Here is a 56636-nt window from a genome sequence, read left to right as displayed (position 1 = left end):
AGGGCGGCGGCGTCACCCACGCCCGAGCGCTGCGCGTCCACCAGGACCTTGACCAGCGCCGAGCCGACGATGACCCCGTCGGCGAAGCCGGCGACCTCGGCGGCCTGCGCGCCGGTGCTCACCCCCAGACCGACCGCGACCGGCAGCTCGGTGGTGGCCCGCACGCGGGCGACCAGGTCGGCGGCGTGCGTGCCGACCGAGGCCCGGGTGCCGGTGACGCCCATCAGGGAGGCGGCGTAGACGAACCCGCGGGAGATCCCGGCGACCAGCCGGATCCGGGCGTCCGACGAGCTCGGCGCGACGAGGAACACCGGGTCCAGGCCGTGCTCCGCACTCGCCGCGAGCCACGGGGCCGCCTCCTCGGGCGGCAGGTCCGGGGTGATCGCCCCCGCCCCGCCGGCCGCGGCGAGGTCGGCGGCGAAGCGCGCCGGGCCGTAGCGGTCGATCGGGTTCCAGTAGGTCATGACCAGGGTGGGCGCGCCGGTGGCGGCCACCGCCTCGACGGTGCGCAGCACGTCCGCGGTCGTCACCCCGCCGCGCAGCGCCGCGTCGGCGGCGTCCTGGATCACCGGCCCGTCCATGGTCGGGTCCGAGTAGGGCAGGCCCACCTCGACGACGTCGACGCCCGCCGCGACCATCGCCCGCATGGCCGCGATCCCGCCGTCGACCGTCGGGTAGCCGGCCGGCAGGTAGCCGACCAGCAGGGATCGGCCCTCCTCGCGGGCGGCCGTGAAACGTTCGTCCAACCGACTCTGCACCGTGCTGCGTCCGTTCCGTCGGGCCCGAGGGCTGCCTGTGCGCCGGCGTCAGCCGCGCGGGTCCACGTCGACGGCGGCGCCCGCGTCGTCGAGCAGGCCGAACCAGCGGGCCGCCGTGTCGACGTCCTTGTCGCCGCGACCGGAGCAGTTGACCACGACGGTCGCGTCCGGGCCGAGCTCGCGGGCGACGTCGAGGGCACCGGCGAAGGCGTGCGCGCTCTCGATCGCGACCAGGATGCCCTCCGTGCGGGCGACCAGCGCGAGCGCCGCCATCGCCGCGGCGTCGTCGACGACGCGGTAGCTCGCCCGGCCGGTCTCGTGCAGCAGCGCGTGCTCGGGGCCGATGCCCGGGTAGTCCAGGCCGGCGGAGATCGAGTGGGACACCTGCGTCTGGCCGAACTCGTCCTGCAGCAGGAACGTCCGCATGCCGTGCAGCACGCCCGAGGAGCCGCCGGCGATCGCCGCCGCGTGCCGGCCGGTGGCGACGCCGTCCCCACCGGCCTCGCAGCCGATCAGAGCGACGCCGGTGTCGGGGATGAACGGGTGGAAGATGCCCATCGCGTTGGAGCCGCCACCGACGCAGGCGACGACCGCGTCGGGCAGCCGGCCGGTGCGGTCGAGCACCTGGGCCCGGGCCTCCACACCGATGATCCGCTGGAAGTCGCGGACCATCATCGGGAACGGATGCGGGCCCATCACCGAACCGATGCAGTAATGGGTGTGCTCGACGGTGGCGACCCAGTCGCGCATCGCCTCGTTGATGGCGTCCTTGAGGGTGCGGCTGCCGGAGGCGACCGGGACGACCTCGGCGCCGAGCAGGCGCATCCGGGCGACGTTGAGGGCCTGCCGGCGGGTGTCCTCCTCGCCCATGTAGACGACGCAGTCCAGGCCGAGCAGGGCGCTGGCGGTGGCGGTGGCCACCCCGTGCTGGCCGGCGCCGGTCTCGGCGATGACCCGGGTCTTGCCCATCCGCTTGGTCAGCAGACACTGGCCGAGCACATTGTTGATCTTATGTGAGCCGGTGTGGGCCAGGTCCTCGCGCTTGAGCAGGATGCGGGCGCCGCCGACGTGCTCGGTGAGCCGATGCGCGTCGGTGAGCGGCGTGGGACGGCCGGCGTAGGTGGCGAGCAGTCCGTCGAGCTCGGCGATGAAGCCCTCGTCGGCCCGAGCCTGGTCGTAGGCCTCGGTCAGCTCGTCGAGGGCCGCCATGAGCGCCTCGGGCACGAACCGCCCGCCGAACCGGCCGAAGTGCCCCGCGGGATCGGGAAACGCCTGCCAGTTCTCCGCCTGCGCCCGGACAGCGCCGGCCTCGGCGGACGGCGTCGCGGACACGGCCTCGGCAGGAGCTGGCTGGGCAGCGGTTCGGGTGGCCACAGTGCGACTGTATCGGTCCGCACCGACAGGGCCGCCGGACCCGCCGGTGCCCCGCCCGCTAGCGGGCGACTCTGGCCGCCGGATGCGCCCCGGCGGCCACGAGGTCGGCGATGGTCTGGCGGGGATCTCCGGTCACCGCCGCCTCGCCGACCAGGACCGCGTCGGCCCCCGCGGCCGCGTAGGCGAGCAGGTCGCGCGGCCCGCGCACGCCGGACTCGGCCACCATGAGCACGCCGGGGGGCACCATCGGCGCGAGCCGGGCGAACGTGGCGCGGTCGATCTCCAGGGTGCGCAGATCTCGGGCGTTCACGCCGATCAGCCGGGCGTCGGCGTCCAGCGCGCGGCCGAGCTCCGCCTCGTCGTGCACCTCGACGAGCGCGGTCATGCCCAGCGACTCGATCCGCTCGCGCAGGCCGACCAGCCGGGGCTGGTCCAGCGCGGCGACGATGAGCAGCACGATGTCCGCCCCGTGCGCGCGCGCCTCGAAGACCTGGTAGGGCGAGACGATGAAGTCCTTGCGCAGCAGCGGGACGTCCACCGCGCGGCGCACGGCGTCGAGGTCGGCGAGCGACCCGCCGAAGCGGCGTCCCTCGGTGAGCACGCTGATGGCGGCGGCGCCGCCGGCCTCGTAGTCGAGGGCGAGGGCCGCGGGATCGGCGATGGCCGCCAGCTCCCCCTTCGACGGGGAACGGCGCTTGACCTCGGCGATCACCGATACCGGGGAGTTACGGAACACGGCGAGCGCGTCCCTGGGGTCGGGGACGCGCTCCACGCGCTGCTTGAGGTCGGCGAGGGGGGTCTGCTGCTCGCGGGCGGCCAGGTCGGCCCTGACCCCGTCGAGGATCTCGGCGAGGACGCTCATCGACCCGCGCTCGCGGCTGTCGCGGTCATGCCGCCGATGGTAGGCCAGGCCCGGCGACCGAGCCCGAGGCCCCCACAACTTGCTACGGACAACAACGCTAAGTAACCAACAGTCGGGCAACGATCACCCGCCTCGCGGCCGGCGGTGGCGCCGGGCCGCGCCGCGCCGTCGGCGTGGCGGGCTGGCCGCGGACGCCTTCGATCATCTATAGTCGAACACGCGTTCGACATCGAGGGAGTTCTCATGGACACTCGCCGCACTTCCATTCCGCTGATCTCCGGCTTTGCCCTGGTCTCCGGCTCGGCCTCGCCGCCCCCGCCGCGTGGGGCGGCTCCCGGCGGGCCGACGTCGGCCCGCGCCCGCGCCGAGGGCTGTGACCCGGACGGCCCGACGGCCGGACTGGAGTGGGCGGAGCAGCTCGACGCGCTCGCCCACTGCCTGGCGCGGATGGACGCGCTCATGGCGATGCTGGAGGCCGACCTCGACCGCCATACTCGGGTACTCGCGGCGCTGGCCGACCCGCTGCCGGAGCTCGCGCCCGTCGCCATCCCGCCGGATCCCGATCTTCCGCCGTATCCCGATCTGCCGAATGGTGCCGGCGGATCCGGCCGCGGCGGGCTTCGATGATCAGGTGGGGTCGTGGCCCCGCTCGATCGCGTCCCAGGCGTCTACCGGCCTGGCTTCGCGGGCCTGGTAGCGGCCGGACATCCCCGGCCAGGATCGGCCACGCAGGACGGCGAGAACACCGGCGGCGGTGAGCAGCACCCCACCCAGCATCGCCAGCCATGGCGCGGCCGTTCGGTGCACGCCGGTGATGGCGGCCCGCCCGCCGGGGGCGAACTGGCGGACCTGGTCGGTGTCACGAAGGGCGGGCAGCGGATCGAAGCCGACGTGCCCCGCCACGTAGGCGATGCCGATCCCGGCGGCGACGGCCAGCAGGCCGACGATCGGGCGGCCGATCCGCCGGGTGGCCACGATCGCGACCGCGGCGGCGAGGCCGACCAGGGCGAGCGCGGTCGCCGCCGAGGCGAGGTCGCCGCCGGTCCAGTGCACGGCGAGCGGTGCGGCGACGGCGGTGGCGTCCCGCTCGCCACGGGGGGTGCCGACCCGGGCGGAGACCCACGTCGCCCCGCTGCACACCAGGACCAGACCCGCACCGAGCAGGCAGCCGAGCACGGCGAGCACCCGTTCCCGGCGCCCGCGGCGGTCCGCCCGCGCCGCGCGGGGATCGTCGACGGCGGCCGTCGGGGAATCCGCCGGCAGGCCGGTGCTCCCGGCCGGGGGGGAACCGCCGGCGGGGCGAGCGGGCGGGCCAGCGCTCATGCCGGGGGCCGCAGTGACTCGGCGACCTCGATCGCGCGCAGGACCGCCGCTGCCTTCGTGCGGCTCTCCAGGTCCTCGGCGTCGGGATCGGAATCGGCGACGATCCCGGCGCCGGCCTGGACGTAGGCCACACCGTCGCGCAGCACCGTGGTGCGGATCGCGATAGCGGTATCCAGGTCGCCGCCGAAGTCCAGATAGCCGACCACGCCCCCGTACAGACCGCGGCGCGTGGGCTCCAGCTCGTCGATGACCTCCATGGCGCGCACCTTCGGCGCCCCGGAGAGCGTGCCCGCCGGGAACGTCGCGGTGAGCACGTCGACGGCGCTGCGCTCCGGTGCCACCTCACCGATCACCGTGGAGACGATATGCATGATGTGCGAGAACCGTTCGACGGCGGCGAACTCGACGACCCGCACCGAACCGGGCACGCAGACCCGGCCGAGATCGTTGCGGACCAGATCGACGAGCATCACGTGCTCCGAGCGCTCCTTCGGATCGGCGAGCAGCTGCGCCGCGAGCTCCGCGTCACGTTCCGGCGTCGCGCCCCGGGGGCGGCTGCCCGCGATGGGATGCAGCAGCGCCCGTCGCCCGGTGACCTTGACGTGCGCCTCCGGCGAGGAGCCGACGACGTCGTGGTCGCCGAACCGCAGCAGGTACATGTACGGGCTCGGGTTGGTCGTGCGCAGCACCCGGTAGACGTCGAGGGGATCGGCGGCCGTCGCCCGCTCGAAGCGCTGGGAGACCACGATCTGGAAGCACTCCCCGGCGCGGATCTCCTCGATGGCCCGCTCGACCGCGGCCTGGAAGGCGCCGGGCGGCGTGGCGGAGACGAAGTCGCCGATCCCGGCGGCCGCCCCGCTGGTCGTCGCCACCGTCGGTTCGCTCCACTTCGCCAGGTCGCTGGTCATCGCGTCCAGCCTGGCCACCGCGTCGTCGTACAGGGCGTCCAGGTCCGGGCGGGTGGCCTCGGCCGGATCTCCGCCCGAGCCGGCCGAGGCGCCGGTGAAGACGTTGGCGACCAGCAGGCACGAGCCGTCCGCGTGGTCGAGGACGGCGAGGTCCGTGGTGAGCAGCATCCGCAGCTCGGGCAGGCCGAGATCGTCGACGGCGTGCGAGGGCAGCCGTTCGATGCGGCGCACGATGTCGTAGCCGAGGTAGCCGACGAGCCCGCCCATCAGCGGCGGGGAGTCCGGATCGTTCGCGGCGCGCAGGGAGCGTTCCACCGCGCGCAGAATGTCCAGCGGGTCGCCCTCGGTCGGCACCCCGGGCGGTGGCGTGCCGGCCCAGACCGCGCGGCCGTCGCGTTCGGTCAGCGTCGCCGCCGCCCGCACCCCGACGAACGAGTACCGCGACCACACCCCGCCGTGCTCGGCGGACTCGAGCAGGAACGTGCCCGGCCCCCCGGCGAGCTTGCGGTAGATCCCGACCGGGGTCTCCCCGTCGGCGAGCAGCCGGCGGGTGACGGCGACGACCGGATGGGCGGTGGCGGCGGCGTGGAAGGCGGCCCGGTCGGGGGTGATCCGCCCGGTCGTCATCGAGCCGGCCCGGCGTCGGCCGCGACGCCCGGGTTACCCGCGCGCGCGGGCAGCGGATCGGCGTCGAAGCAGGTCCGGGTGCCGGTGTGGCAGGCAGGGCCGACCTGGTCCACCCGGAGCAGGATGGCGTCGCCGTCGCAGTCGAGGGCGACCGAGCGGACCCACTGCTGGTGGCCGGAGGTGTCGCCCTTGACCCAGTACTCCCCGCGGCTGCGGCTCCAGTACGTGGCCCGCCCGGTGGTCAGCGTGCGATGCAGCGCCTCGTCGTCCATCCACCCGAGCATCAGCACCTCGCCGGTGTCGTGCTGCTGGGCGACGGCCGGGAACAGACCGGCGTCGTTGCGACGCAGGCGGCTGGCGATGGCGGGATCCAGAGCGGATGGACGTACGGTCACGGCTCCATTCTGCTCGTTCGCGCCGGCGGATCGAGGCGGGCGTCCACCGACCCGGCCGGCGCCGCCGGGGTCCCCACCGCCGGACCCATTGCGACCGCCCCGACACCCGCCGCCCAGGACTGGTGCAGGCGGCGGTAGACCCCGGGCACGGCGACCAACGCGCGGTGATGGCCCCGCTGCACGATGCGCCCGGCGTCCACGACGACGACGTCCTGCGCCGCCTGCGCCGTCGACAGCCGGTGCGCGATCGTCACCGAGGTGCGGTCCCGGGTCAGTTCGGCCAGCGCGGCCGCCAGGCGCACCTCGGTCTCGGGGTCCACCGCGGAGGTCGCCTCGTCCAGGACCAGCAGGTCCGGATCGGCCAGCCGGGCACGGGCCAGCGCGACGAGCTGCCGCTCACCGGCGGACAGCCGCGACCCGCCCTCCCCCACCCGGGTCGCCAGCCCCGCCGGCAGCCCGGCGAGCCAGTCGGCGAGGCCGAGCACCTCGAAGGCGGCGCGGACGGCCGCGTCGTCGGCGCCGGGGCGGCCGTAGCGGACGTTGTCGGCGATCGTGAGGTCGAACAGGAAGCCGTCCTGCGGCACGAGCAGGACCCGCCCGCGCAGCGAGGCGAAGCGCACCTCGGGCAGCGGCACCCCGCCGATGCGCACGGTGCCCGTGGTCGGATCCATCAGCCGGGTGAGCAGCTTGGCCAGGGTCGTCTTGCCGGATCCGGTCTCGCCGACCACCGCAACCCGCGTGCGCGGGGCGATCTCCAGGTCGACATCGCGCAGCACCGGTGGGCCGTCGGGGTAGGCGAACCCGACCCCGTCGAACCGGACCCCCAACGGTCCGGCCGGCAGGTCCCGGCCGGCCACGGCCGCGGCGGGCCCGCCGCGGCCGGGAGCCGTTGCGCCGCCGGAGCGGGGCACGGGCAGCCGCCCCACGGTCCGACCGAGCGCGGGGTCGCGGACGTCGGTCGGGATGTCCAGGACGTCGAGTACCCGGCGCAGACCGGCCAGCGCGTTGGCCGCGTCGTTGAGCACCTCGGTCATCGACTGGATCGGCATGACGAACAGGGTCATCAGGAACAGGAAGGCGATCAGCCGCCCGGTGCTCAGCGAGCCGGCGACGCCGAGCGCCACTCCCACCGTGACGACCGCGGCGGTGGCGAGCGCGGCGACCAGCTCGCTGAGCGAGAAGACTCCGGCGACGACCCGCTGGGCCTCGATCTGAGCGGACCGGTAGCGGCCGATGGTCCGGTCGATGCGCAGCCCGGTGCGCTCCTGGACGCCGTAGGCGCGCACGACCGGGGCGCCGACGACCGCCTCGGACACGGCGCCCAGCAGCTCGCCGACCCGTTCGCGGACGATCGCGTACCGGCCGGCGAGCCGGCGCTGCACCAGCCGGGTCACGACGAGCAGGGGGACGAAGAACGCGTACACGAGGAGGGTCAGCGGCCACGAGTAGACGCCCATCAGCACGGTGGCGAGCAGCATCTGGCCGGTCGAGACCAGCAGCATCACCCCGCCGAACTGGAGGAACTGTGACATCTGGTCGACGTCGCTGGTCACCCGGGAGGTCAGCGAGCCGCGGCGCTGGGCGGACTGGCTGAGCATCGACAGGTCGTGGATGTGCCGGAAGGCGTGCACCCGCAGGGTGGCGAGGGTGCCCTCGGACAGGCGGTAGAGCCGCAGGTTCATCCGGTAGGTGGCGACGGTGGTGAGCACGATGACGACCGCGGCCGCGCCGACGGCCACGGCGACCAGGCCGAGATCGACACCGTCGTCGGTGAGCCCGCGGTCGAGGGTCTGCTGCACGACCACCGGGATGACGACCTTTCCCGTGGTCGCCACCAAAGCGAGCGCGAGCGTGCCGAGCAGGCCCCTCGTCAGTTCGGGAGACAGCGCGCGCAGGCGGCGGAACGTCGCCGCGAGCGTGGGCTGGGGCCCCCGAGGCGCCGCCGGAGGCCCGGGGATCGGCTGCTCGGGGGCCGGCTGCTCGGGGGCCGGCTGCTCGGGGGCCGGCTGCTCGGAGGCCTGGGACCCGCGAGTCGGGGAGACCGGGGTCGTCACGGGGCCGCCTCCGGTTCGAGCTCCCGGACGGGCTCGGGGACCGTGGCGTCGGGGACCGTGGCGTCCGGGGCTGCCGGCTCGGGATCCGGGAGGGCGTCGGCCGCACGGGCGGCCGCCTCGTAGGCGGTGAGCAGGGCGGCGTAGCGCGGGGAGGAGGCGAGCAGCTCCTCGTGCCGACCGCGGCCGATGAGCCGGCCGGCGTCGAGGTGGATCACCTCGTCGGCCAGCGCGATCGTGGAGCGACGCTGGGCGACGACCACGACCGTCGAGGCGCCCGCGCGCTCCCGCAGGTCGGCGAGGATCGCCGCCTCCACTCGGGGGTCGACGCTGGCGGTGGCGTCGTCGAGCACGAGCAGCCGCGGGGCACGCACGAGCGCGCGGGCCAGGCCGACACGTTGCCGCTGGCCGCCGGACAGGGAGGTCCCGCGCTCGCCGACCATGGTGTCGAGGCCGTCTGGCAGGGCGGCGACGAAGCCGTCGGCCTGCGCGCGGCGCAAGGCGGCCCAGACCTCGTCGTCGGTGGCATCCATGCCGAGGGTGACGTTGGCCCGCACGGTGTCGTCGAAGAGAAACGCCTGCTGGGAAACGACGGCGACGGCTCGACTCACCTCGCCGGCGGCGAGTTCGCGCAGGTCGACGCCGTCGAGCCGCACCGTGCCGGCCTGCGGTTCGACGAGCCGGGCGAGCAGGTTCACCAGAGTGGACTTACCGGCGCCGGTGCGGCCGGTGATCGCGACGATGCTGCCCGCGGCCACCTCGAAGCTCACCGCGTCCACCACCGGCCGCGCGGGCGGATCGCCGGGGCTCGTGGGCTCCGTCGGTTCGCCGGCCGGAGCGCGGCTCGGGTCGCCGGTCGGATCGGCGGTCGGATCGGCGGTCGGGTAGGCGTAGGTGACGGCGTCGAGACGCAGCGACGCCGGGCCCGCCGCGGTCAGCGTGCGCGGGCCGTACTCCTCGTGCCCCCGGGCCCGCAACACCGCGTCGACCCGCTCGTAGCCGACGACCTCCCGCGGCAGGTCGCCGAACACCCAGCCGAACGCCCGCAGCGGGAAGGCCAGCAGGGTGAACAGGTAGGCGACCCGGACGAGCTGCCCGACGTCCATCTCCCCCGCGTCGATGCGGACCGCGCCGACCAGCAGCACCAGCAGGATCCCCAGGTTCGGCAGGGCCTCCATCACGGGATCGAACAGGCCCCGCAACCGGCCGGCGTGGATCATCGCGTCGCGAAGCTGCTCGGCGCGGACGGCGAAGCGGGCGGTCTCGTCGGCCTCCCGGCCGAGGGTCTTGACGACGAGGGCGCCGTCGAACGACTCGTGCGCCACCGCGCTGACCTCCCCGCGCAGCTGCTGCGCCCGGGAGTACAGCGGCCACACCCGCCGGCCGTACCAGACGTTGAGCACGCCGAACGTCGGGAAGATCACGAAACCGATCAGTGCCAGCACCGGATCGGTGACCACCAGCAGCACCAGCGCCACCACGAGCATGACGAGGGCGCCCAGCGCGAACGGCAGCGGCAGGACCGGGGCCCAGGCGGCCTCGACGTCGGCGTTGGCGTTGGACAGCAACGTGCCGGTGGAGTGCCGCTGATGCCAGGACAGCGGCAGCCGCAGGTACTGGCGGGTCACCGCGTGCCGGTGCCGCGCCTGCAGCCGGAACACGACCGTGCCGCCGGCGAGCCGGCGCAGGAACATCCCGAGCGCCCGGGCGAGGCCGACGAGGCTGAGTGCCGCCGCGGCCAGGGCGACCGCCGACCAGTCGGCGTGCCCCCGCCGGATCGCCGGGATCACCACCCGGTCCGTGGCCTCGCCGAGCACGAGGGAGCTGGCCACCCCCGTCAGCGTGAACAGGCAGCCACCGGCCGTGGCCAGTGCAAACAGGCGGGGCTCGCCGCGGATGCCCCGCCAGAGGTTCGCGAAGCCGTGGCCGATGACCCCGGGTTGTCGCCCCGGCTCCGCCGCACGCTCCGACATCGTCACCCTCCGTCAACACGTCACGGCAGTGGCGTCGGCGGAGTGGCGGCGGTCAGCGCACGGGAACGCCCGTGTCCCGCAGGGCCGCCTTCACCTCGCCGATGCGCAGCTGTCCGAAATGGAACACGCTGGCCGCGAGCACCGCGTCCGCGCCCGCGCCGACCGCCGGCGCGAAATGAGCGAGGTCACCGGCCCCGCCGCTGGCGATCACCGGCACATCGACCTCGGCGCGCACGGCGGAGATCATCTCCAGATCGTATCCGTCCCGGGTGCCGTCGGCGTCCATCGAATTGAGCAGGATCTCGCCGGCGCCGAGCTCGACCACCCGCGCCGTCCAGCCGACCGCGTCGATCCCGGTCCCCCGACGACCACCATGCGTAGTCACCTCGAACCGGGGGCCGGCCGGGTCCGGGCAGCGCCGGGCGTCCACCGAGATCACGATGCACTGGTTGCCGAACCGGTGGGCACACTCGCGGACCAGTTCGGGGCGGGCCACCGCGGCCGTGTTGATCCCCACCTTGTCGGCCCCGGCGCGCAGCAGCCGGTTGACGTCGTCGGCGGAACGGACCCCGCCCCCCACGGTGAGCGGGATGAACACCTGCTCGGCGGTGCGCCGGACGATGTCGTACGTGGTCTCCCGGTCGCCGCTCGACGCGGTGATGTCGAGGAACGTCAGCTCGTCGGCGCCCTCGGCGTCGTAGAGCCGGGCCATCTCGACCGGATCCCCGGCGTCGCGCAGATCGGTGAAGTTCACGCCCTTCACCACCCGGCCGCCGTCGACGTCGAGGCAGGGGATCACCCGGACCGCGACGCTCACCCCGCCACCCCCGCCCGCGGGTTTCCGTGCCTTTCCAGAGGCTTCGGCGTCCGATTCGTCCCTCGGGAAAGGCGGGGTTCCGGCGTCGGGAGGGTCACGGGGCCACGACCGTCGAGGTGACGGCGAGGGCCTCGGGGAGGGTGAAGGCGCCCGCGTAGAGGGCCTTGCCGACGATCGCTCCCTCGACGCCGGGCACCGCGGCGATCGCCACGAGGTCGGCGAGGGAGGACACCCCCCCGCTGGCCACGACCGGGCGGTCGGTCGCCGCGGTCACCGACCGCAGCAGCTCGACGTTCGGGCCGGTCAGCGTGCCGTCGCGGCGCACGTCAGTCACCACGTAGCGGGCGCAGCCGTCGGCGTCGAGGCGGGCGAGCACCTCGAACAGCTCGCCGCCGTCCTGGGTCCAGCCACGGGCGGACAGCGTCGTGCCGCGCACGTCGAGCCCGACGGCGATCCGGTCGCCCACCCGGTCGATCGCCCGGCGCACCCAGTCGGGATCCTCCAGGGCGGCCGTGCCGATGTTGACCCGCGCCGCGCCGGTGGCCAGCGCCGCGTCGAGGGAGTCATCGTCGCGGATGCCGCCGGAGAGCTCCACGGCCACGTCGACCGACCGGACGACCTCGGCGATCAGCTCGCGGTTCGAGCCGCGGCCGAACGCGGCGTCGAGGTCGACGAGATGGATCCACTCGGCGCCGTCACGCTGCCAGGCCAGCGCCGCGGCGAGCGGATCACCGTACGAGGTCTCGGAACCGGCCTCGCCCTGGACGAGGCGGACGGCCCGCCCGTCGGCCACGTCGACGGCAGGCAGCAGAGTAAGCGTCACACCGGCCACCCTACGGCCACCGCGCGACGGTCCGAGATCACGGCCGCCGGCACCGCGCCGGGTCGAGGTCAGCCGCGTCGTGGCCGATCCATTCCCACACCAGTTCGTCGATCGAGAGCCGGGTGTAGCCGCGGCGCTCGAGGGCCCGCGCGTAGGTGCTCTTGCCGGAGCCGGACAGGCCGCACATCATCACGACGAGGCCGCGTTCCGTGAGGTCCGGCAGAAGATCCGCATCGTCCACGAGGCGTGGTTAACAGCGTGGCCGCCGGCGTTCACCCACGGATGATCACCAACGACGTGTCGCCGTCGTCGTGATGTGGACCGGTCCACGACGACGGCGACACGTGTGCGGCGATCACCTGGGTCGAGTAGGTCCCCAGAAGCTGTGCGGGCTCGGGACGGTGCCGAGGGACGCCGTTCTGATCCGGATGGGCCGGTCATGGCCTGCCCCGCGGTCAGCCCCGATCCACGGCCGCCGAGACAGGTACCCCCGATGCCGTCGGCGCGGGCGGCGGCGTTTGCCAGTCGTCGATCGGCTTGTTCGGGAGCTCCTTGCGGATGGCCGGCGCGATGTCGGTGGCAAAGATCTCCAGGGTGGCCCGATAGTCCTCCGGAGTGAGTGCCTCCGCGTCGACGTGAATGTGCAGGAGATCGTGCTGGAAGGTCTCATGCTGCGCCAGCACGATCTCGATCACCTGTTGCGTACTGCCGACGAGTGCCGAGGTCTTGGCGATGTAGTCCTCGACCGTGGTGATCCCGAGCCGGTCGAGGGCCGCGTGCTCGTAGCGGCGGTTGTAGACCTGGCGCCGATCGAAGACCGGCGTGAACTTCCGGACCGCCTCCTGGCTCGTCGCCGCGGCGTGGAAGCCTCCCGTACCGACGCCCACCAGCGCGCGCTGCGGGTCGTGGCCGTGGAAGGCGAACCGCTCCCGGTAGTACCGCACGCTTTCGAGATACCGGCCCACGGCGGCGGTCCCGATCGAGGTGAACAGCGGGTCGCCGTGCCGGGCGGCGAAGTCGGCGCTGGCCAGGTTCGTGTTGGCTCCGTGCCAGATCCGCACCTCGGGCCGCCCTGGCCGAGGCAGGGCGGTCACCCGCTCCAGCGGCGGCCGGAACCGGCCTTCCCAGGTCACCTCGGTCTCGTTCCACAACCGGCGGAAGACCTCGTAGTTCTCGCGCAGCCGGTCCCACTGGTCGTCCGGGGTCACACCGAAGATCCGATGGGTCTCCGCGTAGCCACCCTTGCCGATGACGAGGTCCAGGCGCCCGTCGGCGAGATGGTCCAGCGTCGAATAGTCCTCGAAGGCGCGGAGCGGGTCGTGCAGGCCGAGAGTGGAGACCGTCGTGAGCAGCTGGATCGTGCTGGTACGGGCCGCGGCGTTGGCCAGAATGACGGCCGGCGACGAACCGGCGATCAGGCCGTCGTGCCGCTCGCCGATTCCGTAGGCGTCGAACCCGAGCTGCTCGGCGAGGACGGCCTGGTCGACCAGGTCCGCGAGCTGCTGGCGCGCCGACTTGCGCTCGTGCGGGACGTAGGGCAGGAGGAGGAACTTCATCTGTCATCTCCCAGGGATGGGCGGGCTGATGTCACCGGTGGGCGCGCTGATCAGGACAGCCAGGTGTCGCGGAGTGCCTCCGCGTCCGCGACGAGCCGGCGAGAGCCAGGGCGCTGCGGGGCCTTGCGGGCAAGGCGCGGATCGAGCAACGGATATGCGAGGTCGACCAGCAGGTTCGTGGTGACGAACACCAGCGCGCTGAGCCCCACCAGGCCCTGAACCACCGGCAGGTCCTGCTTGCTCACCGCGAGCGTCGCGATCCGGCCGAGCCCGGGGCGGGAGAAGACCGTCTCCACGACCACCGCGCCGGACATCAGCCCGCCGACGAGCAGCCCCACCATGGTCAGCGCGGGTAGCGCGGCGTTGCGCAGCACGTGCCGCAGGTGCGTCCGCTGGCGACTCGCCCCCTTGGCCCGCCCGGTCTGGACGTAGTAGGCGCGCAGCTCGGTCTCCAGGCTCCTGGCCAGCAGCTGGGCGGTCACCGCCACGACGGGCAGCGCGAGGGTGACCGCGGGCAGCACGGCGGAACGCCAGCCGTGGTTGCCCAGCGCGGGGAAGACGTGCCACCGGAACGCGAGCACCTGCAACAGCAGCAGGCCCACCCAGAACGAGGGGACCGCGACGCCCAGCGGGGGGATGGCCAGCAGAGTCTGGCGCAGCCAGGGCCGCCTGACGTAGGTCGCGGCCAGCGCGAGGGCGCCGCCGCCCAGGACGCCGAGCACCAGGCCAAGACTGGTGATCTGCAGCGTCTGCCCCAGCGCGTGGGCGATCAGCCTCAGCACGTCCTGGCCGCTCTGCATCGAGTGGCCGAAGTCCCCGTGCAGCGCGCGGCCCAGGCGGGTGAGGTACTGCCCGATGATCGGCCCATCCAGGCCGTATTCGGCGCGGACAGCGTCGAGCTCCTCCGGGCTGAGGTTGGACATCGGTCCGGCCATCACGTCCACCGGATCGCTCGGCAGGACGTAGAACACGACGAAGGACAGGGTGAACGCGGCCCAGACCACGAAGACGGCCTGACCCACCCTAAGCAGCAGGTAGCGAATCACGCTACGGCGACCTCGATCCTCGACACGTGGCCCTCTCTTCTGCCCGCCAGAACGAACCCGCTCGGCGTGGATGGGAACCAGCTTGCAGGGCGGCCGATGAACCCGGAAGACTGCACTTTGACATGCGTTATGTACTTTGAGGTGCGTATTGACAAAGGAGGCCGGCTCGTGAGTGAAGTGGACGTCGCATCGGACGCGCCAGCGGTCGTCGGCGGAGGAGTCTGCGCGACGGAGCAGGACGCCCAGTCGGTCCGTGAGCTGTTCCGCCGCGTCGGCGACAAATGGTCGCTCAACGTCGTCGTGGAACTCTCCCCCGGTCCTGTGCGGTTCATGGTCCTGCTACAGCGGATCGACGGGATCTCGCATCGTCTGCTCGCCAAGACACTGAAAAGTCTCGAACGCGACGGGCTTGTTACCAGGGTGGCCTACCCCGAGGTGCCGCCGCGGGTGGAATACGCCCTCTCACCGCTCGGCGAGTCGCTCCTCGAGCCGGTCGTCGCGCTTGCCGGCTGGGCGGAACGCCACCGCGCCGAGGTCGACGTGCACCGCGCCAGCTACGACATGCGCCAGCCGCCGGCGCCGTCCGAGTCGTCGCCGCCGACGTCGGCGGCAGCGGTGTCAGCACCGGCGAACGGCCTGCCGGTCCGGCGCTCCCTTGTTGATCGACTCTGAGAGATCTCGGCGCCTTGCCCGGGCACACCGTGGGATCAGGAAGCCAGAAAGGCGTCGATCTCAGCGCCTGCCCTGAATCTTGATCGTTTCAGCTGTCGGTTTTGGTTCGAGGTGTCCAGCGTGGGACTGGGGTACGGCGGGCGAGTCGGCGGGTCATGGTGCGGACCATCGCCCAGTGGATGAAGGTCGCGGAGGTTGCGGAGTCGCGTTCGTAGTCGCGGGCGAGGCGGCGATGTGCGGTGATCCAGGCGGATGTCCTACCGCCGCCTCGCCCGCGACCATGAAGCCCGTCCCACCCGCTCCGAAGCCATGATCCACCTTGCAATGATCGATCTCATGGCCCGACGCGCCACCGGCGAATCAACCCCAACCTGGCGGGGAACATGAATCCGAACCAAACGAAATCTGCGGGATCGAACGCCCATTCAGCGACATCGCGCCCTCGGTGTCCGCCCGCCGGCGCGCCTCGGCCGGGCCGGTCACGCCGACATGATCAGAGCGTCTCGCGCCGAGGGTACCGGGGATGGGTCTCCCGCATCCACGCACGGAACCGCCGGAGCCGCTCCTGGTGATTCGCCTTCCGGGGCTTCGCAGCATCCGTGCACGGGCTTGGTTCGGGGGCACCGCACTTCGGGCACGTGACGAGCCTGGCCAGTGACGCCGGCTCCGCGGATCGGTGGGCAGCTCGGCGAGTATGGATCGACAGCCGGCGTGCTGCGCGCCGCGCCGGCCGGATGTGGCGTCACCCCGGGGCGACGCCGGTCAATCGCACCTAGGGTACGGCCATGGGCCGTTCAGGTAGTCAAACATGGCGTTCCAGCTGTAGTACGAGCTCGCCGTGTCGGATTGGCATGCTATGAAGCTGTACATGAAACCACCCGGGTCACGGTAGTCGGAGCGATTGGTGAAGAGTGTGCTATGGAAGACCAAAAACACCATCTCCACATCGCCACTGTCATCCCAGTACACGGCTTTCGGCCCCTGGCCGTCCGTGATGCCGACATCCGCCAGGTTCGCGAGAGCCGGCCATACGTCAGTCACACCCAAAGGACGGTCCCAAGGCTCCATTGGCAGCATATCTCCGCTGCTCGAATCGAGCAGGACGACCCGGTTTCCCGCGATGAAGAGGTAGAAGTCGCCGGAGGCCGTGGCACAGGAGATGCCGTTGGCCCACTGCTCTTTCTCTTCCTCGCCGAACTCTCCGCTGTCGATCCGGCCGAGCCCCCTCCAGGTATCCGTCAATTTCGACGGCGACCAGGTGACCGAGGTTCCGTTACCGTCCGTTCGCACGCAGTAGGTGTCGTTGAACAGCCACCACATCCCAGTGCGGGGGACGAAGGTGCAGGTATCCAGCCCACTGTCGAACTGCTTGTAGTCCTTGAGGCAGGGCCATCCATAGGTGTCCCTGAAATCCTGCGGATTAGTGTGCATGGAGTTCCCGTCATACCCCGTGGAGAAGTAGACCGACGACACGGACTCGTCCGGATTCGAATTGGTGGCCGTGAAAGCCCAACGGTTCTTGTAGAGGTTGATGGAGTTCACGGTCCACCACCGCAGGCCGTTCACCGGGTCCGGAGGGTTCCATCCTCCCGGCGGGACGTAGCCCTCGTCCGGCACCGGCATCACGGCAGGATCGGGAATCCACCCCTCCAGCTTGACCCTTCCGTCCGACACCTGGGCCGACACCGCCTTGATCGACTCCACCTCAACATCAATATACGCCTTAACCGCTTCGAAGAGCGGCGCGAGCTCCTCGAGCCCCTCCATGGCCGCTTTCAGGAACTGATCGAAGAGCTTCTCCATGCCGCCGAGCCAGACGACCGCCTGCTTGCTCAAGTGAATGGCATAATAGAGGCCACTCACTTCGCAATAGACGTCTCCACTGATGTCGGCCTTGCCGATGTTGGTCGCCCCGGTGCGCGAGCGGTGCGCGAGCGTTCCGTCAACCGGTTGATGGGGAAGCGGCAAGGTGACTCCTCCTGTCAGGACCGTCGGCCAAAAGGTAGGAGATCAAGCGGCTCGGCGATGGGCGTTCGAGAACTTATGTCCATCTAGGTGATGGGATGCTCTGGTCTAGTATGCAATCAGCGCCCGCTCTTCCTCGACGCGCACGAACCGAGCGGCACGTCGCAGGCCTTGCTGGGCACGAGGACGCACGTGTCGAGCAGCGGGGAGACACCTTGTTCAGCCATCAGCCTTCTGGCGGGCGGCTTCCAGCGCCGCCTGGGACTCGTCGGGGCTGACGTCATAGAGGCCGAGACGCTCGGTATCGGCGCTGTTTACCCAGATCAGAGGCCATCCGCTCTGTGCGGCGGACCATGCGTGGGCACAGTCAAGCCGAAGCCTCCGGGCTCCGACCGTCCCGCCGTCGATCCCCTACCGCGCCACCCGCGACCTCAAGATTGTCTCCGAGCTCCTTGGCCACGCCTCCGTCCACTTCACCGGTGACGTCTGCACCTCGGTCTTTGCTGATGCTGATCGGGCCGCCGCGAGGGCCGCGGCCGAGATCATCCCTGCGGTTCCGGATGCTACGGTCCCTCTGGTGACCGCGATCGTGGGCACCGTGGTCGGGCTGACGTTCCTGTTCGCGTTCGGGAACGTGGCGACGCTCGGTATCCGTCTCGGGATGCCAACCTACGTCGCGTCCCTCGTCACCCCGGCGGTCGACCTCTCGGTCGTGGCGCTTCTGATCGGCACGCGATTCGACATTCGCGGATGCGCTGCCTCGATTCGCTGGATCGCGGGCCGTCGGCGCTGCGATGATTTCGCGCCTGGAGGGTGGGAGTGCATCATGGCAGCGGGCCATCCGGTCGGTCTGGCTTTTCGGGATGCTTCGTTCCCTGTCCTGGGCGCACCGGCAAGGCCGGACATCGGCCACAGGACTATCCGAGCGCCAATCGGACCAGACTGGCCGCCGGTTCCGGGCGAGCGGACGTCCCCGACCTGGTATCCAGGCCGGGGCACTCGTGGTCTCGGGCGGGTCAGCCGGCCGTCGGCACCGGCACGGTCTCAACGACCACGGCGTACAGGCCCTGACCGACAGGGCTCCAGTCGCTGACGTGGCGGACTTCAAGGGACGAGAGCAGGTTGTCGGTGGCCTCGCCGAGAGCGGGGAAGCCAGCCGCCTGATCGGCGGCGTAGCTGCCCGGCGTGAGGTAGATCGCGTCGAGGTGGCCGATGATGGCGCCTACCTTGTCGGCCTCACCGCGGACGATGCGGACCTCGCGGGTGTCAGCGTCGACATGCACGTAGGTGTTCGTGTCGGTCAAGGGTGCCTCCTTGGGGTGGCAGAGATCGGTTCGGTTCGTGCAGGAGTCAGCCTTGCGCAGCGACGTAGACCCGTGCCACGCACCCCCTGAGGTGTTAGGCCTCGGGGGCATACGTCATCTCGCGGTCATCTCGCGAGGCCAACTCCAAACCGATGGTGGCCAAATCCGGGTCTCGCCGCAGTTGCGGATACGTTCAGCGGTAGATGCCATAGGTGCCGATCCGCAGCCAGATGATGTGTGGGTCAGCGCGGTTGGGGACTCCCGTGCCGTACTTCCGAAGTGCTCGGCCGCCGCGCGCCCAGCGGAGGTCAAACACGCCGTCTTCGCTGGGTCGCGATGGGGATGGGGAACGCTGGCGGGCAATCAGTGCCTTCACCAGCGCCACGGGCGAGGGGAGCACCGCGGTATGCACCGGCGGCCTATGCGTCGTCGCCCAGCAAGGCCTACGCGGGCCCCGAACAGGGACGATGCTCGGTGATCGTGCCGATCAGAACATTGTCCACGGAGGAGAGCAAGCGTTCCGAACGCCTGGCGGTCCGGGCACTTCCGGGCCGCCAGGTGACCGTGATCGTGGTCAGTGCGGCTGGTCGAGTTGGCTGGCGACGAGCGGGAACTCCGCCTTGAGGAGCATGGTCAGTTGCTCCTGAAGTTCGCGCAGCGCGGTCGTGGCGATGCGCCACACGATGGACCAGTCGACCTCGAAGTATGTATGCATGGCGATGTTACGAAAGCCTGTGACGGACCGCCACGGCACGCCCGGCCAGCGCGCGGATCTCGGGCGAGACTCGCCCCGCCGCCTCACCTATCACCAGGAGCTTCTACGGAACGGCGCTCTGGATCAGGTCGCTCGCTGCGAACGCGGTCTCGTCGACGTCCCGGACGAACGTCGTCGCGGCGGCCGCGGCTTCGATCATGTCGACGAGGTACAGCTCATCACGCCGCCTGGAGGACCCGAGCCTCCGCGAGCACCCGATCGCGGATGACCCACTTCAGCCGGGACTTGGGCACCAGGTCGACGCGGCGACCGACGATCATTTCGAGCTCGTCTCGGAGATCGACGATCTCGAAGCCAAGCGTCGAGTCAGGCGCCAGCACGTACAGCAGGTCGACGTCCGAGGAGTCGGTGTCCTCGCCGCGCGCCACCGAGCCGAAGACGGACAACTCGGCGACGCCATAGCGCCGGCACACCTCGGCAATCCGGCTGTCACGCAGGTCGACGGTCACCCGGCCATTATCACCTCCAGGCAGCGACGCGACTCGAGCACCGCCGCACGCGAGACGCCTGCGCGCGTCACCCGTGGGGCGCGAACCACCCCACCACCCGACCGCGAGCGACGCTCGCGAGGTGCGTCTGGTCATGCGCTTCAGATCGGCCAACGCCTCAGGGTCTGTCACCGTCCACCCCTGGATGACGTACGGGCGCGGTCCGTCGCGTAGAGCGTCGGGCACTGTCCCGACTGCGAGTACGTGCCGAGCAGCGTCAGTCGCATGAGGCCATCCTCCTCGAACATGCGCGAAAGGAACATGCGCGAAAGATTCTCGACCGTCGTCGATAGGGAAGGCAGAGTGGTCAAGGGCAGTGGTCGGATCTGTTTGTCGGGGAACCGTCCCGACCAGGTCGCCCCCTGCCCCGGGGAAGGCCGCGGACGAGCAGCGCGCTGACATCGCGCCCGTTCCCCAAACCGCCGGTCCGATCGCCGCCTACCCCCGCGGAACGTTCCTCCGCGCCGCCCTCTGGGCGCCCATTGCCAACATCCGGGAACGACTACGCACAGCCATCGGCACTGTACTCGGTCCGGACCAAGTGTCCGAGGAGCCGGCACGGTTCAAGCCCCGAATCAGCGTCACCAACTGCAACGCCACCCCCGGAGGGGAACCCGCGATCGCTTCCTCGGCTACGAGATATCCGTAGAAGGAGGCCAGAGCGGAGAGCCACCTCGCGACAGTTGCCGGGCTCTTGCCCTGGATCTCCTTGGCCTCGCGTGCGTGGGCGTCAATGTGACCGCGAAGAGGCTTGGTCACTCTTCGACGTCGGTGCCGGGGAACTTGTACGCCCAGGTGCTGTGATCGTCGACGCCGACCAGCGTCTCGTCGGTGCCCAGTCCGATGGTGAGGTAGCGCCGGCCGCCCAGCCCCACCGCGGCCAGCTCGTGGACCGGGCGGGGCCCGAACCCTGCCGGTGGCCGACGCCCCGGTTTCGACCGGAGCAGCGGCGGGAATCCCGCCGGTTCGCGCGGCGTGCCATGCACGCCGCGCCGGACGGGACGGGAGGCTGGCGCATGACCAGTACCGATCACGAACTCGCCGATGCCGTCAGCACCGTGCGCTATGAGGTACATCGGCTGTCCGTCGCGACGGACCTGAGCTACGAGGAGACGGTCCGCCGCTATGAGCAGGCGGTTCCCGCCCTCGACGAGGCACGCTTCGCCGCCCTCGCCGCCGGCGAGCCGACCTGGGACGACGTCCGGGTCGCGACCGCACCGAACGCGCCGCACGACTTCCTCCGCTATTGGCGCGGCGAGTTCACCTGGATGTTTCGGGCGGCCGGCGACGAGGGGCGGTGCGTCGAATATCTGATGGGCAACCATGTCATCGCCGAGCGGATGTTCCGCCATGACCCGGGGGTGCTGCTGCACGCCCCGCTGCGGACCACGATCCACACCGACCGGGCGGGCACGACCTGGTTCAGCGTCGACCAGCCGAGCACGCATTTCCGCAGCTACGGCAACCGGGCGATCACGATCGTGGGCATCGAGCTGGACCTGAAGCTGGCCGCCCTGCTGGAGCACCTGGGCCTGCCCGTGCCCGCGGCGCTCACCGCCGGCCGGGTCCCCACCCACGCCGGCTGACTCACCCCGCCGCCGACCCGGCACCAGCGGCGGCGGCGACGGCGCTGCCGTCAGGACAGGGTGGCGAGCCAGTTGGTCAGCAGGTGCGCGCCGGCGTCGCCGGATTTCTCGGGGTGGAACTGGGTGGCGGCCAGGGCGCCGCGCTCGACGGCGGCGGCGAACGGCTCGCCGTGCTCGCCGACCGTGTCGCCGGCGTCCGGGTCGGCCTTCGCCGCGTAGGAGTGGACGAAGTAGAAGCGGGTGTCCGCGCCCAGCCCGGCGAACAGCGCGGACGCCGCGGGCGGGCGCACCGTGTTCCAGCCCATGTGCGGCAGGATGGGCGCGGCGAGACGGCGTACCTCGCCGGGCAGCACCCCGAGCCCGTCCGTGCGCACCCCGTGTTCGTCGCCGAGTTCGTAGAGCACCTGCATGCCCACGCAGATGCCGAGCACCGGCCGCCCCGCCGCCACCCGCTCCCGCACGACGGGCGCGGCGCCCAACCGGTCGATGCCGGCCATGCAGGCCGCGTACGCGCCGACGCCGGGCACGACGAGTCCGTCGGCGGCCAGGGCCGCGTCGAGATCGTCGCTGACCGTCACGTCGGCGCCGACCCGGGCGAGCGCCCGCTCCGCCGAACGCAGGTTCCCCGAGCCGTAGTCGAGGACCAGCACCCGCGGCCGCCGACCCGCTGACGTCGACGCCGCTGACGTCGACGCCGCTGACGTCGACGCCGCTGACGTCGACGACGCTGACGCCGTCACAGGACGCCCTTGGTGGACGGCACGCCGGCCACCCGGGCGTCGAGGGCCACCGCGTCGCGCATGGCCCGGGCGACCGCCTTGAACTGCGCCTCGACCACATGGTGGGCGTTGCGGCCGGACAGCACCCGCACGTGCAGCGCGATCCGCGCCGACGCGGTGATCGACTCGAAGATGTGCCGGGTCAACGTGGTGTCGTAGGTCCCGATCAGGCCGACGAGGTCCGGCTCGACGTGCACGCAGTACGGCCGGCCGGACAGGTCGACCGCGGCCTGGGCGAGGGCCTCGTCGAGGGGAACCAGCGCGTCGCCGAAGCGGCGGATGCCGGCCTTGTCGCCCAGGGCCTCGCGCAGCGCCGACCCGAACGCGATCGAGGTGTCCTCGACCGTGTGGTGGGAGTCGATGTGCAGGTCACCGCGGGTGCGCACGGTCAGGTCGAACCCGCCGTGCTTGCCGAGCTGGGACATCATGTGGTCGAAGAACGGGACGCCGGTGTCGGAGTTCGCCACGCCCGTCCCGTCGAGGTCGAGCTCGACCAGCACGTCGGACTCCAGCGTCTTGCGTTCGATCCGCGCGGTGCGGGCCATCGGGGCTTCCTCGGTCTTTCTGGTCGCGGGTGGGGACCGGCGTCGGTGGCGGGGTCAGCCCGTGGCCAGAGTGACGACGCCGTCCGGGGCGACGTCGCTGCCGGCGAGGACCCGGCCGAGCGCGGCCAGGAACGCGTCGACCTCGCCGGGTAGCCCGGCGGTGACCCGCAGCCAGCCGGGCAGGCCGAGGTCGCGCACGAGCACCCCGGCGTCGAGCAGGCCGCGCCACACCGCGCGCTGATCGGCGAACAGGCCGAAGAACACGAAGTTGGCGTCGCTGGGGGCAAGCCGCAGGCCGAGGGCCGGCAGCTGCTGCACGATCCGGTCCCGCTGCGTCTTGACCGCCTCCACCGTGGCGAGCAGCTCGTCGGCGTGCGCGAGCGCGGTGCGGGCGACCGCCTGGGTGAAGCTGGACAGGTGGTAGGGCAGCCGGACGAGCTGTAGCGCGTCGACGACGGCGGGGTGCGCGGCGAGGTAGCCGACCCGGGCGCCGGCCAGGGCGAACGCCTTGCTCATCGTGCGGGTGACGATGAGCCGCGGGTGGCGGGGCAGCAGCGTCAGGGCGCTGGGCACCCCGGCCCGGCGGAACTCGGCGTACGCCTCGTCGACGACGACCATGCCGCTGCCGACGCGCCCCATCGCCTCGCAGGCGGCGACGACGACGTCCAGGGGCAGGGCCGTGCCGGTCGGGTTGTTCGGCGAGCAGAGGAACAGCAGCGCCGGGCGGTGGCGCTCGACGGCCTCGATGACGGCCTCGGCGGACAGGGTGAAGTCCGCGGCGCGTTCCTCGCGGACCCACTCGGTCGCCGTGGCCAGGGCGATGAGCCGGTGCATCGAGTAGGACGGCTCGAAGCCGACCGCGACCCGGCCGGGCCCGCCGAACGCCTGGCAGAGCTGCTGGATGACCTCGTTGGAGCCGTTGGCGGCCCAGACCTGGGCGGTGTGCACGCCGAACCCGGCGTCCGGCGTCAGGTAGTAGGCGAGGTCGGCGCGCAGGGCCTCGGCGTCGCGGTCGGGGTAGCGGTTGGCCTCGGTCGCGGCGAGGGTCGCGGCCTTGCCGAGGGCGTCGACCAGGCCGATCGACGGCGGGTGCGGGTTCTCGTTGGTGTTGAGCCGCACCGGCACGTCGAGCTGCGGCGCCCCGTAGGGGGACAGCCCGCGCAGGCTGTCGCGCAGCGGCAGCCCGTCGATGTCCAGCGGGCGCCAGGGCCGGTCGTCCCCGGCGGGCCCGGCGTCGGCGCTGTGGGACGCCTGGATCGTCATCGGAATCGAACCTCCACGGCGTCGGCGTGTGCGGTGAGATCCTCGGCCCCGGCGAGCGCGGCGAGGCGCGGGGCGACGGCGTGCAGCGCGTCGCGGGTGGACTCGACGACGTGGACCTGGCGCTGGAAGGCGGCCACGGCCAGGCCGCCGGAGTGGCGTGCCGTCCCGCCGGTGGGCAGGACGTGGTTGGAACCGGCGAGGTAGTCGCCCAGGGGGACGGGGGCATGGGGGCCGACGAACACCGCCCCGGCGTGGCGCACCCGGGCGGCGACCGCCCCCGCGTCGGCGGTGTGGATCTCCAGGTGCTCGGCCGCCCACGCGTCGACGACCGCGAGGCCGGCGTCGACGTCGGCGACGATCGCCACGGCGCCCTGGCCGGCGAGGGCCTCCTCGACCCGCTCGCGGTGGCGCGTCGCGGGCACCTGCTTGCCGAGCTCGATGTCGACGGCGTCGGCGAGCTCCACCGACGAGGTGACGAGCAGGCAGGCGGCCATCGGGTCGTGCTCGGCCTGGGCGATGAGGTCGGCGGCGACGAAGGTCGGGTCCGCGGTGACGTCGGCGAGGATCGCGACCTCGGTGGGGCCCGCCTCGGCGTCCACCCCGACCACGCCGCGCACCAGCCGCTTGGCGGCCGTCACGTAGACGTTGCCCGGGCCGGTGACGACATCGACGGGCGGGCAGCTCGCGGTGCCGTAGGCGGCCATCGCGACCGCCTGGGCGCCGCCGGCGGCGTAGACCTCGTCGATCCCGAGCAGGGCGCAGGCGCCGAGCACGACCGGGTGCGGCAGGCCGTCGTTGTCGCGCTGCGGCGGGGAGAACACGGCCAGCGAGCCGACCCCGGCCTCCTGGGCGGGCACCACGTTCATCACGACGCTGCTCGGGTAGGCGACCCGCCCGCCGGGCACGTACAGCCCGACCCGCTCGACCGGCACCCACCGCTCGGTGACCGTCAGGCCCGGGCCGACCTCGATCGTGACCGCCTCGCGCAGCTGCGCGCGGTGCACCGCCCGGCTGCGGCGGATCGCCTCGACGAGCGCGTCGCGCACCGCCGGGTCGAGGGCGTCGGCGGCGGCGGCGAGCGCCGCCTGCGGCACCCGCAGGCTGGCCGGACGGACCCCGTCGAACCGGGCGGCGGCGTCGAGGACGGCGGCGTCGCCACGGGTCCGCACGTCCTCGCAGACCGGCCGGACCGCGTCGACGGCGGCGTCCACGTCGATCGCGGCCCGGGGCAGCAGGCGGCGGACATCCGCCGCGGAGGGCACCGCAGCCCGCAGATCAAGCCTTCTGAGCACGATACGAGACTAGCCGCCGAGCCGGGGGGCGGTGAAATCACAGTTCGCGCCGGGGTGTCACGCTGATTGTGTGACCGATCCCCGTACCCCGCCGCCCCCGGCCGGTCCGTCGCCTGCGCCCGGTCCGGTGCTGTCGTCGGGTCCGACACCGGCGCCCCCCACCAAGGGCGCGGCTTCGCCGGCGGGGCCCCCGAGCGCGCCCGGGGAATCGTTGGCGACGCTGCTGCACGGCTACCGGGTGCACGCCCGGGCGCCCCGCGGGGTCGTTGCGGCGCTGACCGAACGGCCGCGGACCCTGCGTGCTCTGGTCCAGGACTCGGGCCTGCCGCGCCGCTCCGTCGAGGAGATCCTCGACCGCCTCGGCGACGATCTGCGGACCGGGACCGGCGGCACGTTCGTGCTGCGGCCCGGCGCCGTCGACCGCTACCGCACCATGATCGACTATGACGAGCTGCGCGCGGGCACCCCGTTGGACCCGCTCGCCGCGGAGATCGGCCGCCACGGGGCGCTGGTCACGACGATGCACGAGCTCATCGCCTCGGCTCCGCGCCCCCGGACCGACCTGGACCACGTGCCGGCCACGGCGGCGACGGTGGTCCGCCGGGCCGTCTGGCTGTCGACGCACTATGATCTGCGCGAGGCCCACCTGCTGTGCGTGGGTGACCACGACCTGACGTCGCTGGCCGTCGTCCTGCTGGCCGCCGCGGCGAGCCCGGGCCCGGCGCGGCGCGGGCCCACCGTCACGGTGGTGGACATCGACGAGGACCTGCTGGAGTTCCTCGACCGATCGGCCCGGTCACGGGACGTGCGGCTGCGGTGCCTATACGCGGACCTGCGCTTCGGGCTGCCGCCGTCGGTGGCGGGCGGTGCCGATCTCGCCTTCACCGACCCGCCCTACACCCCGCAGGGTGTGTCGCTGTTCGCCGCGCGCGGCGCCCAGGGTCTCGCCGACCGGGAGCGCGGCCGGGTCCTCGTCGCCTACGGGTTCAGCGAGCGAGTGCCCACCCTGGGCTGGAAGGTGCAGCGGGCCCTGCTCGACCAGGGGCTCGTCTTCGAGGCGATCTGGCCGGCGTTCCACACCTACGAGGGCGCCGAGGCGGTCGGCGCCCGCGCCGACATGTACGTCTGCCAGCCGACCCCGGCCACCTGGAAACACCTGGACCGGCCGGCACCGGCGCGCGGGCCGGCGGCGACGGCGATCTACACCCGTGGCCGGCAGTCCACCGAGAGCCGGCCGGCACCGCTCGCGGGGCCCGTCGTCGCCGCGGCGACCCGGTTCCTGGCGGCCGCGCCGGGCCGGGGAGTCTTCGTCGGCGAGCGCCCCGAGCTGGACGCGGCCCACGCGGCCCACGCGCACCTCGCGACGGTCCTCGAGCGCGGGCTGCCGACGGCCGCGGCGGGGGCGGGCGGGCCGCTGTCCGCCGTCGCCGACCTGTCCGACGATCCCGGCCCCTGGCTGACCCGGCTGCTGCTCGCGGTCAACGCCGACCGGCTCGCCGTGATCGTGAACGCCGACCATCGCGTGCTGGGCGCCGGGGGCTGCGCCCGGGGTGCTCTCGACCCGCTGCGGGCGAAGTGGGCGGCCACGCCCGAGCACGACCTCGCCCTCGACGACGAGGGCCGGGCCGGGGGCGCGACCCGGTTGGTGACGTTCGCCGCGGTCGACCCCGCCGTCCTGGACCCCGGCGCGCGCCTCGCCCGCTGGCTGTTGGACCGCCCGCACGGGAAGATCGGCAACGTCTGGCGCGACGGCCTGATCCGGATCGTCCGGGAGGCCGACGGCCGGGTGCTGGCCCAGCGGGAGGCCCTCGCGGCCGCGCGCCGGGCCGTGGGCGACGCCGACCTGCTCGCCGTCCGGCTGATCGACCTGCCGCGGCACACGCTCGCGTCCACGCTCACCGCCGCGGCGGTGAGCGCCACCCCGCAGACCTGACGGCATCACGATCGACGACGTTCGCCGGTCTCCCCGGCCGGACCCGAGGCCCGCCCGGCCCACGGCCCACGGCCCACGACTCGCGACTCGCGACTCGCGGCTCGCGGCTCGCGGCTCGGAACCGAGGTCACCGGCAGTGGGTGCGGGCGCGGGGACGCGGGGGTCATGCCGCGGGACGTCGCACCCTGACGTAGCGGGAGTCCTAGGGTGAGTCCCATGGCGACGCCCGCAGGCCACCATTTCAGGGGACACGTGCCGGACCCGCCACGCCAGCCCGACCCGGCCGGCGCCCGGGTCCTCGTGGTCGAGGACGACGACGGGCTCGGGACGCAGCTCGTGCGCGGGCTGGACCGGGCCGGCTACACGGCGAGCCGGGTGCGCACGGGTGCGGCGGCCCTCGCCCAGATCGGCGGTCCCACCCCACCCGACCTCGTGCTGCTCGACCTGGGCCTGCCGGACATGGACGGCGCGCAGGTGTGCCGGCGCATCCGCGAGCACACCGACACCCCGGTGATCGTCGTGACGGCCCGAGGGGACGAGGCCGACCGGGTCGAGGCGCTCGACCTCGGCTCGGACGACTACCTGGTCAAGCCGTTCGGGTTCGCCGAGCTGCTGGCCCGGATGCGGGCGGTGCGCCGGCGCACGGCCGGCCGGGCGGGCGCTGAGGACGCCGACCTCGTCCGGCACGGCCCGCTCACCCTCGACCGGCGCAGCCGCCAGATCACCGTCGACGACCGCCCCGTCGCCGTCACCGCCCGCGAGTACGACCTGCTGGCGTTCCTCGCCGCCGACCCGGGCCGGGTGCGGACCCGGCAGGAGATCTTCACCGGGGTCTGGGGAGACTGGTTCGGCTCGCCGAAGGTCCTCGACGTGCACATCGGCGCAATCCGCCGCAAGCTGGGCAAACCGGAGCTGATCGAAACGGTGTACGGGGTCGGTTTCCGGTTGGCCGGCGTGCCCGGTCCCGGCGCCGCCGAGCCCGGCGCCGTCCCGGCGCGCGACAGGCTGGAGGAGCTGGCGCCGCACCCCGTGGTGCCCACCCAGGGGGCCGCGCCGGATGCCGCGGCCAGACCGGCCGACCCTGGCCGCCGGCCGGCGCGGGATGGCCGGGGGCGGGAGCTGCCGGGCCGATGAGCCGGCGGATCCTCGCCGCCCAGCTCCTGCTGACCGCGGCGCTGCTCGTCGGGCTGTGCGTCCCGCTGGGCCTGGACGCCACCCGGCATGACCGGGCGCTGTTCGGCCTGCGGCTGTCCGCCTCGACCGACGCCTACGTCGCCGAGGTGAAGTGGCGGCGGCTGTCGCCGGACGCCACGCCGCTGCCGGTGCCCCGCCGCGACGGCGCGGACGGCCCGCCCGACGAGCTGCGGCTCTACCGCGCCGACGACAGCCTGGTGGCCGACACCGGCGAGGACATCCCGGTCACGCGGGCGGAGCTCGCCCGCGCACACCACCACAGCGTGACGATCGAGCCGAGCGACGCCAACCGGCATCGAATGATCATCGTGACCCCGGTGTCCAACGCGAACGGCCTGGTCGGCGTCCTCGCGGTCGCGCGCAGCGACTACGGGCTACGCGCCTCGATCAACCACCGGTGGACGATGATCGTCATCGGCGGCGTCCTGGTCGCCCTGGCGGCGCTGGGGATCTCCATCCTGCTGGCCCGCTGGGTGGGCCGCCCGCTGCGCCGGCTCGAACACGCCGCCGGCGAGCTCGGCGCGGGTGACCTGTCGATCCGGGCACGGGCCGTCGGCGGCCCGCCGGAGGTCCGGGAGGTCGCGGCGACCTTCGACGCGATGGCCGACCGGATCCAGTCCCTCGTCGACAGCCAGCGGCGCTTCCTCGCCGACGTCTCCCACCAGATCCGCACCCCGCTGACCGCGATGCGGCTGCGCCTGGAGCTGCTGGAACAGGACGTCGACGCCACGATCGCCGGGGAGGTGGCCGGCACCCTCGTCGAGGTGCACCGACTGTCCCGCATGGTCGACGGGCTGCTCGCCGTCTCCCGGGCCGAGCACGCGCCGACCGCCGCCCGGCCGGTTCCCCTCGCGCCGGTGACCGCGCAGCGCTGCCTGATCTGGCGGCCGGTGGCCGCCGCCGCGGGGATCGCGCTGACCTGGGACGTCGACGACGGGCACATGGTGACGAGCGTCCCCGGGCACCTGGAGCAGATCCTCGACAACCTGCTCAGCAACGCCCTGGAAGCCACCCCGCCCGGCGGCCGGATCCGGATCGAGTCGCACCCGGCCCCCGCGGCCCAAGGCCAACCGCCGTCGGGTGCCGTCGACGCGCCCACCGACGGGCCCGTCGACACGCCCACCGACACGCCCACCGGCACAGCGACCGGCACGGCGACCGACGCATCCGGTACCGCCGATGCCCGGGAGGCCGCGGACCTGCCGGGGACCATGGCCGGGCCGGCGATCCGGCTCACCGTCACCGACAGCGGGAACGGCATGAGCGCCGAGCAGCGGCGGGCGGCCTTCCGCCGCTTCGGCGCCGCCCACGGGCGGGTGCCGGGCCCATCCCAGCGGCCCGGCACCGATCGGGATGACCCGGACGGGCCGGCCGCCGGCCGGGACCAGACGCCGCGCCGCGCCGATCGGCGGGGCCACGGGCTCGGGCTCGCGATCGTGCACGCCCTGGTGACCGCCGACGGCGGGACGATCACGCTGGCCCCGGCCGTGGGCGGTGGCCTGTGCGTCGTGCTCGACCTGCCGTGCGCGACCCTGCGGTGTGGCGAGAGGGCCGGACCGGTGCCGCCGCAGCGGGCCGCCGCCGGGCACCTCGGGCAACCATCGGAACCCGGGCTCCTGGAAGTCGTCGACGACACCTATCAGGACAACACCCAGCGGGACAACACCCAGTGGGACTAAACCCAGCGGGACAACGAAGCCTGACGAGAACCCTGACGAACACGCGGTGGGATCACCGCCACCCGTGGTCCCATCTGTGATCTTTACTGTTTCTTTCCCGGCCGGAGCGCGGCAACGCGCCGGCAATGCGCCGCAGGGCGGTTATTTTCGCACCGAGCGACCAGGGACGGAGCACCCACTGATCATGCCTAGAAGCCCCGCACAGCGGATTCGGGAAGCCACGGCGCTCGGCGCCGAGACGGTTCGCCGCGAGGTCACCAGAAGCGGCGGCCGGGGCCCGAAATCCGCCTTTCTCAACAGTACAATCGGTGCCTATCTGACCGAGCACAGCTCGCCGCCCGACGAGGTCCTCGGTGACCTGTCGGCCGTCACCGCGGCGCTGCCCGAGGCGGAGATGCAGGTGCCAGCGGAACAGGGCACGCTGCTGACCATCCTGACCGCCTCGATCGCCCCCCACCGGGCCGTCGAGGTCGGCACCTTCACCGGCTACTCGGCGCTGTGCATCGCCCGCGGTCTGCCGGACGGCGGCCGGCTGCTCTGCCTCGACGTCAGCGAGGAATGGACCGCGATCGCCCGCCAGCACTGGGATCGGGCCGGCGTGTCCGACCGCATCGACCTCGTCCTCGGACCGGCCGCCGACAGCCTCGCGGACCTCCCCGAGGAACCCACCTTCGACCTGGCCTTCATCGACGCGGACAAGGTCTCCTACCAGCGCTACTACGAACTTCTCATTCCCCGCATAAACCCCAACGGGGTCATTATCATCGATAATGTTCTCCAATACGGCAAAGTTGTGCGCCCCCGGTCGGACAATCCGGCGGTGGTCGCCGTCCGGGAGTTCAACCGGCGGCTCGCCGCCGATTCCCGGGTACAGGTGGTGATGCTGCCCGTCGCCGACGGGCTCACCATCGCCCGCAAGCTGCCCTCCCCCCGCAGCGGCGACTAACGCTGGCGGCGACTGGCCATGTCACACCGCGGCCGGCGGGCCCGTCCCTCCCGGCAGGGGTCGCCGTTCGGGCGTCCCCACGCCGGGGCGACAGGCCCCGGCCGGCAGGAAGGGACCGGAGATGACCCAGCGGTTGAACATGGCGGAGGTCGCGCCGGAGGGGTACCGGGCGATGTTCGGCCTGGAGCGCTACGTTCGGGACAACGTCGACACCACGGTCCTGGAGCTGGTCAAGCTGCGGGCGTCGATCATCAACGGCTGCTCGTTCTGCGTGGACATGCACAGCCGGGACGCGCTCGCGGCCGGGGAGTCCGCGCGCCGGCTGTTCGCGGTCGGGGCCTGGCGGGAGACGCCGTTGTTCGACGAGCGCGAACGGGCGGCGCTCGCGCTCACCGACGAGGCCACCCGGCTCGGCCCGGACGGGGTGAGCGACGAGACCTGGGCGCTGGTCACGAAGAGCTGGTCGGAGAAGGAGGCCGCGGACCTGATCCTCGCCATCGCGACGATCAACGCGTGGAACCGGATCGCGATCCCGAGCCGGCTGAGCCCGCCCGTCGACGTCTGAGCCCGCCCGCCGGCACCTGAGACCGCCCGCCGGCACCTGAGACCACTCGTCGACGTTCGAGCCCGCCCGCCGCGCCCAGTACCCGCGTCCCGCGAGATGCGGTGTTTGCGTCGCCGAAACAGACACGGGTCGCTGGCGGTCCTAGCGTGGCGGTTGGGCGCCCGGCGCCGGGCGAACCGCCACCGGGTGCGGTCGTCCGGCGCCGGGCGGGCCGGGACGCCGAGCACGGTCGACGGGCGGCCCGCTGGGCGGGACGACGGGACGACGGGTCGACCGGCGAGGGCGGGAGCAGGTCATGGACTACCCCCAGTACCTGCGGTCGGTGCCGAAGGCGGAGCTGCACTGCCACTTCGAGGGCACGGTGCGCGCGGCGACGTTCGCCGACCTCGCCCGCCGGCACGACGTCACGCTGCCCACCGAAAACGTGGCCCGGCTGTACGACCACGACACCGCCTGACGCTCCCGGACCACCGCCTGAGCCCGTGGCGCCGGCGCTGGCGTCAAAGGGTGACGGAGGTGTCTCCGGGGTAGAGGGTCCAGCCGTCGCCCGCGCGACCCCAGCCGCTGGACGCCCAGGCGCCGCCGTCGATGTTGAGGGTGACGCCGGTGATGTACTTCGCCCGGTCGGAGCAGAGGAACACCGCCGCGTCCCCGACCTCGTCGGCGTGGCCCTCCCGGCCGAGCGGGACGTAGCGCTCCACGTCGGACTGGCGCTGCGCCGTCAGCGGCGGCAGGTTGTCGGGGTCGACCGGGCCGGCGAAGATGCCGCGCATGCCGGCGGTGGCGGTGTGGTCGGGCGCCAGGGCGTTGACCCGGATCTGGTCCTCGCCGAGTTCCAGGGCCATCGTCCGGGTGAAGGAGATCATGCCGGCCTTGCAGGCGGCGTAGACGGCATACAGCGGCGCCGCCCGCTGCCCCTCGATGCTGGTGATGTTGAGGATCGACCCGCCGGTGCCGCCCGCGGCGATCAGCGGCGCGGCGGTCGACGTCGCCGCGATCATGCTGACCAGGTTGATGTCGATGTGCCGGCGCCAGCTGCGCTCGCGCTGCTTCAGGAAGCGGTTCGCCTTCACCCCGCCGGCGTTGTTGACGAGGATGTCGAGCCGGCCGAACTCCCCGTGCGCCGCGGTGATCGACTGCGCCAGCGCCTCGGTGTCCATCACGTCGGTGGGCAGCGTCAGCGCCGTGCCGCCCGCCTTGGAGATGATCTCAAGCGTGCTCGCGGCGCGCTGCGGATCGATCTCGACCAGCCCCACCGACACCCCGACGCGGGCGAGCGCCACCGCGATGGCCTGCCCGATGCCGGCCCCGGCGCCGGTGACCACCGCGGCCTTCCCGGCCAGGCCCAGCTCGAACGACTGCTCCGGGATCGCCTGCGTCATCGTCGCTGCTCCTCTGGCACGGCTGGACGGAATCTGGCACTGCTGGACAGCAGCAACACCTGGTGAGACACCAAACCATCACGCACCGACCAGCGGCAACCGGACGCCGACGCCCGGCCGACCATCCGCCTTCACCGCGGCCACGGCCGACCCGAAGCGCGCATACCCGCGAGACCGACGTGCACGCCGTGCCGACGCTGGAGCCTTCTGACACCGGCGGCTACCGTACGCGCGTGTCCAATATCGCTGAGGAGCCAGCGAGCGAGGCGGTCGCAGTGCCGGGCGGGTCGTTGTGGACCTTGTCGCGGGGGGCGGGGCTGCCGTTGGTTCTCGCGCATGGAGGGCCAGGGCTGTCCAACAACCTCGAACCCGTTGCGGGGATGGTCGACGATCTCGCGCGCGTACACCTTTACGACCAGCGAGGCTGTGGACGCTCCCGGGCGAACGGGCCGTTTGACATTGCCACCCTCGTGGCCGACCTGGAGGCTCTGCGCACGCACTGGCGGCACGAGCGTTGGGTGGTCGGCGGCCATTCCTGGGGCGCGGCGCTCGCGCTGTTCTACGCTCTCGCGCACCCTGACCGCACGCTCGGCGTCATCTACCTGGCCGGGACGGCCATTCGCTGGGGCTGGAAGGACGGCGTGCAACGCGAGCGGCTGAGTCGCCTCACCGCGGCTGAACGCCAGGAGCTGAGGGCGCTCGGCGCACGCCTGGAGAGCAACGGGGACGAACGCGACCGGGCACGGTTCCTGCGTCTGATGTGGTCCACCGACTTCGCCAGCCGTGCGGCGGCAGCCGTCCTGGACAGCCAGCCGCTGTACAGCTTTCCGCGTGCCGACGCGGTTGCGCGAGCGGTTCAGAACGACTGGAAGGCTCGACTCGATGAAGGTATCGAGGACGACCTGCGGAGGCTCACGGCGCCGGTGCTCGTCGTTCATGGCAGGCGCGACCCCGACCCGACGGGGGCACGCGAGGTTGCGGACCTGGCGCCGTGTGGCCAGTGGGCACCGCTTGACAACGCCGGGCACTCTGCGTGGCTCGAGCAGCCGGCGGCGATGCGTCAGGTGCTACGCGCCTTTCTGGGCTCGCTGCGTTGAGGAATCGAGGACCCGGCCGGTGCCGGGCAGGGCGAGCATCCGGTCGAGCAGGCGGGCGAGGAAGACGGTGTGCCGGTGCAGCAACGCCCGGTCGAGCTTGTCGAGCTGGTCGCCGGGGCCGACCTGGAGCAGGTACGCCGGCCCGCTGATGAACGCCACCGTCGGCAGGCCGAGCCGGTAGGGGAACGTGCCCTCGCCGTAGAGCCCGTCGCCGGTCGGTGGGAGCACCCCGGCCCGCGCGAGCCCACCGGCCCGCACCTCGTCGAGCGCGAGCCGGCGCAGCCGGTCGCTGTGGCCGACGGCGACGACGACCGGTTCGCTGCGCCCGGTCGGCCCGTAGGGCGCGGTGCCGCCACGCTCGTCCCAGCCCATCGCGCCGAGGTGCTCGGCGACGAGCGCCATCGCGATCGAGGCGCCCGTCCGCGGGTGGTGGCGCAGCCAGGCGTCGGGCTTCACCGTCGCCGCGTCCGCGGTCATGTGCGCCGGGGAGAACAGGAACAGCACGTCGCGCCCCCGCCGCGCCGCCGTACGGCGGGCGAGCCGCTCGGCGAGGACGAGCAGGGCCGGGCCGCCGTTCTCCTCGACCGCGTTCTGCCCGTCGGTGTGCGTGGCGACGAGCACGCCGCCGTACGCCGCAGCGGCGACGCGGTCGGCGCCGGGCAGCCGGGCCAGCAGGTAGTCGACGGTGCTGTCGTCATGGCGGGCGGTCAGGACGACGGTGGCCCGCAGCGGGCCGAGCGCGAGCAGGGCGCGCAGCCGGGCGCCCTGCTCCCGGTCGACGTGCAGGGTCGGCAGGCCGGCGTACCGCTGCTGGTGCGGGGTGTACTGGCCGGCGGCCAGGGGCGGCGGCAGATCGAGAATCTCGATCATCGCGACGGCGCCGTGCCGGCGGGCGAGGGCGAGGTCGGGTGGCGCCGGGACGCCGAGCCACACCCGCGAGTAGTCCTCGGCGGCGAGCCGCGCCCGGGCGCCGGGCGGCTCGACGGCGTCGGCGAGGTCGGTGAGCACCTGGGCACGCAGCCGGCTGACCCGTCCGTCGGCGAGCACGATTGCGCCGCGTACCGACCGACCGCGGTAGTCGGCCGCACCGCCCGCGCCGACGTCCACCACCGACGCCGTCACCCCGCGGGTCGACGTCTCGCCGGAGTACGGGCGGTAGGAGGCGACGGGCACCGTGGCGCTCGCCCCGCGCGCGTCGACGACCCGCAACGACCAGTCGTCGGCCAGCCAACGCGCGAGGCGGACGGGATGGCGGGTCACCTCGAGCCCGCCGCGGCGCAACCGGGCGTCGAGGTCGTCGATGTGGCGATGGTGCGCCGGCGACCCGGGCAGCCGCGGGCCGAACGAGACCATCCGCTCGACCGACTCCCACAACACGTCCGGACCGACGAGGCCCGCCCACCCGCCCCGCCCCGGTCCGGTCATCGCCGGGGCCCCGTCATCGCCGGGTTCTCCTCATCGCCGCGGCCCCGCCATCCGCGCAGGCTATGCCCGTTGCGCCGCCGGGAGCATCACCCGGTGCGGGCGGTCAGCGGGCGGTCAGCGGGCGGTCAGCGGGCGGCGCCGAGGACGGCCGTGCGCAGGGCGGCGACGTCGGTCAGCCCGGCAAGGACGGCATCGGCGCCGGCGGTCCGCAGGTCCTCGGCGCTGCTGGCGCCGGTGGCCACGCCGACCACCCGCACCCCGGCGTCCTGAGCGCCCTTCACGTCGTGGGGCGTGTCCCCGATGACGACGGTCCGGCCGGGCGGGAAGGTCGATCCGTACCCGGCTTCGGCCCGCTTCACGGCCAGGCGCACCAGCGTCGCCCGGTCGTCGCCGTCGTCGCCGTACCCGCCCACCGCCAGGTCGAGGTGACCTGCCAGCCCGAAGGCGGCCAGCTTGGTCTCGGCGACGGCCGGCAGGTTTCCCGTCACCACGGACTGCACGATGCCCGGACCGCTCAGGCCCGCCAGGGCCTGCCCGGCGCCGGGCAGGCGGCGGCCGCGGGCGCGCATCCGATCCTGGAGCCCGCGGGCGGCCTCGCCCAGGGCCGCGTAGAACTCCGGCAGCAGCGCCCGCGGATCGGCGATGCCGTTGCGGCGCAGGGTTTCGGCGATGATGGCCCGCTCGGTGCGCCCGGTCATGTCGGCCAGCTCCTGCAAGGGACGGCCGATCACGGCCTGGAAGGCCTGGGCGTACATCTGCCGGCTCACCCCACCGGTGTCCAGGAGCGTGTGGTCGACGTCCCACAGGATGAGGGCGGGCGTGGCAGGCACCCCCACACGATCTCATGCCGGGCCCTGGACCGAGCACGGCACGGATCTCTCCGACGCCGGGCGAGGCCGAACGGGCACGGGCTGTGAACGACACCATGAGGCCCGAAACGAGGGCCTGAGGGCTGCACTTCACTATGCTTGCGCCGTCCAGCTACTACAACACGTAGAAGTGGAGCTGGCCCACCCCAGGGATCTCCCCGCGGCACATCGCCACCGTGCGCCGCCGCCACGTCCGAGTCCGGAGGTCATCCCATGCTGTCCGAACGTTCCGCCGCCGTCGTCGGAGCGACCGCGGGCGTGGTCGCCGAGCACGCCGTCGAGATCACCGCCGCGTTCTACCCGCGCATGTTCGCCGCCCATCCCGAGCTGCTGCACCTGTTCAACCAGGGCAACCAGGCCACCGGCGAGCAGCGCCAGGCGCTGGCCGCGGCCGTCGTCGCCTACGCCGGCCACCTGCTCGGCGGTTCGGGGCCGTCGTTCGCCCCGGTGCTGCGCCGCATCGCGCACAAGCACGTCTCGCTGGGCGTGCGGCCCGAGCAGTACACGATCGTGGGCCAGCACCTGCTGGCGGCGGTCGGCGAGGTGCTCGGCGACGCCGTGACCCGCGAGGTGCACGACGCCTGGGACGAGGTCTACTGGCTGTTCGCCACCGCGCTCATCGCCGAGGAGGGTCGGATCTCCCAGCGCGTCGGCGCCGACCCGCAGCGCGTCTGGCGGCCCTGGCGGGTAACCGCGCGCACCGCGGCGACCGCCGAGGTGGTCTCCTTCGACCTCGTGCCGGCCGGGCCCGAGCCGCTGCCGACCTACCTGGCCGGCCAGTACATCTCCGTCGCGGTGGACCTGCCCGGCGGCGGCCGGCAGGCCCGGCAGTACAGCCTGTCCCGGGCGCCCGGCGCGGGCAGCCTGCGGATCACGGTGCGGCGGGTGCCCGGCGCCGGCGGCGCGCCCGCGGGCGTCGTCTCCTCCCACCTGCACGACCAGGTCAAGGTCGGCGACATCCTGGACGTGAGCCCGCCGACCGGCGACGTCACGCTCGCCACCGGCGCCGACCCGCTCGTGCTGATCAGCGCGGGCATCGGCGTCACCCCGATGATCGCGATGCTCGGCCACACGGCCCGGCTGCAGCCGGAACGCCCGGTCGTGGCCGTGCACGCCGACCGCTCACCCGACCACCACGCGCTGCGCTCCGAGATGATCGAGATAGGCGCCCTGCTGCGGGACTTCCACCTGCACACCTGGTACGAGTCCGGTGCCGGGTCCAGCACCGCGGCGGGCATCGGCCGGGCGGCGGGCGTCGGCAGCGCGAGGGGCGCGGCCGGCACAGCGCGGGGCGAGTCCCGCCACACCGGCGCGCTCGACCTCGACGCGGTTCCCCTGCCCGACGGTGCCCGCGCCTACCTGTGCGGGCCGCTGCCGTTCCTGCGCGACGCCCGCGCGGGCCTGCTGCGCCGTGGCGTGCCGGCGCAGCGCATCCGCTACGAGATCTTCGGCCCCGACCTGTGGGCCGGCGCGCCGGCCTGACCGGCGGCGAAGGCGTCTTCGTGGGAGGTGCCGGTCGGAGTCGTCAGCGGTCGAAGCTGTTCCGGTCGGGCACCGCGAACCCGAGGGCGCCCAGCCGGTCGACGATGTGCCGCGGCGTCCAGCGCAGGCGGTAGGACGCGATGAGGATCTCGGCTCGGGAGAACGGTCTGTCGACGTAGCGTCCCCGGGAGTCCCGGAGCATGGCGACGATCAGGGCATCGGCGCCGTCGACGAAGGCGTCACGCGCCGACGTCGCCAGCGACGGGCCGGCGTACCCGAGCGCGGCCAGCCGGCCGAGCACCCGCGCCGGTGTCCACCGTAGGTAGCCGGCTGCGGCGATCACATGCGCCAGCGGGACCGGACCGCGGCCGAGCCATGGCCCGCGACCGTCGAGCAGCGCGCTGAGCAGGATCGCGTCCCGCGCGGTCGGCTGCGGCCCGCCTGCCGACCGCCGCCCGGATTTCCCCGAAGGGGCTGGACCGACGTCAAGATCGAGACCGAGGCCGGTGAACAGTGCCATCACCTCGCCGGGCGACCGGCGGGTGAACTCCGCGACGCCGAGAACCTGCGCGGCCGAGATCGGGTCGACCGTCGGCCCGGCCGCGTCGGTCCGGAAGAAGGCGACCGTCACCGCGGCCCGCTCGTCGCGGTCGATCTCCCGCAACCCGTCCGGCACACCGAAGCCGAGCCGGACGTACCGCTCGCGGACCTCGGCCACGTCGCACCCGAGCACGCAGGCCGCGTGGAGCAGATGCGCCCGCGACAGCACGTGCCTGCCCGGCAGCCAGGGCGGCTCCCCGGTCAGCTCCCGGGCAAGAAGGATGATGTCCACGGCATCCACGTCGGGAACGTCGGGGAACCCGGGCACCCCACGCAGTCCCAGCTCCCGCAGGCGGGCAGCGAGATCCCTTGGCCTGCGGCCGGTGTGCCCGGCGACGGCCAGCAGGTGGCCGTAGGGCACGGGTCCGTCGGTGAGCCAGGGCCCCTGCGCATCGATCTCCAGGCTCAGCAGGTCGAGATCATCACTGTCCACGACTACATCGAGGTCCCGGTTCCAGTCCTCGTTGAAAGGTCCGGTTCCGTATGCAGGAAGCCCGAGTTCGACCAGCCACCGCGCCAGATCACGTGGCTTGCGGCGGGTCATGCACGCGGCAGCGAGCAGTGCCGCTCGACTGGGAGCGCTCCAGACTGGCTCTGCGGTCAACGGATCGGCGAGATCGAGCAGATCCACCAGGAGCCGGGTGTCCTCGCCCGCGGGCGCGACGTGGGGTATCGGCTCGGTCACGAAGCCGAGGGAGCCAAGCCGGCGCGCAACGTCAGCCGGGGATCGGCCGGTGAGGGCCGCGGCCATGAGCAGGTGGGCCGTGGGGACGGGACCGTCCGGCAACCACGGCCCATCGAGCGTGACATCGCGGGCGAGCAAGACGGCATCCTCGATGTCGATAGGAGAGGCGTCCCATCCCATCGGATCGGCGACCGCGACGCCGAGATGCCGGACGCGAGCGGCGAGCTCCTCGGGGTCCCGCCGCAGTCGGTTCGCGGCCGCGAGCAGGTGGGCGATCGGAAAGAGCTCGTCCTGGCGCGGCTGCAGCGACATCTGCGCGCTGTCGAGGCTGCGGCTGAACAGGATCGCGTCCTCCATCGTCAGGACGACATCGGTCAGCTCGGGCACACCGATGCCAAGGCCGTCCAGGAGGCGCGCCGTGTCCGCCGGCGTCCGGTTCAGCGAAGCGGCGAGGGCGAGCACGTGGACGGGCCCGAGCGGGCGCCGGTCGACGAGGCGCCGCAACCACCCGTCGTCCGTACCGGTGACCGCCCGGACGTCGGCGTCAGCGCGGCCGTCGATGTCCGCCACGGCGAAGCCACACTTGCGCAGCAGCGAGGCGACCTCGTGGGCCGGCCGGGACGTCTCCTGCGCGGTTCGCCACACGGCCAGCCGGGAAACGGGCACCCCCACCTGTACGAAGGTCCCGCCCGCGTCCCCCCGGAAGATCTCGGGCTCCTGCTCGCCGAGGTGACCGAGCCGGCTCCCGCTCAGGGCGACCGGAAACCCAAGCTCAGCGAGCAGGTGCGCGACCTCCGACGGCCGCGCCGCCGTCCGCACCGCCGCCATGAGCACGAATCCGGCCGGCACCGGTCGCTGATCGAGACTGCCGTTCTCGTCGAGGTTGAAGATCTGCGCAGCCTCGATCCCGGACGACCTGGCGGCCTCGGGCGAGAGCGCTGGCGCTCGGTAGCCGAGCGTTCTGAGCCGATCGCGAATGGCGGGCGCGGGCTGGTCGGTGTGCAGGGCGGCGCGCAGCACGTGGGACAGCCGGACCCGCCCGGTGCCCAACCACGGCGCTCGACCGGTCAGGCCTCTGCTCAGCAGCACGAGATCGAAGGGGTGCATCGCCGGCACGGACCTGCCGGATGGGAAGGTCTCCACGCCGAGAACGCGGAATCGCCGGATGGACTCCGCGAGGTCGAGTCCGAGGCGCTGGGCGGCCAGCATGGCGTGGCCAAGCGGCACCGCGCTCCAGTAAGGCGGATACCGACCATCCAGATCGACGGTGACCAGGAGAAGATCCGCCCGCGTAACCTCCGGCACCGTCACGGACCGTCCCGCGATCGGAAGAAGGCCCAGCCCTCGTAGGCGCTTGACGATCTCCGCGGTCGGACGCCGAAGGAGACCCGCGAGGAACAGGATCAGGGTGGTTCGGACCTCCGGGTCGGTGGCGAGGAAGCGGCCGCTCCACCAGCCGGCCAACACGAAGTCGCTCGGCAGGGACGGGGAATCGGGCGCGAACGCGCCACCCGCGGCGGACCAGGCCGCAAGCCGGCGGAAGATGATCGAATCGGGTATCGACCAGTAGCCGAACCCGGAGCTGACACGGGCGTGCGCCGCGGGCGGCAGAAGCTCGCCGTCGAGGGGGAAGCACCCCACCCGCTCGACGGGGACCACCGCCCCACCGACCGCCGGCCACGTCCTGCCCGGGATCGCGAGCAGCGCCCGCAGGACGGCGTCCGCGACCAGTGGCAGGTCGCGAGCCAGAGCGGACAGCCACTCCTGGGTGATGTCGAAGGCGCCCGCGGCCAGCAGGGTCGGCACCGCGGTCGTGATCCAGTCGTCGATCGCCGCCTCGTTGACGAGCTCCCGGATCTCGTTGCGGTCGACCGAGAGCTCCGGCGTGAGCTCGCCGGTGAGGTTCACGACGAGGCCGAACACCACCCGGCCCACCCACAGGCCGTCGGCGAGGACGGCGCCTGGGCCGTTGGCCCACCAGATGCCGTCACCTGCCGGGACGACCGGCGCCGTCCAGCGGCGGATCTGGGCGCCGGCCAGCGGGTCGTCGTCACCTACGGGGGCGGAGTCGGCAAGCTCGCCCGGGGACCAGTGCGCGCGGGCGAGGCCCTCGCTGGCCTCCGTCTCGAACTCGGCGACCCACAGGATGCGACGAAGCATGTCGACGCAGCTCACCGCCGCCTTGCCCGCCTCGCGGCTCAGGTGCAGCCGCACGCTGGTACCCGCGGCGCTGCCGGAGCCGAGATTCTGGACCCGGAAGAGATTTCCCGGCCCGGCGATCGTGACCCGCAGGCGGTCGCCCGGCTGGCCGTCCGGGCCGAGCCGGCAGGTCTCGATCGTGATCTCATCGGCGATCATGAAGTAGGACAGCACGCCGACGCCGAAGCGGCTGTTGGGGTGGAACTCGATCGGCGGGTCGCAGGACTTCCAGGCGACCATCTCCTCGACGACCTCGGGCAGGTCCACCGAACGGGTGCCGGCCTCGGCGAAGACGTCGGTGAGCTCACGCAGCCCCATGCCGATGCCGTTGTCGCGGCATTCGAGGTAGGCGCCGCCATCCGGCTCGAACCCCTGGGCGAAGGTGATCCGCCCGGTCCACGCGGTCGCCCGTCCGGCGGTGCGGGCCAGGTACTGCTCGCGGGCGCGCCGGTAGCGGCAGGCGTCGAGGGCGTTCTGGTAGAGCTCGCGAATCGCCAGCCCTCGGTCGGTGTAGAGCTGCTCGCCCATGAGCAGCTCCTGGACCTTGTCCTCGGCCAGCCGGAACTGCGCGCCCGCCGAGCTGTAGACGGGCCGCCCGTCGACCTCGACGGCCCGCACCGCCTCGGCGGTCGCGTGGGTGGGCAGATAGGCCAGCGCCGGGATCTCCCCAGCGGCGCGGTGCGCCTCGGCGAGCAGGCTGTCGAGCTCGGCGGTGTGGCGTTCCAGGGCGACCTGGACGGCCTGGTGCTGGCAGCGGGCGGACAGGGCCCGGCCCGAGCGGCCCCGGTGCTGCCACTGCGCCCCGCGGATGGTCTCGCCCAGCAGGCCGAGATCGACCGGGTCACCCACGCCGAGGTGTTCGACGATGACGTCCGGCAGCGCGGCGGGTTCGAGGGCCATCCGCTGGCCCACGGTCACCAGGTAGCCGACGAGGCGTTCCCGCAGGGTCATCTCGTCCCCGGTCGCGGGTGCCACCGTCACCAGATCGCGCAGCGCCGCGGGCTGGCCGGGTCGGTTCAGATGGGCGGGATCGGCGCGCACCGCGGTGAGCAGCGCGCTCGCCCGCGAGGCGGTGAACACCTCGCCGGCGGGTGTGTCGGGGTCGAGCCCGACGAGCAGGCCGGCGAGCGCCGGCCCCGTGTAGGACGCCGGCCGCCGGGCCACCCAGCGGTGCGCGAGCCACCACCCGATGGCCTCTGCGGCGCCGGTGTCGCCGGTGCGGCGGGTCCGGTCGATGCGCCGCAGCAGCCGCGGGTGCAACCTGGTGAAGTTCTCGAACTCCGTCTGGTCGGCCTCGTCCCCACCGGCCAGCCGATCACCCGACCCGGGTCCGCCGGGATGGGCGATCGACGCCCGTGCGACCAGGGTCGTCCACAGGGTTTCGTGCAGGAACGGCACCACGATCAGCAGGGCGGCCTCGGCCGGTGAGAGCGGCGGCGGGTCGGCGGGCAGCCGACGGACCAGGAACTCGATCCGCTTCATCAGCCGGAGCGCGAGCATCTGGTCGAGCCAGGGATCGGCCTGCAGTCCGGCGGCGGCGTGGTCACGCGCGGCGCCGAGGCGGCCGACGAGATCGACGGTCGCCGTCCGCAGCTCCTCGGCGGCCGGACTGTTCGCCATGAGCGTCCACGCGACGTGCCGGTCGGCGGCACGTCGCCAGGGATGCTCCGGGGACGCCGGGGAGCCCGGGGAGGCCGCGGCCGGGAAGGGGCGAAACGCGCGCGGGTCGCAGTGCAGGACCGACCGCAGCGTGCAGGGCGCCGGTCCGGTCCCGGAAGCGCCCGGACCGGCGGCGGCCAGGCGGTGGCGCAGCGTCTCCTCGAGCGTCTGCACGTCGGCCGGGACCGAGGGGGTGGCCAGGACGTCCAGCAGGGCCCGCAGCAACGGCGATCCGCCGCCCGGGTGCGGCGACTCCCGGATCAGGTAGGCGACGTCGGTGCCCGCAGCGGTGGCGAGGCGCCCCGCGGCCCAGCCGTCACCGGTCGCGGCCGCCCGCACCTCGTCGTCGGCGAAGTCGTCGGCGGCGAAGTCGTCGGCGGCGAAGTCGTCGGCGGCGAAGTCGTCGGCGGCGAAGTCGTCGGCGGCGAAGTCGTCGGCGGCATCGACGAGCACCAGCACCCGGCCGGCGGCACTGCGGGAGATCGTCGCGGACCAGTCGAGGGGCACGCACAGATCCCAGAACGGCTGGTAATCGAGATCGGCGTCGGCGGGGACGAGGAAGTCGCGGCCGTCGTGGTGGACCCCGTGGCCGGCCAGGACCAGCAGCAGCGTGTCGTCGGGCGCCGCGTCGCGCAGGAAGGCGTGGATCGCCGACTTGATCGCACTCGCGCCGAGCCGCGACCGGTCGTGGACGTCCGCCCGATAACCGACCCGCTCCAGCGCCTCGGCCGTGGCGTCCACGAGCGGCGCGAGCCACGGCGCCGCGGGCAGGCCCTCCCCGTCGTAACCGGGCACGCCGATGAGCAGTGCGCGGCACTCCCCCGCCGTCGCGGGCTCCGACCTCGTCGGCGCCGCCGCCCCCGACCGTGCGGTCGAGGCGGTCGAGGCGGTCGAGGCGCCGTCCGGGAAGCCGGGAAAGAACGGCGCACGGCGGGCGCCCGGGGCTTTCGGCGGGATGGGTCCGCCGCCGGGGAAATGCGGCTCGGCGGGAGGCTTCGCCCGGCCGGAGATCGCGGCCTGGACGGCGTTGAGGAGGGCGTCGCGGGCGCCGTGCGCCGCCAGGCCGAACAGGTCGACGGAAACCCTGGAGCCGAGCACACCGGGGCGCGGGCAGTCCTCGATCCGCACCGGGAGCAGGCGGCGGGCCGCGCCGTGCGGATCGGCGACGAACGCGGCCTGCCACTCCTGCTCGCCGTAGACCGAATCCAGGTAGGCGGCGGAGAGGACCGCCAGCGTGCGGGTGCTGTACCGGATGCCGTCCTGCATGGCGGCGGACCAGTTGGAACCCGCCACCATGTCCCAGGCCTGCACGAGCACCCGGAAGTCCGCGGCCTCGAGCTGCCAGGCGATCCACTCCGCCCAGTCCCGGTCCCGCGCGGTGTAGGAAATGAAGAAATCCCACCGGCCGTCGGTGTGCGGCCGGTCCCATCCCCCGATACCCATCCCACAAATTGTTACACAAGGCATCAGATCGGTCGCCCGACGCACACCGCTCAGCCTTGACGAAGCCGCCTCTTCGCAGTGGCGGGGAGACGTTCAGGGGGCGGGGAGGAACGGCGCGACGCCGCCTCAGGCGCCGGGAGCCCCGCTGTTGGGTGCCCCGCCGGGCCCGGCGTCGAGGGGAGCCGGGGAGCGCAGGTGCGGCGGGACGTCGACCTGAACCGTCTCGCCGTAGGCCAGGAACCGCATCAGGACGAAGAACCAGTGCGGGGGCCATACCTCCAGCCGGACCGGGGGCTGGCCGTCCACCATGACGATCATGCCGATCCCGTCCACGGAGGAGGCGCGCAGGTACGGGTAGGCGATGTCGAGCCAGCCGGAGGACAGACCCAGCGCGATCCGGTGATTGGTCAGGAAGAGCTGGCCGGTGGCGGTGGGGCGCCACTGGACCGCCGCGGCCGCCTCGGCCCGGCGGCGCTGGCTGCCGTTGTACAGGACGCTGCCGAGCAGGGACGCCCCCACCAGCAACGGGCTGCCGAACGCGACGAAGAAACCCTGGTTGTACGTGACGTCCTGGCCGATGTACTGCCAGCGGCGGACGGCCCCCTGCGCCAGCACGACCTCGCCGGGTGCCAGCGCGATGGCGGTGGGTTGCGGCCGGGGCCGCCACCCGGCGGCGAGCGCGTTGCCCAGGTCGGCGCCGGCCACCCAGCTCTGCTCGTACGGGTTGCTGGGGCCGACGGGGGCCGGGGCCGCACCAGACCGATTCGGGCCAGACTGCTTCGGGTCGTGACGGGACACGGCGATATCACCCCGGCATCCTCAGCGCGAAACGGTGTCGTATCTATTGTTCACCCTGCGGGACCGACGATGTCAGCATCGGCCGGATCGGTGTGCACCGGGCCGATTCCGGCCGGTGTTCCGGCGCCGCCGGGCCCGGCCGGGGCAGCGGAATCGATCCGTGGCGGCGAGCCCGGCGAGCCCGGTGCGCTCGGGCCGGAATCGGCCTGGCGGTGACAGCGAGTGATATCGGGTGGGGCGTCTTCCGTGCGGTCGGGGGGCCCGGAACAGCCGAGAGGCCAGCCGATCCGCCACTCGGGCGCCGACCCGCCGGGGCCGGCCGAGCGGAACGAGAAACGGATCATCTCGGCCGGGAGAAGCCACCCACCGGGTTTTCCCCCTTGGGACGGCCGTCCGACGTTTGCCATGCTCGATACGCACTTTACGAAAGGTGACGAATGGGACGGCGACCGATCGGCAGAATGCTGGAGGTGACCCGTCGACACGACCACTCCCACAGTCGCGGCCGGCCGGCATGACCGCCGGCACGGAATGGGAGATCGAGGGCGCCGACCTGCCGGCCCTGGTGCTGCCGGACACCGACGGCCTCGTTCTCGCCGGCCCGGTCGGCGAGGAGTGCATCGAGGTCGACTTCGTGCCGGTGGAACCGGGCGCGCTGCTGCGGGCCGCGGTGGACGTCGCCACCTGGCCGCACGTCGGATCCGTCACCGTGCACCCGCGCCAGCAGCCGCCGGCGCGGACCCGGCTGGCGTTCCTCATCGGCCGCCAACTGCGGATCGAACGGTCGGCGGTCGGCTGGGACTCGCCGGTGGTGACCCTCGGTGCCGCCCTACGGCCCGAGTCGGCCGGCGGGCAGGGGCTGCGGATGGTCGCCCACCACGCCCGGTTGCACGACGGCGGCGGCTGGAGCCGCCACACGCTGTGGGAGGTCATGGGGCTGCGCCAGTACGTGACCTGGCTCGACCGCCGGCCGGCGAGCTGAGGCGCGGGCCGACCGCGCTGAGCGGCGACGTGGGCAGAGCCGGACCGACCCCGCCCAGCGGGGCGATTGTCACAGTGAGGAAGGGCATTCGCGCTCGTCCAGCCCGGTTTGGCCGTGCTGGAATGCTCGGCATGGCGGCAGCGAGCACGACGACCCGGCACCGGGAGCGGCACGGCGCGCAGCGGGCCGGCTGGCTGCGGGCGGCCGTCCTCGGCGCGAACGACGGGCTGGTGTCCACCTCCAGCCTCGTCGTCGGCGTGGCGGCGAGCGGCGCGTCGAGCGGCGCGATCCTGACCGCGGGCCTCGCCGGGCTGACGGCAGGGGCGCTGTCCATGGCGGCCGGCGAGTTCGTGTCGGTCAGCGCCCAGGCCGACGTCGAACGCGCCGACCTCGCCCAGGAGCGGGCGGAGCTCGCGGCGACCCCGGCGGCGGAGTTCGCGGAGCTGGTCGGCATCTACGAGCGCCGCGGCCTGCCGCGCGACCTGGCCGAGAAGGTCGCCGAGGCGCTGACCGAGCGCGACGCCCTCGGCGCCCACATGCGCGACGAGCTCGGCCACAACGAGACCAACGAGGCCCGACCCGCGCAGGCGGCGGCGGCGTCGGCGGGCAGCTTCACCCTCGGCGCGCTGGTGCCGTTCATCGGGATGGCGGCGCCCGCGGGCACCGCCCGGCTCGTGCTCATCGTCGCGGTGACCGTGCTGGGCCTGGCGGTCGCGGGAGCGCTGGCGGCGCGCGCCGCGGGCACCTCGCTGCTGCGCCCCACGCTGCGGGTCGTGCTGGGTGGCTGCGCGGCGATGGCCGTGACCGGCCTGGTCGGCCTCCTGGCGGACGTCGCCGGCGCCTGAGGGCGGGCTCTGCCCGCGCCGGCCACGCCGCGCCCCTCCCCCCGGCCAGGGTCATCCGCCGTCGGGCGATCCCGGGCTGCGGAAGGTGAAGACGCTGTCGTCGAAGGTGTTGTAGGCGGCGTAGTCGAGCAGTTCGTAGAGCCGGGACCGGTGCTGCATCCGGTCGACGAGCCCGGCCTGGGTGCCGTCCGCGGCGAGGCGGCGCAGGCCGTCCTCGACGGCGCCCATGGCGAGGCGCAGCAGCGTCACCGGGTAGATGACGACGTTGACCCCGACCGACTCCAGCGTGGCGACGGTGAGCAGCTCGCTCTTGCCGAACTCGGTCATGTTGGCGAGGATCGGCACGTCGACGGCCCGGCGGACGGCGGCGAACTCGGCGGCGTCCGCCAACCCCTCGGGGAAGATCATGTCGGCGCCGGCGTCGACGTAGGCGCGGGCCCGCTCGAGCGCGGCGTCGAGCCCCTCGACGCCGCGGGCGTCGGTGCGGGCGCACAGGACGAAGTTGTCGTCCCGGCGGGCGACGACGGCGGCCCGGATCCGGCGGACCATCTCGTCGGTGTCGACGACGGACTTGCCGTCGAGGTGGCCGCAGCGCTTCGGGTTGACCTGGTCCTCCAGGTGGCAGCCGGCGAGTCCGGCGTCCTCGAGGATCTGGACGCTGCGGGCGGCGTTCATCGGCTCGCCGAAGCCGGTGTCGGCGTCGACGAGCGTCGGCAGGTCGGTGACCCGGGCGATCTGCCCGGCCCGGCCGGCGACCTCGGTCAGCGTCGTCAGGCCGATGTCGGGCAGGGCCAGGTCCGCGGACAGCACCGCGCCGGAGACGTACACCCCGTCGAAGCCCAGCTCGGTGATGAGGACGGCGGACAGCGGGTTGAACGCCCCCGGGAAGCGCAACAGCCGGCCCGAGGCCAGCGCGGAACGCAGCGCGGCCCGCCGGGCGTGGGCGGGGGTACGGGCGTGCAGCATCAGAACAGCCCCGCCGTCTCGTCGGTGGTCAGCGGCCACTCGGGCACCAGGGTGAGCCCGCCGAGCTCGTCGGCGGCGAGCTCGGGCAGCCGGACGGCGACGTCGAGGAAGCGGTCCTGCTCCTCGGTGGACACCACGCCCTCGGCCAGCCGGCGGAACTTCGCGATGTAGTCGGGCCGGGCGAACGGCCGGGCGCCGAGCGGGTGGGCGTCGGCGAGGGCGATCTCGTCGGTGACGGTGTCGCCGTCGTCGACCTCGACGACGACCCGACCGCCGAACGCCTTCTCGGTCGGGTCGGCCGAGTGGTAGCGGCGCGTCCACTCGACGTCCTCGACGGTGACGATCTTCTGCCACAGCTCGACGGTGTCGGGCCGGGTCGCCCGCTCGGGGGTGTAGGAGCGCTCGTGGTGCCAGTCGCCGTCCTGCAGCGCCACGGCGAAGATGTAGGGGATCGAGTGGTCGAGCGTCTCCCGGCTGGCCGTCGGCGAGTACTTCTGCGGGTCACCCGAGCCGGAGCCGATCACCCGGTGGGTGTGGTGACTGGTGTGGATGGTGATCCGGCGGATCCTCGTCAGGTCCCCGAGGCGCGGGCCGAGCCGGCGGGCCAGGTCGATGAGCGCCTGGCTCTGGTACTCGGCGGAGTACTCCTTGGTGTAGGTGTCGAGAATGCCCCGCCTGGCCTCCCCCGGCTCCGGCAGCGACACCACGTAGCGGGCGTCCGGCCCGTCGAGCAGCCAGGCGACGAAGCCGTCCTCGCCCTCGTAGGCCGGTGACGGCGCGCCCTGCCCGCGCATCGCCCGGTCCACCGCCTCGATCGCGACCTTCCCGGCGAACGCCGGGGCGTACGCCTTCCAGCTGGAGATCTGCCCCTTGCGGGACTGCCGCGTGGTCGTCGTGGTGTGCAGGGCCTGCTGCACGGCCTGGTAGACGACCTCGGTGGGCAGGCCGAGCAGCGTCCCGAGGCCGGCGGCGGCCGACGGACCGAGGTGCGCGATGTGGTCGATCCGGTGCTGGTGCAGGCAGATCCCGCGGACCAGGGCGACCTGGATCTCGTAGCCGGTGACGATCCCCCTGACGAGGTCCCGGCCGCCGAGGCCGAGGTGCTGCGCGGCGGCGAGGATCGGCGGGATGTTGTCGCCGGGATGGGAGTAGTCGGCGGCGAGGAACGTGTCGTGGAAGTCCAGTTCCCGCACGGCCACACCGTTGGCCCAGGCCGCCCACTCCGGTGACACCCGGACATCCGGCGGCAGGCCGAACACCGTCGACCCGGCCCGACCGGGCGGGGCCGGGTGGCGCACCGCCTGGTCACGGGCGGCGGCGACCGGCGGGCGGCGCAGCGACGCCGCCGCGACCCCCGCATTGTCGATGATCCGGTTGACGACCGTCTCGGCGACCTCGGGCAGCACCTCGACCGGGTCGCCCGCCACCGCCGCGATCTTCCAGGCGAGCTGGTCTGGCCGTTTCAGCCACTGCGCGCTGCGGTGCACCCGCACCTCGTGGTCGATCATCCGCGCCCCCCATCCTCCCCGTCGTGTTCCCCGCTCCCGGACGCCGGGGAACTCCGGCGTCCGGGACGGGGCCGGGGATCAGCCGGCGGCGGTGGGTTCGGCGACGGCGGGCCGGTCGGCGCCGGTCGCCGCGGCGGTCTGCGCCTGCCGGCGGGCCGGCGCGGCGGCGATGCGTTCGGCGAGCTGACCGAACGCGAGCGCGATCGTCGCCCACAGGACGAGCTGGCTGACCACCGAGTAGAACCGGAACCGGAACAGTACGTCGGCGGGGAAGCCCGGGTAGACGATCGTGCCGTCCGGGGCCGCCAGCGGCTGCGGGGTCTCGGTGGCGAAGTCGCCGAACTCCGCCCGGTTCGACCCGAGATGCCCGTAGTCGGGCAACAGGGCCATCGCGACACCGACCAGCACCAGGAACACGACCGCCGCGAGCAGGCTCGCGTTCCACGTGCCGACCCGGTCGGCCAGCCACCGGCCCACCACGACCGCGAGCCCCAGCGCGACCACCGAGACCGCGACCATCGTCACGTACAGGCCGCTGCGGGCGCCGATCGTCTCCTCGTGCCCGATCGCCGGCGGGTTGGCCGGGTACTTCGCGAACGGGACAAGGTAGAGGCCGACGAAGCCGGCCCCGGCGAGCAGCGCGGCCAGCACCCGCGGCCGGATGTTCGGATAGCGGCGCGAGACGATCAGGTAGACGACGACGAACAGGCCACCCATCGCCAGCCCGAACAGCGCCATCCCCACACCGATGCCCAGGTTTCGCTGCACCGAGCGGCTGAAGACCTCGCCGTGGTCGTGGGCGCCGGCGGCGAGCCCCGCCGCGGCGTCCAGCGCCTCCTGCGCCTCGTGCCGACCGTCCTCGTAATCGATCGCGTCCTGGATGAAGGGCTCGGCGAAGATGCGGGCGAAGACGAACGCCAGCAGCCCGCCCAGCAGGCCGACCCCCAGACCGCGGTAGATGTAGCGGAACTCCATCTCCCCGCCCCCGCTCAGTGGCAGGGGAACCCGAGGAAGTGGCGCGCGTCGTGGACGAACTCGTGGATGTGGGTATCCGAGCCGAACAGCGACGTGGCGCCCTGGTCGACGCCGATGAAGTAGAGCAGCAGCAGCGACAGCAGCGCGGTGAGCCCGAGCGCCGCCCGCCGGGCGGTCAGCGGGAAGGAGATGGATCGCTGCCGTGACTGGGCCACGGGTGTGGTCATGGAAGCCCCCTCAGGGATCGTGCGTCCCGGTTGTTCGGACCACCTGTGCTCGGGTCTGACTCCCGGTACCGCCGCCCACACGGACAGGCAGACCGGTCACAGTGGCGCGACCGCGCCGGACTCTCACCGGCTTCCTCACACAAGCGATCGGAGTATGCGGTTCACGCCATGCCTCTGTCAACGGCCACGAACTGCACAAACAACGTAATCAGCCAGGTAGGCGGACCGATCGGGCGCGCGGCGCCGACCCGCCCCGGAGCCCATTATGGACCATACGGTAAACTATGCGGTAGCATCGATCGCATGGCAAGACCACGCACATTCGACGAGGACCAGGTCGTGTGCGCGGCGCGCGACCGGTTCTGGACGACCGGCTACACCGCCACCTCGCTCGACGACCTGACGGAGGCCACGGGGCTCGGCCGGGGCAGCCTGTACGGCGCCTTCGGCGACAAGCACGCGCTGTTTTTGCGCGCCCTGGACAGCTACTGCGACGAGGCCGCCGCCGCGATCCGGGCCGACCTGAGCGCAGCGGGCAGCCCCTACGAGCGGCTGGCCGTGCACGTCCACGCGATGGCGGCGGTCATCATCGGCGACACCGAGGGGCGCGGCTGCCTGATGGCCAAGAGCGCCGCCGAGCTCGCCGGCACGGACCCCGAGGTGGCGCGGCGGGTGAACCGGGTTCTCACCGAGGCGCACGGGATGCTGACGGAATGCATCGGCGAGGCGCAGCGGGCCGGCGAGCTCGCCGCCGGCCACGATCCCGCCCAGCTGGGCAGCCTGGTGCTGGTCGTGCTGCGCGGGATGGAGGCGGTAAGCAGGTGCGGCGCCCCACCTTCGGTGATACGCGACGCCGCCGAGCAGGTCCTGGCCCTGCTCCCCCGCCCCGCCGACACCGCGCACACCCGCGCCACCGCCACCGACACCGACACCGGCACCGACACCGACACCGGCACCGGCACCGACACCGGCACCGGCACCGACACCGGCTGAGCCTCGCTCCCGCGGCCCCGTCCTCGCCGGCCGGCCTGCGTCCTCACCGGCATTTCGGATATCAGCGGCCGTGCATACCCGACGTTGATATCCGGGCACGGCCGATCGATCACATGCCAGTTTCGGACGGCCCTCACCGCCTCGATCACCAGGCCCGTCGGAAAGACGCCCGACAATGACGGAAAACTCGCCGTCGAACGCCGAGCCGAGCCCGGTCACCGTCCCCTCGAAGGCCCCGGGCCCGTTCCGGCGCCGGCTCGGCCAGTTCTCCGGCAGCACCACCCGGGCACCGACCCGCAGCGGCGGGCGGCCCGCCCAGCGGTAGGCCTACCCGTCGACCTCGACGACCTGCTCGCCGCCGGTCTCGTGGCGCAGCGTCCCGCGGCCTAGTAGCCCCTCGAGTTCCCGGATCCGTCGCTGGAGCCGCTCGACCTGCTGCTTTCCGAGTTCCTGGCCGTTTTCCCAGCCGCAGCGGTGGCCGTCGCCCATCCCCCGCTGGTAGGCCTCGGCGACGTCGCGCTCGTGTTCGGTGAGGTGCGTGCGGCAGGCGATCTCGGGGCCGTAGAGCCGCATCCGGCACGGCTTTCCGGACCGGGTCGGCCGCCCGCACAACCGGACCTCGACCAACTGATCACCAGCTCGCACGCTCATGTCGCCACCGTTCTCATCGTTGTCAGGGATGACCGCAAGAAAACTATAGCGACACAAAGAGTCAGACAGGATGTTTTCAACTATTCCTCTAGCCAAAGAAGGACGATCTTTGGCGGGACGAGGGAAGCAACCGCCGAATATTCGTTCGAACGGCGCCCGCATCCGTCCTGTTCCGGACGGCGCTCGTTCATCCGCCGTACCGCGGGCCCGGCGCGGCAGAAACGCCGAGGACAGACCCCCGTCGGCCGGTAACGGCTACCGCCGGTCCGCCGCGACCGCGGACGTCTCCGGGCGTGCCGGCGATGTCCATCCGTCCGGCGAGAGCACGCCGAGCGGCTCGGAGCTTTGGCGCTTTGGCGGCTCGGCGGCTCGGCGGATCGGCGGCTCGGCGGCTCGGCGGCTCGGCGGCTCGGCGGCTGGCCCCCGAGGCGCGGACGGGGGGCGTCGACGGCTCCCGAGCTGACGATCGGACGCGGCTGGCTGGTTAAGCGGGATAGCCGGACGGGACGAGTCCGCCTCGCGGAACTCCTGGCAGGTGGCGCGATGTCGGGTATCCGTCACCGCCACCGATCCGACCCCGGCCACGACCCGGATACGCCCTCTCCCCACGGGAAAAGCACCCGAAATTTTACTGATTAGACTAGAAATTTGCCACCCGACAACCCGCGGCTCCGGTTCGACACGCGCTACGGCGGCATCCTGGACACCGCAGACCCGACGCCATACTTTCAATCCGCACCCAGCATTCTCCCTAACCAGGCAGTCGCTTTCCACCGAAATGCAGCCCAGCGACGCAGCCTTCTTGTTGAATCAACTTTTTTCGGTCGCGACCAGACCCGCCGGGACACCGAGAGATCACAAAGAGCGTGCCGCGCGGGCCATTCATATCGCGTGCCTGGGGAGGGCGGTCGGGTCAGCGCGGCGCCGTTTCGGGAGCGGCGTTCGAGCACTTTCTCATCGATGCAAGGAGCATGGACATGAACAAGACATCCTTCCGCCGGAGCCTCGCCGTCACCGTTGGTGGGGCGGCCGTCGCCGGCATCCTCGCCGTCGGGCAACCGGCCCTCGCCGCCACCGGCGGCGGGACGGTCACCGGGACGGGGACCAGAGCGCCCGCGCCCTTGGCCAGCGCGGGTCTCAGCACCGCCTCGACCAAGTCCGGCCGCAACGGCGGGGGCGTCAGCGCGCAGCACCTCGACGGGGCCTGCAACCTTTACAGCAACGGCGACGGCGACCTCTGCCTGTGGTACTTCCAGAACTACGGGGGCAGCCACGCGGACTTCTTCTTCGCGGACAACAACCTCAACAACAACACCTTCAGCTCGCCCGGCTTCGGGCAGGGTGCCCTGGTCGGAAACAACTCGGAATCCGCCTGGAACTACGACCAGCGTCTCACCGCCCGCGTCTACACCGGCGTGAACAGCACCGGCACCTGGGGCATCGTCGCCCCGAGCAGCGGCGGCAACTTCAACAGCACGTTCATCAACAACGTCGAGTCGTTCGTCTGGATCTGATCCCGCTCGGCAACTGGCCCAACCGCTGTACCGCTCCCGCCGACGACGCGCCGTTTCAGGGCCGGTCCCGTCCCCAACCGGACGATCAGGGCCGGCTCTGATCGTCCGTGCCGACCGCGGCGGTGAACCGACAGGAGACCGATGCCCCACCAGGCGGGCCGCCTCGGCCGGCAGCATGCTCCCCACCGGCGGGCCACCGTCGAATGGCTCGACCTCGCCGCCCGGTGGGCGCCGGCGGCGACGCTGGCGACGCTGGCCATGGCTGCCACCCTCGTCGCCGGCTGTGGGAGCACGCGGTCCCCCGCGCCCGCCGCCTCGACAGCCAGGCCGCCGGTGCTTCTCGACGGCGCCTCGCTGCACCTTCCCCTGGACCGGTACCTGCTCGGCCCACGTGAGTCCGCCACGGTCGCGCAGGCGTACCGGACGCTGCTCGCCCAGTGCACGCGCCGGTTCGGGCTGCCCGATCCGCGGCCACGGCCCGTCACCTCCGACCAGCCGGCCACGCTGAACGAACGCCGGTACGGCATCACCGACGCCGCGCTGGCCGCGACGGCCGGCTACCGCGTGTCGAAGCCCCGACCCACCAGCATCCCCCCGACGCCTGCGGGATCAGCGACAACACCGGATCCCAGGACGCTGGACATCCTCACCGGCCGGCACGCAGGCACCGTCGACGGGCGGCCCATCCCGGACGGCGGCTGCTCCGGCGAGGCGAAACGCCGGTTGAACGCGGGCGCGCCGGCCGGCACGGACCCGGACCTGGCGCAGCGGCTCTCCCAGACCAGCTATTTCGCGGCCGGCCGCGACGGGCGCGTGCAGGAGGTCCTGCGCGCCTGGTCGGCCTGCATGCGCACGCATGGGCTGCGCTATTCGTCGCCGCTGACCGCCGCCGCCGATCCGCGGTTCCGCACGGGCCCGGTGTCGGCGACGGAAACCGCCGTCGCGGCGACTGATATCGCCTGCAAGAGACAGACCAATCTGGTCGGCGTCTGGTTCAGCGTCGAGTCGGAGCTCCAACGCCCCGGCCTCGCCGCCAACCGGAACGCACTGGAGAGGATCCGGCAGACCAACCAGATCCAGCTGAAGGTCGCGCGCAGCCTCGGGCTCGGCTGAACTGCCTCCCGGTGTGCCGCCTCGCGACCGGCGCGCCGATCCGGCGCGGCCCGGAGGAGTAGAAGCGATGAAAAGAATCCTTTTTCGACTCGCGGCGACCGGTGGGCTCGTCACCGCATTCACGGTCGCCCAGCTGACCGCGATCGACGCAGCTTTCGCAGCCCCACCCGACCCATCCGGCCAGTACATCGTCGTGCTGAAATCCTCGGCTCCGGCGAGTGGCCCCGCAGCCGCCGTCACCCGCGCCCGGGGGCTGGGCGTGCGGGTCGACCGCGAATTCCGCCAGACCCTGAACGGATACGTGGCGCGGCTCGACGCCACGCAGCTCGACGCCGTGCGCTCCGACCCCGACGTCGCCTACGTCGAGGCCGACCAGGTGGTCCGGGCCAACGCCACGCAGCGGCGACCCGACTGGGGACTGGACCGCATCGACCAGCGTGACCGCCCGCTGGACCACAAGTACACCTACGAGTCGACCGGCGCCCGCGTCACCGCGTACATCGTCGACACCGGCATCCGGACCAGCCACCAGGATTTCGGCGGCCGGGCCTCGGGCGGTTTCTCGTCCATCAGCGACGGCAACGGCACCGACGACTGCAACGGTCACGGCACGCACGTCGCCGGGACCGTCGGCGGATCGACGTACGGCGTCGCCAAATCGGTCCTCCTGGTTGGGGTTCGGGTCCTGGACTGCAACGGTTTCGGCACGGTGAGCGGCGTCATCGCCGGCGTCGACTGGATCACCGCCAATCACGCCAGCCCCGCCGTGGTGAACATGAGCCTGGAGAGCAACGCATCCCGGGCTCTCGACCAGGCGGTACGCCAATCCATCAACGCCGGCCTGACCTACTCCGTCGCCGCCGGCAACGGCGGCAGCGACGCATGCGACTTCTCCCCCGCCAGGCTTCCCCGCGCCATCACCGTGGGCGCGACGACCACCGCCGACAGCCGGGACATCTCGTACTCCAACTTCGGCACGTGCGTGGACCTGTTCGCCCCCGGCACCGCCGTCACGTCCGACTGGAACACGTCCGACTCCGCCACCAACACCATCAGCGGCACATCCATGGCGGCCCCGCACGCCACCGGAGTCGCCGCCCTCTTCCTGCAGAAGCACCCGGGCGCCGGCCCCGACCGGGTCCGCGACGCCATCGTGAACGCCGCCACCCCCGGCGTACTGACCAACGTCGGCGACGGTTCCCCGAACACCCTGCTCTACTCCCGCGGCGCGACCTTCTGACCCGGCGGCCGGCATGGCCCCGGCCGGTAGGGCGGCCGGGCCTTTTCACCCCCTTGTAGGCTGCGAGGTCCACAACACGGGGGTATACAGATCATGTTTTGTCGTGGCCAATTAAGCCGTCACCTGATGATCGGAATGGGCGGCATTCTGCTCGCCACCGGGCTGGTGAGCGGCTGCGGCCCGTCGAGCGGCACGGCCGTCGGCGCCGCGAATCCGGTTCAGGGCCAGGTCGACGTCCCGAACGTCGTCGGCCTGGCCCTCCCCGACGCGAAGGCCCGCCTGGCGCCCGATCTCGACGCGACGTCCGTCGACGCCACCGGGCGCAAGCGCATGCAGCTCGTCGACGGCAACTGGCAGGTCGTCCAGCAGGATCCCGCCGCGGGCACCCGGGTCGCGAAACGGACCACCGTGAGCCTCCGCGTGGCGAAGGCCGGCGAGGCAGCCGCCACGCCTGGCGCGACCACGCCCGCCGCGACGACGCCCG

At 72.9% G+C, this 56636-nt stretch carries 50 protein-coding genes, 2 pseudogenes and 1 riboswitch (1 of these 53 running past the window's edge); of the genes and pseudogenes, 20 read left to right on the top strand and 32 right to left on the bottom strand.

Features of this window, described 5'->3' with window-relative positions; genetic code table 11:
• From trpA to trpC, 3 genes are all read right to left on the bottom strand, one after another.
• Positions 1 to 758: the 5' portion of a tryptophan synthase subunit alpha gene (trpA, locus tag FRAQA3DRAFT_RS31040; protein ID WP_009743020.1), read on the bottom strand. 70 nt of this gene lie to the left of the window's left edge; the window shows 758 of its 828 coding nt (coding positions 1-758); its start codon is at positions 756 to 758; its stop codon lies beyond the left edge, outside the window.
• Positions 759 to 806: 48 nt separating this feature from the next.
• Positions 807 to 2090 carry a tryptophan synthase subunit beta gene (gene trpB, locus FRAQA3DRAFT_RS31035; RefSeq protein WP_009743019.1) on the bottom strand — a complete coding sequence of 428 codons (1284 nt, stop codon included), beginning with the start codon at positions 2088 to 2090 and terminating at the stop codon, positions 807 to 809.
• Between the two features lie 100 nt (positions 2091 to 2190).
• Positions 2191 to 2994, bottom strand: a complete 804-nt coding sequence (gene trpC, locus FRAQA3DRAFT_RS31030) for an indole-3-glycerol phosphate synthase TrpC (protein ID WP_009743018.1) — start codon at positions 2992 to 2994, stop codon at positions 2191 to 2193.
• Between the two features lie 243 nt (positions 2995 to 3237).
• Here trpC and FRAQA3DRAFT_RS31025 point away from each other — a divergent pair, with 243 nt between their 5' ends.
• Positions 3238 to 3621, top strand: a complete 384-nt coding sequence (locus FRAQA3DRAFT_RS31025) for a hypothetical protein (protein WP_009743017.1) — start codon at positions 3238 to 3240, stop codon at positions 3619 to 3621.
• Here the strand turns inward: FRAQA3DRAFT_RS31025 and FRAQA3DRAFT_RS31020 are convergent, their stop codons facing one another.
• The 10 genes from FRAQA3DRAFT_RS31020 to FRAQA3DRAFT_RS30975 all read right to left on the bottom strand — a co-directional run bounded on the left by FRAQA3DRAFT_RS31020 (position 3622) and on the right by FRAQA3DRAFT_RS30975 (position 14513).
• Positions 3622 to 4317: a Trp biosynthesis-associated membrane protein gene (locus tag FRAQA3DRAFT_RS31020; protein WP_009743016.1), complete on the bottom strand. Its 696-nt coding sequence runs from the start codon at positions 4315 to 4317 to the stop codon at positions 3622 to 3624.
• A complete protein-coding gene (locus FRAQA3DRAFT_RS31015) occupies positions 4314 to 5852 on the bottom strand; it encodes an anthranilate synthase component I (protein ID WP_009743015.1) in 1539 nt (512 codons plus the stop codon). Before FRAQA3DRAFT_RS31015 ends, FRAQA3DRAFT_RS31020 begins: the two co-directional genes overlap by 4 nt.
• Positions 5849 to 6247, bottom strand: coding sequence for a phosphoribosyl-AMP cyclohydrolase (gene hisI / locus FRAQA3DRAFT_RS31010; protein WP_009743014.1), 399 nt, complete (start codon positions 6245 to 6247; stop codon positions 5849 to 5851). The genes FRAQA3DRAFT_RS31015 and hisI overlap by 4 nt, the downstream gene beginning before the upstream one ends.
• Positions 6244 to 8301: an ABC transporter ATP-binding protein gene (locus FRAQA3DRAFT_RS31005; protein ID WP_009743013.1), complete on the bottom strand. Its 2058-nt coding sequence runs from the start codon at positions 8299 to 8301 to the stop codon at positions 6244 to 6246. Before FRAQA3DRAFT_RS31005 ends, hisI begins: the two co-directional genes overlap by 4 nt.
• Entirely contained in the window at positions 8298 to 10271 is a 1974-nt protein-coding gene (locus FRAQA3DRAFT_RS31000; protein WP_009743012.1) for an ABC transporter ATP-binding protein, read from the bottom strand. The genes FRAQA3DRAFT_RS31005 and FRAQA3DRAFT_RS31000 overlap by 4 nt, the downstream gene beginning before the upstream one ends.
• Before the next feature lie 52 nt (positions 10272 to 10323).
• Complete coding sequence (gene hisF, locus FRAQA3DRAFT_RS30995; protein ID WP_009743011.1) at positions 10324 to 11088, bottom strand: imidazole glycerol phosphate synthase subunit HisF; 765 nt, start codon at positions 11086 to 11088, stop codon at positions 10324 to 10326.
• A 94-nt stretch (positions 11089 to 11182) separates the two neighbouring features.
• The gene (gene priA / locus FRAQA3DRAFT_RS30990) at positions 11183 to 11911 is read right to left on the bottom strand and encodes a bifunctional 1-(5-phosphoribosyl)-5-((5-phosphoribosylamino)methylideneamino)imidazole-4-carboxamide isomerase/phosphoribosylanthranilate isomerase PriA (RefSeq protein WP_035923875.1); all 729 of its coding nucleotides are present in this window, start codon (positions 11909 to 11911) and stop codon (positions 11183 to 11185) included.
• A gap of 37 nt (positions 11912 to 11948) precedes the next feature.
• Positions 11949 to 12152: an AAA family ATPase gene (locus FRAQA3DRAFT_RS30985; RefSeq protein ID WP_009743009.1), complete on the bottom strand. Its 204-nt coding sequence runs from the start codon at positions 12150 to 12152 to the stop codon at positions 11949 to 11951.
• Between the two features lie 214 nt (positions 12153 to 12366).
• Entirely contained in the window at positions 12367 to 13467 is a 1101-nt protein-coding gene (locus tag FRAQA3DRAFT_RS30980; RefSeq protein WP_009743008.1) for an LLM class flavin-dependent oxidoreductase, read from the bottom strand.
• 50 nt (positions 13468 to 13517) lie between these two features.
• Positions 13518 to 14513, bottom strand: a complete 996-nt coding sequence (locus tag FRAQA3DRAFT_RS30975) for an ABC transporter permease (RefSeq protein WP_009743007.1) — start codon at positions 14511 to 14513, stop codon at positions 13518 to 13520.
• A gap of 168 nt (positions 14514 to 14681) precedes the next feature.
• On the opposite strand from FRAQA3DRAFT_RS30975, the gene FRAQA3DRAFT_RS30970 reads away from it, so the two are divergent.
• The gene (locus tag FRAQA3DRAFT_RS30970) at positions 14682 to 15185 is read left to right on the top strand and encodes a helix-turn-helix domain-containing protein (protein ID WP_009743006.1); all 504 of its coding nucleotides are present in this window, start codon (positions 14682 to 14684) and stop codon (positions 15183 to 15185) included.
• A gap of 88 nt (positions 15186 to 15273) precedes the next feature.
• Here the strand turns inward: FRAQA3DRAFT_RS30970 and FRAQA3DRAFT_RS35610 are convergent.
• A pseudogene (locus FRAQA3DRAFT_RS35610) lies at positions 15274 to 15444 on the bottom strand (IS5/IS1182 family transposase); the annotation flags it as partial.
• On the opposite strand from FRAQA3DRAFT_RS35610, the pseudogene FRAQA3DRAFT_RS37930 reads away from it, so the two are divergent.
• A pseudogene (locus FRAQA3DRAFT_RS37930) lies at positions 15438 to 15572 on the top strand (IS5/IS1182 family transposase); the annotation flags it as partial. The pseudogenes FRAQA3DRAFT_RS35610 and FRAQA3DRAFT_RS37930 sit on opposite strands and share 7 nt — an antisense overlap.
• Before the next feature lie 375 nt (positions 15573 to 15947).
• Here FRAQA3DRAFT_RS37930 and FRAQA3DRAFT_RS30965 read toward each other — a convergent pair.
• From FRAQA3DRAFT_RS30965 to FRAQA3DRAFT_RS30945, 4 genes are all read right to left on the bottom strand, one after another.
• Positions 15948 to 17153 carry a hypothetical protein gene (locus tag FRAQA3DRAFT_RS30965; RefSeq protein ID WP_009743005.1) on the bottom strand — a complete coding sequence of 402 codons (1206 nt, stop codon included), beginning with the start codon at positions 17151 to 17153 and terminating at the stop codon, positions 15948 to 15950.
• A 1013-nt stretch (positions 17154 to 18166) separates the two neighbouring features.
• Positions 18167 to 18454, bottom strand: coding sequence for a hypothetical protein (locus tag FRAQA3DRAFT_RS30955; protein ID WP_009743004.1), 288 nt, complete (start codon positions 18452 to 18454; stop codon positions 18167 to 18169).
• A gap of 574 nt (positions 18455 to 19028) precedes the next feature.
• Positions 19029 to 19169, bottom strand: a complete 141-nt coding sequence (locus tag FRAQA3DRAFT_RS37920; protein ID WP_232291832.1) for a DUF86 domain-containing protein — start codon at positions 19167 to 19169, stop codon at positions 19029 to 19031.
• Between the two features lie 218 nt (positions 19170 to 19387).
• Positions 19388 to 19678, bottom strand: a complete 291-nt coding sequence (locus FRAQA3DRAFT_RS30945; protein ID WP_009743002.1) for a nucleotidyltransferase family protein — start codon at positions 19676 to 19678, stop codon at positions 19388 to 19390.
• Positions 19679 to 20733: 1055 nt separating this feature from the next.
• Between FRAQA3DRAFT_RS30945 and FRAQA3DRAFT_RS30940 the strand changes: the two genes are divergently transcribed.
• Positions 20734 to 21303: a hypothetical protein gene (locus FRAQA3DRAFT_RS30940; protein WP_009742999.1), complete on the top strand. Its 570-nt coding sequence runs from the start codon at positions 20734 to 20736 to the stop codon at positions 21301 to 21303.
• A gap of 50 nt (positions 21304 to 21353) precedes the next feature.
• On the opposite strand, the gene hisH is transcribed toward FRAQA3DRAFT_RS30940, so the two are convergent.
• The 4 genes from hisH to hisD all read right to left on the bottom strand — a co-directional run bounded on the left by hisH (position 21354) and on the right by hisD (position 25182).
• Positions 21354 to 21953 carry an imidazole glycerol phosphate synthase subunit HisH gene (gene hisH / locus FRAQA3DRAFT_RS30935; protein ID WP_009742998.1) on the bottom strand — a complete coding sequence of 200 codons (600 nt, stop codon included), beginning with the start codon at positions 21951 to 21953 and terminating at the stop codon, positions 21354 to 21356.
• 86 nt (positions 21954 to 22039) lie between these two features.
• Positions 22040 to 22627, bottom strand: coding sequence for an imidazoleglycerol-phosphate dehydratase HisB (hisB, locus tag FRAQA3DRAFT_RS30930; protein ID WP_009742997.1), 588 nt, complete (start codon positions 22625 to 22627; stop codon positions 22040 to 22042).
• 54 nt (positions 22628 to 22681) lie between these two features.
• The gene (locus tag FRAQA3DRAFT_RS30925) at positions 22682 to 23890 is read right to left on the bottom strand and encodes a histidinol-phosphate transaminase (protein WP_009742996.1); all 1209 of its coding nucleotides are present in this window, start codon (positions 23888 to 23890) and stop codon (positions 22682 to 22684) included.
• A complete protein-coding gene (hisD, locus tag FRAQA3DRAFT_RS30920) occupies positions 23887 to 25182 on the bottom strand; it encodes a histidinol dehydrogenase (RefSeq protein ID WP_009742995.1) in 1296 nt (431 codons plus the stop codon). Before hisD ends, FRAQA3DRAFT_RS30925 begins: the two co-directional genes overlap by 4 nt.
• A gap of 211 nt (positions 25183 to 25393) precedes the next feature.
• Between hisD and FRAQA3DRAFT_RS30915 the strand changes: the two genes are divergently transcribed.
• The 6 genes from FRAQA3DRAFT_RS30915 (at position 25394) to FRAQA3DRAFT_RS35605 (ending at position 31956) form a co-directional block, all read left to right on the top strand.
• The gene (locus FRAQA3DRAFT_RS30915) at positions 25394 to 27115 is read left to right on the top strand and encodes a bis-aminopropyl spermidine synthase family protein (protein WP_063820827.1); all 1722 of its coding nucleotides are present in this window, start codon (positions 25394 to 25396) and stop codon (positions 27113 to 27115) included.
• Between the two features lie 216 nt (positions 27116 to 27331).
• Positions 27332 to 28249 carry a response regulator transcription factor gene (locus FRAQA3DRAFT_RS30910; protein WP_009742993.1) on the top strand — a complete coding sequence of 306 codons (918 nt, stop codon included), beginning with the start codon at positions 27332 to 27334 and terminating at the stop codon, positions 28247 to 28249.
• The gene (locus FRAQA3DRAFT_RS31980; protein ID WP_009742992.1) at positions 28246 to 29988 is read left to right on the top strand and encodes a HAMP domain-containing sensor histidine kinase; all 1743 of its coding nucleotides are present in this window, start codon (positions 28246 to 28248) and stop codon (positions 29986 to 29988) included. Before FRAQA3DRAFT_RS30910 ends, FRAQA3DRAFT_RS31980 begins: the two co-directional genes overlap by 4 nt.
• A gap of 184 nt (positions 29989 to 30172) precedes the next feature.
• Positions 30173 to 30934, top strand: a complete 762-nt coding sequence (locus FRAQA3DRAFT_RS30900) for an O-methyltransferase (RefSeq protein ID WP_009742991.1) — start codon at positions 30173 to 30175, stop codon at positions 30932 to 30934.
• Positions 30935 to 31055: 121 nt separating this feature from the next.
• Positions 31056 to 31499, top strand: coding sequence for a carboxymuconolactone decarboxylase family protein (locus tag FRAQA3DRAFT_RS30895; protein WP_009742990.1), 444 nt, complete (start codon positions 31056 to 31058; stop codon positions 31497 to 31499).
• A gap of 295 nt (positions 31500 to 31794) precedes the next feature.
• A complete protein-coding gene (locus FRAQA3DRAFT_RS35605; protein WP_009742989.1) occupies positions 31795 to 31956 on the top strand; it encodes an adenosine deaminase in 162 nt (53 codons plus the stop codon).
• A 43-nt stretch (positions 31957 to 31999) separates the two neighbouring features.
• Here the strand turns inward: FRAQA3DRAFT_RS35605 and FRAQA3DRAFT_RS30890 are convergent, their stop codons facing one another.
• Positions 32000 to 32881: an SDR family NAD(P)-dependent oxidoreductase gene (locus FRAQA3DRAFT_RS30890; RefSeq protein ID WP_009742988.1), complete on the bottom strand. Its 882-nt coding sequence runs from the start codon at positions 32879 to 32881 to the stop codon at positions 32000 to 32002.
• Between the two features lie 188 nt (positions 32882 to 33069).
• Between FRAQA3DRAFT_RS30890 and FRAQA3DRAFT_RS30885 the strand changes: the two genes are divergently transcribed.
• Complete coding sequence (locus FRAQA3DRAFT_RS30885) at positions 33070 to 33978, top strand: alpha/beta fold hydrolase (protein ID WP_157467799.1); 909 nt, start codon at positions 33070 to 33072, stop codon at positions 33976 to 33978.
• Here FRAQA3DRAFT_RS30885 and FRAQA3DRAFT_RS30880 read toward each other — a convergent pair.
• Positions 33949 to 35403, bottom strand: coding sequence for a hypothetical protein (locus tag FRAQA3DRAFT_RS30880; RefSeq protein WP_009742986.1), 1455 nt, complete (start codon positions 35401 to 35403; stop codon positions 33949 to 33951). The two genes, FRAQA3DRAFT_RS30885 and FRAQA3DRAFT_RS30880, sit on opposite strands and share 30 nt — an antisense overlap.
• A 125-nt stretch (positions 35404 to 35528) precedes the next feature.
• Positions 35529 to 36239 (bottom strand): HAD family hydrolase, encoded by a 711-nt coding sequence (locus FRAQA3DRAFT_RS30875; protein ID WP_009742985.1) that lies wholly within the window; start codon positions 36237 to 36239, stop codon positions 35529 to 35531.
• Positions 36240 to 36485: 246 nt separating this feature from the next.
• Between FRAQA3DRAFT_RS30875 and FRAQA3DRAFT_RS30870 the strand changes: the two genes are divergently transcribed.
• The gene (locus tag FRAQA3DRAFT_RS30870) at positions 36486 to 37754 is read left to right on the top strand and encodes a globin domain-containing protein (RefSeq protein WP_009742984.1); all 1269 of its coding nucleotides are present in this window, start codon (positions 36486 to 36488) and stop codon (positions 37752 to 37754) included.
• 43 nt (positions 37755 to 37797) lie between these two features.
• Here the strand turns inward: FRAQA3DRAFT_RS30870 and FRAQA3DRAFT_RS30865 are convergent, their stop codons facing one another.
• Complete coding sequence (locus FRAQA3DRAFT_RS30865) at positions 37798 to 44340, bottom strand: TIR domain-containing protein (RefSeq protein WP_009742983.1); 6543 nt, start codon at positions 44338 to 44340, stop codon at positions 37798 to 37800.
• 126 nt (positions 44341 to 44466) lie between these two features.
• The gene (locus tag FRAQA3DRAFT_RS30860; protein ID WP_232291831.1) at positions 44467 to 45045 is read right to left on the bottom strand and encodes a hypothetical protein; all 579 of its coding nucleotides are present in this window, start codon (positions 45043 to 45045) and stop codon (positions 44467 to 44469) included.
• A gap of 607 nt (positions 45046 to 45652) precedes the next feature.
• Here FRAQA3DRAFT_RS30860 and FRAQA3DRAFT_RS30855 point away from each other — a divergent pair.
• Positions 45653 to 46120 (top strand): hypothetical protein, encoded by a 468-nt coding sequence (locus FRAQA3DRAFT_RS30855; RefSeq protein WP_009742981.1) that lies wholly within the window; start codon positions 45653 to 45655, stop codon positions 46118 to 46120.
• 131 nt (positions 46121 to 46251) lie between these two features.
• Entirely contained in the window at positions 46252 to 46965 is a 714-nt protein-coding gene (locus tag FRAQA3DRAFT_RS30850; protein WP_009742980.1) for a VIT family protein, read from the top strand.
• A gap of 51 nt (positions 46966 to 47016) precedes the next feature.
• Here the strand turns inward: FRAQA3DRAFT_RS30850 and prpB are convergent, their stop codons facing one another.
• From prpB to FRAQA3DRAFT_RS30830, 4 genes are all read right to left on the bottom strand, one after another.
• Positions 47017 to 47931 carry a methylisocitrate lyase gene (gene prpB / locus FRAQA3DRAFT_RS30845; protein WP_009742979.1) on the bottom strand — a complete coding sequence of 305 codons (915 nt, stop codon included), beginning with the start codon at positions 47929 to 47931 and terminating at the stop codon, positions 47017 to 47019.
• On the bottom strand, positions 47931 to 49439 hold the full coding sequence (locus FRAQA3DRAFT_RS30840) for an MmgE/PrpD family protein (protein ID WP_009742978.1): 1509 nt from the start codon (positions 49437 to 49439) through the stop codon (positions 47931 to 47933). Before FRAQA3DRAFT_RS30840 ends, prpB begins: the two co-directional genes overlap by 1 nt.
• A gap of 78 nt (positions 49440 to 49517) precedes the next feature.
• Positions 49518 to 50414 carry a CbtA family protein gene (locus FRAQA3DRAFT_RS30835; RefSeq protein WP_009742977.1) on the bottom strand — a complete coding sequence of 299 codons (897 nt, stop codon included), beginning with the start codon at positions 50412 to 50414 and terminating at the stop codon, positions 49518 to 49520.
• Positions 50415 to 50428: 14 nt separating this feature from the next.
• Positions 50429 to 50641 (bottom strand): CbtB-domain containing protein, encoded by a 213-nt coding sequence (locus FRAQA3DRAFT_RS30830; protein WP_009742976.1) that lies wholly within the window; start codon positions 50639 to 50641, stop codon positions 50429 to 50431.
• A gap of 53 nt (positions 50642 to 50694) precedes the next feature.
• Positions 50695 to 50776: riboswitch (cobalamin riboswitch) on the bottom strand.
• Between the two features lie 168 nt (positions 50777 to 50944).
• Here FRAQA3DRAFT_RS30830 and FRAQA3DRAFT_RS30825 point away from each other — a divergent pair.
• Positions 50945 to 51634, top strand: a complete 690-nt coding sequence (locus FRAQA3DRAFT_RS30825; protein WP_009742975.1) for a TetR/AcrR family transcriptional regulator — start codon at positions 50945 to 50947, stop codon at positions 51632 to 51634.
• A 175-nt stretch (positions 51635 to 51809) separates the two neighbouring features.
• Positions 51810 to 51959, top strand: a complete 150-nt coding sequence (locus FRAQA3DRAFT_RS35600) for a hypothetical protein (RefSeq protein ID WP_157467797.1) — start codon at positions 51810 to 51812, stop codon at positions 51957 to 51959.
• Positions 51960 to 51961: 2 nt separating this feature from the next.
• On the opposite strand, the gene FRAQA3DRAFT_RS31975 is transcribed toward FRAQA3DRAFT_RS35600, so the two are convergent.
• Positions 51962 to 52285 (bottom strand): hypothetical protein, encoded by a 324-nt coding sequence (locus FRAQA3DRAFT_RS31975; RefSeq protein ID WP_157467795.1) that lies wholly within the window; start codon positions 52283 to 52285, stop codon positions 51962 to 51964.
• A gap of 977 nt (positions 52286 to 53262) precedes the next feature.
• Here FRAQA3DRAFT_RS31975 and FRAQA3DRAFT_RS30815 point away from each other — a divergent pair.
• The 4 genes from FRAQA3DRAFT_RS30815 to FRAQA3DRAFT_RS36440 all read left to right on the top strand — a co-directional run.
• Positions 53263 to 53799 (top strand): peptidase inhibitor family I36 protein, encoded by a 537-nt coding sequence (locus FRAQA3DRAFT_RS30815; RefSeq protein WP_009742973.1) that lies wholly within the window; start codon positions 53263 to 53265, stop codon positions 53797 to 53799.
• A gap of 141 nt (positions 53800 to 53940) precedes the next feature.
• Positions 53941 to 54912, top strand: a complete 972-nt coding sequence (locus FRAQA3DRAFT_RS30810) for a hypothetical protein (protein WP_009742972.1) — start codon at positions 53941 to 53943, stop codon at positions 54910 to 54912.
• Between the two features lie 67 nt (positions 54913 to 54979).
• On the top strand, positions 54980 to 56152 hold the full coding sequence (locus FRAQA3DRAFT_RS30805) for a S8 family peptidase (RefSeq protein ID WP_009742971.1): 1173 nt from the start codon (positions 54980 to 54982) through the stop codon (positions 56150 to 56152).
• Positions 56153 to 56287: 135 nt separating this feature from the next.
• A partial coding sequence (locus FRAQA3DRAFT_RS36440) for a PASTA domain-containing protein (protein WP_198286996.1) occupies positions 56288 to 56636 on the top strand: 349 nt, incomplete at its 3' end.

Origin of the sequence: Frankia sp. QA3, assembly GCF_000262465.1 — a bacterium.
Classification (GTDB): domain Bacteria; phylum Actinomycetota; class Actinomycetes; order Frankiales; family Frankiaceae; genus Frankia.
Note: the sequence above shows the minus strand (reverse complement) of the source record. Positions and strands in the feature narration are given on the sequence as shown.

Coding starts and splice junctions, on each gene's coding strand:
- trpC (WP_009743018.1), bottom strand. CDS start 2,994: ATGAGCGTCCTCGCCGAGATCCTCGACGGGGTCAGGGCCGACCTGGCC.
- FRAQA3DRAFT_RS31025 (WP_009743017.1), top strand. CDS start 3,238: ATGGACACTCGCCGCACTTCCATTCCGCTGATCTCCGGCTTTGCCCTG.
- FRAQA3DRAFT_RS31020 (WP_009743016.1), bottom strand. CDS start 4,317: ATGAGCGCTGGCCCGCCCGCTCGCCCCGCCGGCGGTTCCCCCCCGGCC.
- FRAQA3DRAFT_RS31015 (WP_009743015.1), bottom strand. CDS start 5,852: ATGACGACCGGGCGGATCACCCCCGACCGGGCCGCCTTCCACGCCGCC.
- FRAQA3DRAFT_RS31000 (WP_009743012.1), bottom strand. CDS start 10,271: ATGTCGGAGCGTGCGGCGGAGCCGGGGCGACAACCCGGGGTCATCGGC.
- FRAQA3DRAFT_RS30980 (WP_009743008.1), bottom strand. CDS start 13,467: ATGAAGTTCCTCCTCCTGCCCTACGTCCCGCACGAGCGCAAGTCGGCG.
- FRAQA3DRAFT_RS37920 (WP_232291832.1), bottom strand. CDS start 19,169: ATGCATACATACTTCGAGGTCGACTGGTCCATCGTGTGGCGCATCGCC.
- FRAQA3DRAFT_RS30940 (WP_009742999.1), top strand. CDS start 20,734: ATGACCAGTACCGATCACGAACTCGCCGATGCCGTCAGCACCGTGCGC.
- hisB (WP_009742997.1), bottom strand. CDS start 22,627: ATGGCCCGCACCGCGCGGATCGAACGCAAGACGCTGGAGTCCGACGTG.
- FRAQA3DRAFT_RS30925 (WP_009742996.1), bottom strand. CDS start 23,890: ATGACGATCCAGGCGTCCCACAGCGCCGACGCCGGGCCCGCCGGGGAC.
- FRAQA3DRAFT_RS30910 (WP_009742993.1), top strand. CDS start 27,332: ATGGCGACGCCCGCAGGCCACCATTTCAGGGGACACGTGCCGGACCCG.
- FRAQA3DRAFT_RS31980 (WP_009742992.1), top strand. CDS start 28,246: ATGAGCCGGCGGATCCTCGCCGCCCAGCTCCTGCTGACCGCGGCGCTG.
- FRAQA3DRAFT_RS30900 (WP_009742991.1), top strand. CDS start 30,173: ATGCCTAGAAGCCCCGCACAGCGGATTCGGGAAGCCACGGCGCTCGGC.
- FRAQA3DRAFT_RS30895 (WP_009742990.1), top strand. CDS start 31,056: ATGACCCAGCGGTTGAACATGGCGGAGGTCGCGCCGGAGGGGTACCGG.
- FRAQA3DRAFT_RS35605 (WP_009742989.1), top strand. CDS start 31,795: ATGGACTACCCCCAGTACCTGCGGTCGGTGCCGAAGGCGGAGCTGCAC.
- FRAQA3DRAFT_RS30890 (WP_009742988.1), bottom strand. CDS start 32,881: ATGACGCAGGCGATCCCGGAGCAGTCGTTCGAGCTGGGCCTGGCCGGG.
- FRAQA3DRAFT_RS30880 (WP_009742986.1), bottom strand. CDS start 35,403: ATGACCGGACCGGGGCGGGGCGGGTGGGCGGGCCTCGTCGGTCCGGAC.
- FRAQA3DRAFT_RS30870 (WP_009742984.1), top strand. CDS start 36,486: ATGCTGTCCGAACGTTCCGCCGCCGTCGTCGGAGCGACCGCGGGCGTG.
- FRAQA3DRAFT_RS30865 (WP_009742983.1), bottom strand. CDS start 44,340: ATGGGTATCGGGGGATGGGACCGGCCGCACACCGACGGCCGGTGGGAT.
- FRAQA3DRAFT_RS30855 (WP_009742981.1), top strand. CDS start 45,653: ATGACCGCCGGCACGGAATGGGAGATCGAGGGCGCCGACCTGCCGGCC.
- FRAQA3DRAFT_RS30850 (WP_009742980.1), top strand. CDS start 46,252: ATGGCGGCAGCGAGCACGACGACCCGGCACCGGGAGCGGCACGGCGCG.
- prpB (WP_009742979.1), bottom strand. CDS start 47,931: ATGCTGCACGCCCGTACCCCCGCCCACGCCCGGCGGGCCGCGCTGCGT.
- FRAQA3DRAFT_RS30840 (WP_009742978.1), bottom strand. CDS start 49,439: ATGATCGACCACGAGGTGCGGGTGCACCGCAGCGCGCAGTGGCTGAAA.
- FRAQA3DRAFT_RS30835 (WP_009742977.1), bottom strand. CDS start 50,414: ATGGAGTTCCGCTACATCTACCGCGGTCTGGGGGTCGGCCTGCTGGGC.
- FRAQA3DRAFT_RS30830 (WP_009742976.1), bottom strand. CDS start 50,641: ATGACCACACCCGTGGCCCAGTCACGGCAGCGATCCATCTCCTTCCCG.
- FRAQA3DRAFT_RS30825 (WP_009742975.1), top strand. CDS start 50,945: ATGGCAAGACCACGCACATTCGACGAGGACCAGGTCGTGTGCGCGGCG.
- FRAQA3DRAFT_RS35600 (WP_157467797.1), top strand. CDS start 51,810: ATGACGGAAAACTCGCCGTCGAACGCCGAGCCGAGCCCGGTCACCGTC.
- FRAQA3DRAFT_RS31975 (WP_157467795.1), bottom strand. CDS start 52,285: ATGAGCGTGCGAGCTGGTGATCAGTTGGTCGAGGTCCGGTTGTGCGGG.
- FRAQA3DRAFT_RS30815 (WP_009742973.1), top strand. CDS start 53,263: ATGAACAAGACATCCTTCCGCCGGAGCCTCGCCGTCACCGTTGGTGGG.
- FRAQA3DRAFT_RS30810 (WP_009742972.1), top strand. CDS start 53,941: ATGCCCCACCAGGCGGGCCGCCTCGGCCGGCAGCATGCTCCCCACCGG.
- FRAQA3DRAFT_RS30805 (WP_009742971.1), top strand. CDS start 54,980: ATGAAAAGAATCCTTTTTCGACTCGCGGCGACCGGTGGGCTCGTCACC.